The sequence below is a fragment of the Ruminiclostridium hungatei genome (genome assembly GCF_002051585.1).
Classification (GTDB): Bacteria; Bacillota; Clostridia; order Acetivibrionales; family DSM-1351; genus Ruminiclostridium; species Ruminiclostridium hungatei.
This window is the reverse complement of sequence record NZ_MZGX01000015.1, coordinates 57,672-115,342: the sequence shown is the minus strand read 5'-3', so window position 1 is coordinate 115,342 and position 57,671 is coordinate 57,672. Positions and strand designations below refer to the sequence as shown.

General features: G+C 40.9%; 51 protein-coding genes (2 of these 51 cut by a window edge). 7 read left to right on the top strand and 44 right to left on the bottom strand.

Going from position 1 to position 57,671, the window contains the following annotated elements; genetic code table 11:
• From CLHUN_RS12235 to yneA, 17 genes are all read right to left on the bottom strand, one after another.
• A protein-coding gene (locus CLHUN_RS12235; protein WP_080064878.1) for an ABC transporter ATP-binding protein crosses the window boundary here: on the bottom strand, positions 1 to 287 show its 5' portion. It extends 1,480 nt beyond the left edge of the window; the window shows 287 of its 1,767 coding nt (coding positions 1-287); it begins with the start codon at positions 285 to 287; its stop codon lies beyond the left edge, outside the window.
• Positions 288 to 749: 462 nt separating this feature from the next.
• The gene (gene proC, locus CLHUN_RS12230; protein WP_080064877.1) at positions 750 to 1,571 is read right to left on the bottom strand and encodes a pyrroline-5-carboxylate reductase; all 822 of its coding nucleotides are present in this window, start codon (positions 1,569 to 1,571) and stop codon (positions 750 to 752) included.
• Between the two features lie 151 nt (positions 1,572 to 1,722).
• Positions 1,723 to 2,964: a serine hydroxymethyltransferase gene (locus CLHUN_RS12225; RefSeq protein ID WP_080064876.1), complete on the bottom strand. Its 1,242-nt coding sequence runs from the start codon at positions 2,962 to 2,964 to the stop codon at positions 1,723 to 1,725.
• A 227-nt stretch (positions 2,965 to 3,191) separates the two neighbouring features.
• Complete coding sequence (locus CLHUN_RS12220) at positions 3,192 to 4,181, bottom strand: AIR synthase family protein (RefSeq protein WP_080064875.1); 990 nt, start codon at positions 4,179 to 4,181, stop codon at positions 3,192 to 3,194.
• An 18-nt stretch (positions 4,182 to 4,199) separates the two neighbouring features.
• Positions 4,200 to 4,883 carry a DUF2225 domain-containing protein gene (locus tag CLHUN_RS12215; protein WP_080064874.1) on the bottom strand — a complete coding sequence of 228 codons (684 nt, stop codon included), beginning with the start codon at positions 4,881 to 4,883 and terminating at the stop codon, positions 4,200 to 4,202.
• 58 nt (positions 4,884 to 4,941) lie between these two features.
• Positions 4,942 to 6,357, bottom strand: coding sequence for a VanW family protein (locus CLHUN_RS12210; protein ID WP_080064873.1), 1,416 nt, complete (start codon positions 6,355 to 6,357; stop codon positions 4,942 to 4,944).
• Between the two features lie 335 nt (positions 6,358 to 6,692).
• Positions 6,693 to 7,157, bottom strand: a complete 465-nt coding sequence (locus tag CLHUN_RS12205; protein ID WP_080064872.1) for a GreA/GreB family elongation factor — start codon at positions 7,155 to 7,157, stop codon at positions 6,693 to 6,695.
• 67 nt (positions 7,158 to 7,224) lie between these two features.
• Positions 7,225 to 8,400, bottom strand: coding sequence for a tRNA uracil 4-sulfurtransferase ThiI (gene thiI / locus CLHUN_RS12200; RefSeq protein ID WP_080064871.1), 1,176 nt, complete (start codon positions 8,398 to 8,400; stop codon positions 7,225 to 7,227).
• Between the two features lie 39 nt (positions 8,401 to 8,439).
• Positions 8,440 to 9,606: a cysteine desulfurase family protein gene (locus tag CLHUN_RS12195; RefSeq protein ID WP_080064870.1), complete on the bottom strand. Its 1,167-nt coding sequence runs from the start codon at positions 9,604 to 9,606 to the stop codon at positions 8,440 to 8,442.
• A gap of 13 nt (positions 9,607 to 9,619) precedes the next feature.
• Entirely contained in the window at positions 9,620 to 9,877 is a 258-nt protein-coding gene (locus tag CLHUN_RS12190; RefSeq protein ID WP_080064869.1) for a hypothetical protein, read from the bottom strand.
• A gap of 112 nt (positions 9,878 to 9,989) precedes the next feature.
• Positions 9,990 to 10,790 (bottom strand): NADH-quinone oxidoreductase subunit B family protein, encoded by an 801-nt coding sequence (locus CLHUN_RS12185; RefSeq protein WP_080064868.1) that lies wholly within the window; start codon positions 10,788 to 10,790, stop codon positions 9,990 to 9,992.
• 53 nt (positions 10,791 to 10,843) lie between these two features.
• Positions 10,844 to 12,439 (bottom strand): hydrogenase large subunit, encoded by a 1,596-nt coding sequence (locus CLHUN_RS12180; RefSeq protein ID WP_080064867.1) that lies wholly within the window; start codon positions 12,437 to 12,439, stop codon positions 10,844 to 10,846.
• Positions 12,440 to 13,930, bottom strand: a complete 1,491-nt coding sequence (locus CLHUN_RS12175; RefSeq protein ID WP_080064866.1) for a hydrogenase 4 subunit F — start codon at positions 13,928 to 13,930, stop codon at positions 12,440 to 12,442.
• Between the two features lie 21 nt (positions 13,931 to 13,951).
• Positions 13,952 to 14,614 (bottom strand): hydrogenase, encoded by a 663-nt coding sequence (locus tag CLHUN_RS12170; protein WP_080064865.1) that lies wholly within the window; start codon positions 14,612 to 14,614, stop codon positions 13,952 to 13,954.
• A 46-nt stretch (positions 14,615 to 14,660) separates the two neighbouring features.
• Positions 14,661 to 15,599: a respiratory chain complex I subunit 1 family protein gene (locus CLHUN_RS12165; protein WP_080064864.1), complete on the bottom strand. Its 939-nt coding sequence runs from the start codon at positions 15,597 to 15,599 to the stop codon at positions 14,661 to 14,663.
• 84 nt (positions 15,600 to 15,683) lie between these two features.
• Positions 15,684 to 17,750 carry a proton-conducting transporter transmembrane domain-containing protein gene (locus tag CLHUN_RS12160; protein WP_080064863.1) on the bottom strand — a complete coding sequence of 689 codons (2,067 nt, stop codon included), beginning with the start codon at positions 17,748 to 17,750 and terminating at the stop codon, positions 15,684 to 15,686.
• A gap of 123 nt (positions 17,751 to 17,873) precedes the next feature.
• On the bottom strand, positions 17,874 to 18,179 hold the full coding sequence (yneA, locus tag CLHUN_RS12155) for a cell division suppressor protein YneA (protein ID WP_080064862.1): 306 nt from the start codon (positions 18,177 to 18,179) through the stop codon (positions 17,874 to 17,876).
• Positions 18,180 to 18,334: 155 nt separating this feature from the next.
• On the opposite strand from yneA, the gene lexA reads away from it, so the two are divergent.
• Positions 18,335 to 18,988 (top strand): transcriptional repressor LexA, encoded by a 654-nt coding sequence (lexA, locus tag CLHUN_RS12150; protein WP_080064861.1) that lies wholly within the window; start codon positions 18,335 to 18,337, stop codon positions 18,986 to 18,988.
• Between the two features lie 286 nt (positions 18,989 to 19,274).
• Here lexA and hfq read toward each other — a convergent pair whose 3' ends face one another.
• The 7 genes from hfq to CLHUN_RS12115 form a co-directional block, all read right to left on the bottom strand.
• A complete protein-coding gene (gene hfq, locus CLHUN_RS12145) occupies positions 19,275 to 19,517 on the bottom strand; it encodes an RNA chaperone Hfq (RefSeq protein ID WP_080064893.1) in 243 nt (80 codons plus the stop codon).
• A gap of 172 nt (positions 19,518 to 19,689) precedes the next feature.
• A complete protein-coding gene (gene miaA / locus CLHUN_RS12140) occupies positions 19,690 to 20,625 on the bottom strand; it encodes a tRNA (adenosine(37)-N6)-dimethylallyltransferase MiaA (RefSeq protein WP_080064860.1) in 936 nt (311 codons plus the stop codon).
• Positions 20,626 to 20,646: 21 nt separating this feature from the next.
• The gene (gene mutL, locus CLHUN_RS12135; RefSeq protein WP_080064859.1) at positions 20,647 to 22,692 is read right to left on the bottom strand and encodes a DNA mismatch repair endonuclease MutL; all 2,046 of its coding nucleotides are present in this window, start codon (positions 22,690 to 22,692) and stop codon (positions 20,647 to 20,649) included.
• Between the two features lie 35 nt (positions 22,693 to 22,727).
• A complete protein-coding gene (mutS, locus tag CLHUN_RS12130; protein WP_080064858.1) occupies positions 22,728 to 25,343 on the bottom strand; it encodes a DNA mismatch repair protein MutS in 2,616 nt (871 codons plus the stop codon).
• Between the two features lie 40 nt (positions 25,344 to 25,383).
• Positions 25,384 to 25,770 carry a YlbF/YmcA family competence regulator gene (locus CLHUN_RS12125; RefSeq protein WP_080064857.1) on the bottom strand — a complete coding sequence of 129 codons (387 nt, stop codon included), beginning with the start codon at positions 25,768 to 25,770 and terminating at the stop codon, positions 25,384 to 25,386.
• Between the two features lie 75 nt (positions 25,771 to 25,845).
• A complete protein-coding gene (gene miaB / locus CLHUN_RS12120) occupies positions 25,846 to 27,273 on the bottom strand; it encodes a tRNA (N6-isopentenyl adenosine(37)-C2)-methylthiotransferase MiaB (protein ID WP_080064856.1) in 1,428 nt (475 codons plus the stop codon).
• Between the two features lie 145 nt (positions 27,274 to 27,418).
• Positions 27,419 to 27,952 carry a GNAT family N-acetyltransferase gene (locus CLHUN_RS12115; protein WP_080064855.1) on the bottom strand — a complete coding sequence of 178 codons (534 nt, stop codon included), beginning with the start codon at positions 27,950 to 27,952 and terminating at the stop codon, positions 27,419 to 27,421.
• Positions 27,953 to 28,178: 226 nt separating this feature from the next.
• On the opposite strand from CLHUN_RS12115, the gene CLHUN_RS12110 reads away from it, so the two are divergent.
• Positions 28,179 to 28,631 carry a PaaI family thioesterase gene (locus tag CLHUN_RS12110; protein ID WP_242656509.1) on the top strand — a complete coding sequence of 151 codons (453 nt, stop codon included), beginning with the start codon at positions 28,179 to 28,181 and terminating at the stop codon, positions 28,629 to 28,631.
• Positions 28,632 to 28,703: 72 nt separating this feature from the next.
• On the opposite strand, the gene CLHUN_RS12105 is transcribed toward CLHUN_RS12110, so the two are convergent.
• The 7 genes from CLHUN_RS12105 to rpsO all read right to left on the bottom strand — a co-directional run bounded on the left by CLHUN_RS12105 (position 28,704) and on the right by rpsO (position 35,684).
• Positions 28,704 to 28,937, bottom strand: a complete 234-nt coding sequence (locus tag CLHUN_RS12105; RefSeq protein ID WP_080064854.1) for a YlzJ-like family protein — start codon at positions 28,935 to 28,937, stop codon at positions 28,704 to 28,706.
• On the bottom strand, positions 28,934 to 29,692 hold the full coding sequence (locus CLHUN_RS12100; protein ID WP_080064853.1) for a ClpP family protease: 759 nt from the start codon (positions 29,690 to 29,692) through the stop codon (positions 28,934 to 28,936). Before CLHUN_RS12100 ends, CLHUN_RS12105 begins: the two co-directional genes overlap by 4 nt.
• A 237-nt stretch (positions 29,693 to 29,929) precedes the next feature.
• The gene (locus CLHUN_RS12095; protein ID WP_080064852.1) at positions 29,930 to 30,514 is read right to left on the bottom strand and encodes a dipicolinate synthase subunit B; all 585 of its coding nucleotides are present in this window, start codon (positions 30,512 to 30,514) and stop codon (positions 29,930 to 29,932) included.
• A gap of 2 nt (positions 30,515 to 30,516) precedes the next feature.
• On the bottom strand, positions 30,517 to 31,380 hold the full coding sequence (gene dpsA, locus CLHUN_RS12090) for a dipicolinate synthase subunit DpsA (RefSeq protein WP_080064891.1): 864 nt from the start codon (positions 31,378 to 31,380) through the stop codon (positions 30,517 to 30,519).
• A 191-nt stretch (positions 31,381 to 31,571) separates the two neighbouring features.
• Complete coding sequence (locus CLHUN_RS12085; RefSeq protein ID WP_080064851.1) at positions 31,572 to 32,813, bottom strand: M16 family metallopeptidase; 1,242 nt, start codon at positions 32,811 to 32,813, stop codon at positions 31,572 to 31,574.
• Positions 32,814 to 32,963: 150 nt separating this feature from the next.
• Positions 32,964 to 35,078: a polyribonucleotide nucleotidyltransferase gene (locus tag CLHUN_RS12080; RefSeq protein WP_080064850.1), complete on the bottom strand. Its 2,115-nt coding sequence runs from the start codon at positions 35,076 to 35,078 to the stop codon at positions 32,964 to 32,966.
• A gap of 342 nt (positions 35,079 to 35,420) precedes the next feature.
• On the bottom strand, positions 35,421 to 35,684 hold the full coding sequence (rpsO, locus tag CLHUN_RS12075; RefSeq protein ID WP_080064849.1) for a 30S ribosomal protein S15: 264 nt from the start codon (positions 35,682 to 35,684) through the stop codon (positions 35,421 to 35,423).
• A 359-nt stretch (positions 35,685 to 36,043) separates the two neighbouring features.
• On the opposite strand from rpsO, the gene CLHUN_RS12070 reads away from it, so the two are divergent.
• From CLHUN_RS12070 to CLHUN_RS12060, 3 genes are read left to right on the top strand one after another with little or no spacing between them, the layout of a single operon-like run.
• Complete coding sequence (locus tag CLHUN_RS12070) at positions 36,044 to 37,000, top strand: AAA family ATPase (protein ID WP_080064848.1); 957 nt, start codon at positions 36,044 to 36,046, stop codon at positions 36,998 to 37,000.
• Positions 36,987 to 38,183 carry a DUF58 domain-containing protein gene (locus CLHUN_RS12065; protein ID WP_080064847.1) on the top strand — a complete coding sequence of 399 codons (1,197 nt, stop codon included), beginning with the start codon at positions 36,987 to 36,989 and terminating at the stop codon, positions 38,181 to 38,183. Before CLHUN_RS12070 ends, CLHUN_RS12065 begins: the two co-directional genes overlap by 14 nt.
• A 3-nt stretch (positions 38,184 to 38,186) precedes the next feature.
• Positions 38,187 to 40,643, top strand: coding sequence for a transglutaminase-like domain-containing protein (locus tag CLHUN_RS12060; RefSeq protein WP_080064846.1), 2,457 nt, complete (start codon positions 38,187 to 38,189; stop codon positions 40,641 to 40,643).
• Between the two features lie 126 nt (positions 40,644 to 40,769).
• Here CLHUN_RS12060 and CLHUN_RS12055 read toward each other — a convergent pair whose 3' ends face one another.
• From CLHUN_RS12055 to CLHUN_RS12025, 7 genes are all read right to left on the bottom strand, one after another.
• Complete coding sequence (locus CLHUN_RS12055; protein ID WP_080064845.1) at positions 40,770 to 41,639, bottom strand: DMT family transporter; 870 nt, start codon at positions 41,637 to 41,639, stop codon at positions 40,770 to 40,772.
• 158 nt (positions 41,640 to 41,797) lie between these two features.
• A complete protein-coding gene (locus CLHUN_RS12050) occupies positions 41,798 to 43,573 on the bottom strand; it encodes an ABC transporter ATP-binding protein (RefSeq protein ID WP_165755735.1) in 1,776 nt (591 codons plus the stop codon).
• 21 nt (positions 43,574 to 43,594) lie between these two features.
• Positions 43,595 to 45,385, bottom strand: a complete 1,791-nt coding sequence (locus CLHUN_RS12045) for an ABC transporter ATP-binding protein (RefSeq protein WP_080064843.1) — start codon at positions 45,383 to 45,385, stop codon at positions 43,595 to 43,597.
• Between the two features lie 47 nt (positions 45,386 to 45,432).
• A complete protein-coding gene (locus tag CLHUN_RS12040) occupies positions 45,433 to 46,317 on the bottom strand; it encodes a hypothetical protein (protein WP_080064842.1) in 885 nt (294 codons plus the stop codon).
• 7 nt (positions 46,318 to 46,324) lie between these two features.
• A complete protein-coding gene (locus CLHUN_RS12035) occupies positions 46,325 to 46,618 on the bottom strand; it encodes a PqqD family peptide modification chaperone (protein ID WP_080064841.1) in 294 nt (97 codons plus the stop codon).
• Positions 46,619 to 46,639: 21 nt separating this feature from the next.
• Complete coding sequence (locus CLHUN_RS12030; RefSeq protein WP_080064840.1) at positions 46,640 to 47,230, bottom strand: S24/S26 family peptidase; 591 nt, start codon at positions 47,228 to 47,230, stop codon at positions 46,640 to 46,642.
• Positions 47,231 to 47,410: 180 nt separating this feature from the next.
• On the bottom strand, positions 47,411 to 47,860 hold the full coding sequence (locus tag CLHUN_RS12025) for a hypothetical protein (protein ID WP_080064839.1): 450 nt from the start codon (positions 47,858 to 47,860) through the stop codon (positions 47,411 to 47,413).
• Positions 47,861 to 48,174: 314 nt separating this feature from the next.
• Here CLHUN_RS12025 and CLHUN_RS12020 point away from each other — a divergent pair, with 314 nt between their 5' ends.
• Positions 48,175 to 49,572 (top strand): helix-turn-helix domain-containing protein, encoded by a 1,398-nt coding sequence (locus tag CLHUN_RS12020; protein WP_165755734.1) that lies wholly within the window; start codon positions 48,175 to 48,177, stop codon positions 49,570 to 49,572.
• Positions 49,573 to 49,712: 140 nt separating this feature from the next.
• Positions 49,713 to 51,371 (top strand): nucleotidyltransferase family protein, encoded by a 1,659-nt coding sequence (locus tag CLHUN_RS12015; protein WP_080064837.1) that lies wholly within the window; start codon positions 49,713 to 49,715, stop codon positions 51,369 to 51,371.
• A gap of 211 nt (positions 51,372 to 51,582) precedes the next feature.
• Here CLHUN_RS12015 and CLHUN_RS12010 read toward each other — a convergent pair whose 3' ends face one another.
• From CLHUN_RS12010 to CLHUN_RS11985, 6 genes are all read right to left on the bottom strand, one after another.
• A complete protein-coding gene (locus CLHUN_RS12010; protein ID WP_080064836.1) occupies positions 51,583 to 52,062 on the bottom strand; it encodes a DUF6803 family protein in 480 nt (159 codons plus the stop codon).
• 38 nt (positions 52,063 to 52,100) lie between these two features.
• Complete coding sequence (gene vanT / locus CLHUN_RS12005; RefSeq protein WP_080064835.1) at positions 52,101 to 54,416, bottom strand: serine racemase VanT catalytic subunit; 2,316 nt, start codon at positions 54,414 to 54,416, stop codon at positions 52,101 to 52,103.
• A 13-nt stretch (positions 54,417 to 54,429) separates the two neighbouring features.
• A complete protein-coding gene (gene vanG / locus CLHUN_RS12000; protein ID WP_080064834.1) occupies positions 54,430 to 55,482 on the bottom strand; it encodes a D-alanine--D-serine ligase VanG in 1,053 nt (350 codons plus the stop codon).
• Between the two features lie 168 nt (positions 55,483 to 55,650).
• On the bottom strand, positions 55,651 to 56,781 hold the full coding sequence (locus CLHUN_RS11995) for a sensor histidine kinase (RefSeq protein WP_080064833.1): 1,131 nt from the start codon (positions 56,779 to 56,781) through the stop codon (positions 55,651 to 55,653).
• Complete coding sequence (gene vanR / locus CLHUN_RS11990) at positions 56,771 to 57,466, bottom strand: VanR-ABDEGLN family response regulator transcription factor (protein ID WP_080064832.1); 696 nt, start codon at positions 57,464 to 57,466, stop codon at positions 56,771 to 56,773. The genes CLHUN_RS11995 and vanR overlap by 11 nt, the downstream gene beginning before the upstream one ends.
• A gap of 104 nt (positions 57,467 to 57,570) precedes the next feature.
• Positions 57,571 to 57,671: the final stretch of a sensor histidine kinase gene (locus CLHUN_RS11985; protein WP_080064831.1), read on the bottom strand. Its footprint extends 1,300 nt past the window's final position; 101 of the gene's 1,401 nt are visible here — the last part of the coding sequence; the start codon falls outside the window, past its right edge; its stop codon occupies positions 57,571 to 57,573.

Sequence of the window (57,671 nt, the reverse complement as noted above, 5' to 3'; positions counted from 1 at the left end):
AATGGGATAATGGAATTCAGATATATCCGTTTTTTTGTTTCAAGAAAGCCCAGACCCTGATCAATTAAAAGTAATGCCAAAGTTGCAAGGGTAAAAAAAACAAGCAGCTTATAATTGCGGGCCAATAGTCCCTTGTCCATAAGCTGCTGGCTCATTCTGGGAATCATCATGCTTATTCCGGCTGACAAAAGCATACATGCCAAAATGACAACAACTTTTTTGATATGCGGCCTGAATAGATACAAAATTCTCTTTATTATCTTTTTATCCTCACTACTTATTTGCATATTTAGCACCCTGTAAATTTACTTTTATTACCACATTTTATCACTATATATCTAATTTTACAATAAATGACTAATATTTTAAAAATTGGTTTCTACTCCACAGAGTGAACTGAGCGATGGAATCTTTCTTGGGTAACTCAGAATAGAATGGCTGAATGATTATACCTTCCAAGCCAGAGAAGAGCTAAGAAGGCCATATTTAAATAGATTTAAATATTCTATATCTTCAAAACAAATGACATGCCAAGAATATTTATTTATATTGCAAACAAGGTATGAAAGCCAATCTTTCGGCCTCCATACCTCTAATTTTAATATTATAGAAAGCTGTTTACAGAAAAAACTTCATACTCTCAATCTTACCGTAAACCTTTCAAGACAAGTTTATATTGAAGTGTAATACGTTGATGCATTTAATTCTATGTTTTGTAGCTACCGCTTTTTGACTCTATTTCTTGTTTTTTATTTCCTGTTAAAAGCTTCTCCTATCTGTCTGGCTTTTTTTGTACATTGGTCCATTGCCTCCATGACCGCATATCTGAAGGCGTTTTTTTCAAGAGTGCTTACAGCTTCTATGGTAGTTCCTCCCGGAGAGCAAACCTGATCCTTCAGCACTCCAGGGTGCAGGCCTGTTTCCAGCACCATCTTTGCAGAACCCAGTACTGCCTGTGCTGCCAGCCTGTAAGACATGTCCCTCGGTATTCCTGACAGGACGGCTGCATCAGCCATGGCTTCTATGAACATAAATACATATGCCGGGCTGCTGCCGGTGAGCGCAGTTACCTCACTCATAAGCTTTTCAGGCAGAAATTCACATTTGCCTGCACAGTCAAACATCTGCCTTACTATGGCAAATTCCAGCTCGGTCACGTTGCTGTTCTGACATATAAGGGTCATGCCTTCTCCTACCATAGCAGGAGTATTTGGCATGGAGCGCACTATTTTCTTGTCAGTTCCCAGGATGTCCTCATAAAAACTTATAGGAATACCTACTGCAAATGAGACAATGACCTTCTTGTCATCAATTACAGGTTTCACTCCCTCCAGTACGCTTTTCAGAATGTTTGGCTTAACTGCAAGTACGATAATGTCTGCCGCCGCAACCAGTTCTTCAGCCGAAGCCACAGGTACGACACCGGTTTCACTGCTCAATTGTTCCAGTTTCTTTTTATCCACATCAAACATAAAAATCTTTGCCGCAGGCAAAAAATCAGCCTTAACAAGACTTTTAACAAGGGCCGAACCCATATTGCCAGTTCCTATAAATCCTAATTTTATATCCATATTCTATCTCCGTTTCAAAATGAAAATAAATATCTCACCGCTGTTTCTATGCCATACAGGTAAGAAAATCTGTTCCATAATTAAAGAATAACTTAAGAATATCCTTTAAATATCCTTAAGTTATCCGGGTTTGTATTAATTTAAGCTTGAATTATCTGGCATACAACGGGTACTTATCACATAGCACCTGCACCCTTGAGCGAATACTGTCTTGAGAGTTGTCAAAATCAGTAATTGTCATGTGGATAAGCTCTGCAATTTCCTTCATGTCCTCCTCATTCATGCCTCTGGCTGTGACAGCCGGAGTTCCAAGCCTGATACCACTTGTGATGAACGGGCTCTGAGTGTCAAAAGGAATTCCGTTTTTGTTGCAGGTGATACAAACTTCATCCAGCTTATGCTGAGCCTCTTTTCCTGTTATATTCATGTTTGTGAGGTTAACAAGCATCAAGTGATTGTCCGTACCGTCTGAAACAAGCTTGAAACCTTTGCCTATAAGTGCTTCTGATAAAGCCTTGGCATTCTTTACTATATTTTTCTGGTATACTTTGAAATCCTCTGAAAGAACTTCCTTGAAGCTTACGGCCTTTGCAGCTATAACATGCATCAGCGGACCGCCCTGGTTGCCCGGGAATACGGCGCTGTCAATCTTCTTGGCATATTCCTGCCTGCAGAGAATCATACCGCCTCTTGGTCCTCTGAGGGTCTTATGTGTAGTAGTTGTTACTATATCAGCATACGGTACAGGGCTGGGGTGAACACCAGCAGCGACAAGACCGGCTATATGGGCCATGTCTACCATTAACAAGGCTCCAACTTCATCCGCTATCTCTCTGAAGGCCTTAAAATCCAAAATTCTTGGATATGCACTTGCGCCCGCAACAATAATCTTTGGTGTATTGGCTTTGGCAATGCTTCTCAGTTCTTCGTAATCAATATAGCAATTGTCTTCTCTTACGCCGTAGGGTACTACCTTGTAATATTTTCCGGATATATTAACCGGGCTGCCATGGCTTAAATGTCCTCCATGCGCCAGGTTCATTCCCAATATGGTATCTCCCGGATTCAGAAAAGCAAAATACACCGCTGAGTTCGCCTGTGCGCCTGAGTGCGGCTGTACATTGGCATGTTCCGCACCAAAAATTTCCTTGGCTCTGTCTATGGCCAGTTGTTCAATTATGTCAACATGCTCGCAGCCTCCGTAATATCTTTTGCCGGGATAGCCTTCAGCATATTTGTTTGTCAAGGGTGTTCCAAGTGCTTCCATTACCGCATCACTTACAAAGTTTTCAGAGGCTATCAGCTCAATTTTGTTTCTCTGCCTGCCCACTTCCAGCTCTATGGCCTCAGCCACCTGAGGATCAATCTTTTTTACTGTATCAATATTGTACAAAATCTTCCTCCGCTCCTGTCAAATCTATATTGACAAATTAGTTATTTATTCCATAAAGTCTTTGAGGTAAACATATTTGTTTTCCCTGGGAAGACTCCCTAATAAAATTATAATAAAATTCACTGAGGTATGTCAATTGAATATACATTAAATGTGCAAAAGTTTTAAAAAACTACATAAATATGCAAAACAGAATACCCGTTGTTGCCCTGAGTATTCTGTATGACTCAAATCACCCTATATAGTTCGTCCGCACCGGGCGGCAGGATTTCAGCAGCAATACCCCCGGTTTCACTTGCCAGTATTCTTTCTTTTTTGTCCGCTGTTATCAGGCCTATAACCGTTGCCCTGATATTATTCTTTTCCAGCAGGCTGCACAGCTCCTCCCCCTTTTCACAGGTTATCAGCATACAGCCGGAGGATATCAGTTTGAGTGCATCCAGGCCCAGAGCATCACATATTGCTGCAGTTACATCCTCAACGGGAATCTTGTCCTTATTAATCACTATTCCGGTTTCAGAAGCCTCTGCCATCTCCCAGGCCGCTCCCAAAACACCGCCTTCTGTTATGTCATGCATGGCAGAAGCACCAAACTCTCCGGCTATCACACCTTCACGCACAACGCTTATAGAGTTGAGCAAATCTCCCGCTTTTTTCAACTGAGCCTTTGTCAGTTTGCCTGACAGCTTATGCTCAAAATCCCTTGCAATAATGGCCGTTCCTTCAAGTCCCGCGCTCTTGGTCATTATGACACTGTCTCCCGGTCTGGCGCCTCTGGTGGAAATAACCCTGTTCCTGAGAGCCTTGCCGATACAGGTAGTGGAAATGACTATTTTGTTTACCGCCGCTGTTACCTCAGTATGTCCTCCAATAATTTCAACATTTAACTCGGCCGCCGTCACAGACATTTGCTCCATTACCTTGCCCAACTCGTCTTCAGTTGTGCCCACAGGACATAAAACAGTAACCATAAGTCCTAAAGGTTCTACTCCGCAGGATGCAATGTCATTGCAGGAAATATGGACAGCCAGTTGTCCCACATCCTTTGCAGCTCCTGTAATCGGGTCGGTAGAAAGTACACAGGCGTAGCTGTCAAAGTCTATTGCAGCACAATCTTCTCCAATTCCGGGCCTGAGTATAATATCTTTTCTGAATCTATTTATTTTACTAAGAACAATTTTATCTAGAATTTCATTGGGTACTTTGCCAGCCTCCATTATTGAAACATGTCTCCTTTAAGCATTTGCCTCAGCAAGCTGGTCTTTGGCCAACTGGTACTGATCACGTGCCATATCTATTAATTTTGGATTTCTTCTTGCTTCTGCAGACGAAACTATTCTGCTGAACCACTGAATAGCGTCCTCCAGCTTTCCAACCCTTCTGAACAATTCAGCTATTATGTACATACAGGTAAATTCGTCAAGCTTGTCCAAAGGAAATCTTTCCTTCAGGTACGCTTCATTATATGAATTCAGAGCAAAGTTCAGGAATTCCGTCTCCCTTTTTATATCGTTCTTATCTCTGTAAAGCCAGGCAATCCTGAGGCAAACCTTGGCAACCTCGCTGGCTTTGGCATTTCTGACCTTCAGTGTGAGCAGCGCCAGCTTAAAGGCCTCAATGGCCTTATCAACTTCTCTTTCGCCTTTGAAGCTTCTCACTACCCAATTTTGTGAAATATTACTCTTTATTGCTGCAATATCTCTTGTGAAAATTCCCTCGAACTTGTCCTGTAAAGCCGCATACCCACAATTTTCACAGACCCAGACATCATAAAACAGTACGTTCAAATCCTCGTAATGCACGCACATATCCGTATCTCTTGATTTCACCTTGCAGCCTTTTGTTTTTACCTTGGTTACTTCTATTTCTCTGTTGCAGACAGGACACATCACCTTTTTGTTATAAAGTAAATCATTCATGACCCATACCCCTGATAGTTTAGTATATTTATCAATCCTTATCAATATAGTATTAGCATTAGTTACTCCTTAGGGAATCAAATGTTTTTCTATTGACAGCAAGCTGTCCCCGTACAGGCTTATATATATCCTCGCTTATTATTTCGCTGTTTGTCAAGGCACCCTGTACGTTGTAGCTGTCTCTATATAATATAACTTTTAAACCCTTTCTCTCTTTAACTCTTATCCGTACCTGCTGGTCAGCCAGGCTGCTGTCAACAACATATTCCGGTTCCGGAGGAGCATATTCCTCCATGACCACAGGCCTTAATACGGTATTTACGGTTTCGCCGGCTCTTTTTCTGCCGATTATTTTCACCGTAACGGTACCATCTTTCACTTCTGATACGATACAAATAGTATAATCCCTATTGTTCTTGAATTTCAAGTCTATATAACCTTCTGATATCGTAGCATCCTGTCCCGGGGGAACATACCCCAGTGGAATTGAATGATGTACCCTTTTGGTAACCTCCAAACATGACAATAAAACCGCATTATACAAGGTAGTGGCTACCTGGCATACGCCTCCTCCCGTTCCTGCAACAAACTGGCTCCTCATAATTATGGGCGCCTGCATATAGCCGTTGGAAGATGTTCTGGGCCCAAGCGCGCAATCCATGGAAAACTCTTCTCCCGGAAGCAGAAGATAATTGTTGATTCTATTGCCTGCCAGTTCAATGTTATGGGCCCTGCTGTAATTATTTGAGTTGAACCTGGTGGTAAAAACACTCAGGACATCTTTCAACTCCTTTACATCCCCCACCGCAATCATTGGCCTGATTACCTCTACATCCAGGCATATATCACTAAAATCTCTGTTTAGCAGCTTTGCTTCTATAAGCCTTGTGTTTGTTTCAATGTCCATTTTTGTGCCATTTATATCTTTGGTATATACTATTTTACCATAATTATATTCATATGTGGAGTTGGAACCTGAAAAATCAATCTGCTTTTTGATCTTTGACAGGATACTATAAAGCCTGGCCTTATCATACTGAGCGGTCACAACAAAGTTTACGGGTTTTTCGGCCAGACTCCTGATTGTACTGATACGGTGCACCCAGTTGCCGGTTCTCCCCAGCCTGTATGCATTATCTATGGAGCTTTGGAAATCGAATCTGAAATTAATACTGTCCAGGGATAAAGTCCATCTGCTGTTATCAGAAATCAGCTCCACCGAAGATTGCCTGTAATTATTTTTAAAGTCTGCCTCAAGCTTTTCAAAGGCTCCGGCTTTTGTCAGGCCTGCAACATTGACACCATCTATATACACACCTTCATAAAAATATTCATAGGATAGCTTTCTGCATGCGGCTGAATAATATACAATGGCTGACGCCATTGTAATTATCAATATTGCGGAAATAAAGAGTCTTGCTTTCTTCCTGCAATTATTTACGCCGCCAATTATATTTTTTTTGTTTATTCTCATAAATACCAGCTACTTTCCAATATTCAGGCAGATGGAAATAATTATAATTACATCATTATGTAATTATGTCCTTATGTAAAAACCTAAACTGTGGAAACCTTTAAAATAGATGCTTGAAAGCACATATTCGCCTTGAAGACGAAGGTTTCAACCATTATTGACTTTATGAAATAAAGTGATTATAAGTTTATTCCATATCAAGCACGCCTTTACTATAATATTATTTATTTGTCAGGAATATTTCTAATCTTGAAAGTTCAAAATAGAAAGGCCGCAGCAGAAAATACCAATGATTTTCCTGCTGCGGCCTTTAACCCGCTAAGACGTCTATATTTTTATAATATTTCTAATATTTCTACCGAATATCTTCCGCTTATAGCATTTACCTCAACTACAGCTCCCGCTTTTTTACCATTTAGAGCCTTTCCCAAATCAGATTCTATACTTATTCGCATTCGGGCAGGATCACTATCCATGGTAGTCACCAAAGTCAGGACATCCTCGTCTTCGTCCTCAACAAATCTTATTCTGGCCCTGCTGTTAATTCCCAATACAGACTTATCTTCACTGCTGGCATCTACTACCGTAGCGGTAGAAATAATCGTCAACAACTGCTGAATCCGGTTGTCATTTGCAGTGTATCTTTCACATGCCTCCTTGTACTCTGCGTTCTCAGACCTGTCACCATGCTCTGCAGCTATGAGTTTTTCCCGGGCAATTTCCGCTCTTTTTACAGTCATTCTATATTCCAATTCTTCCTGTAATTTTTTTATATTTTCTTCCGTCAGTGTGTGACTCATTTAATACCTCCAAAATATTGTCATTACCGCACTCGAACTTGTCTTTATAAAATTAATGCATCTGCCATTATGGTTTTAAAACAATTACTTCTGTTTCTGCAACCGCCTTTTCAATCAATGGTTCAAAATCAACAGCTTCTTCCGACTGCATTATTTTTTCCAGCTTTGGCTTTGTCTGAGGATGCTTTGCCACAAAAACTGTACAACAATCCTCATAAGGCAATATGGAAGTCTCAAAAGTATCAATTTTTCTTGCCATATCAACAACTTCAACTTTATCCATTCCAATCAGCGGCCGGAATACAGGCATATCAACCGCTGCATCGGTACAATAAAGGCTTTGCATGGTCTGACTTGCAACCTGCCCCATGCTTTCTCCGGTAATCAGTGCCATTGAACCATTTTTGCGTGCAATGATTTCAGCAATTCTCATCATAATACGTCTCATAATTATGGTAAGCTGCTCCTCCGGACAATTATCATTTATGGCAAGCTGTATTTCTGTAAAGGGAACCACATGCAGCCTGAACTTGCCGCAATACTGGGACAGAATTTGAGCAAGGTCCACTACTTTTTGCTTGGCCCTTTCGCTGGTATAAGGATAACTGTAAAAATGAACAGCTTCTATTTCCACTCCGCGTTTTCCCATCATCCAACCTGCCACAGGGCTGTCAATACCTCCGGATAGCAGTAAAAGAGCTTTTCCGTTTGATCCCAGGGGCATTCCTCCATGGGCCTTTATAATTTCAGAATATACATATGAACTTTCCCTTACTTCAAGGTATATTACAAAATCCGGATTTCTGACATCAACAGTCAAGCCCTGTAAATTCTCAAGTATATGTCCTCCAACGTCGGCACTTATCTCAGGTGACTGCATGGGAAATCTTTTATTACCCCTTTTGGTCTCAAGCTTGAAAGTCTTATAACCAAACTGCTCAACCAGTTCGGAAGCCAGCCTTAATGCTGTTGATTTAATCTTGTCATAGTCGGTATCTATTTTCCAGACCGGGCTCACTGAAACAACTCCGAATATTTTAGTGACCTTGTCAATCACATAATCAAAATCATATTCATCGATCTGAGGTTCTATATAGATTCTTCCCTGGGACTTGAAAATCCTCACATCGCCTGATTTTAAAATTGCACTTTTAATATTTCCAATAAGCTTATCTTCAAAAACCGGTCTATTTAAACCCTTAAGTATAATCTCACCATAACGCACCAAAATGATTTTTTTCATTTAAACCTCCATAGCCGACAATGGCATTTTATGTAATATCTACCAGACTTTCCCTCTGCGCTTTATACTAATGACCGGAATAATTTCCTTTAAGGCGCGTATTGTTTCATCTATTTCTTCGTAACTGTTGGACGCCGACAAGCTGAAACGGATTGCACCATCAATAGCCTTCGGTGTCACCCCCATTGCTTTGAGTACATGACTTATGCTGCTTTTATGAGAAGAGCAGGCTGAACCTGTAGAAACAAATATATTCCTTTGTTCCAGATGATGCAGTAATACTTCTGCTTTCAGCTCCGGGAAGGATACATTTATAATGTAAGGCAGGGTTTCATCTGATGAATTTATGGCGGCGGCAGCAATGTTCGCCCTTATGCCGTCAACCAGCCTCTGTCGTAATGCGCTGACCTTCTTATAACTTTCATCCATGTTTTTTGAAGCAATTTCTGCTGCAAGACCGAACCCGCAAATGCCGGGAACATTTTCAGTCCCTGACCTGAGAGCAGTTTCCTGTCCGCCTCCCAGCAAAATTGGCTTGACTCTGACGCCCTTTTTTATATAAAGCGCTCCAATTCCCTTTGGCCCATGTATTTTATGTGAGCTTACCGACATAAGGTCGATATTCATGTAAGAGGGTACAATATCCGTTTTTCCAAAGGCTTGTACTGCATCGATATGAAGTATTCCGGAGGGGCACAACTCTTTTCTGATTTTGGCAATCTCAGTTATCGGCTGATTTGAACCTACTTCATTGTTTGTGTACATGAAGCTGAGCAGGGCAGTTTCCTTATCGGCTGCTTTCCTCAGCATATCAAGCTTTATTATTCCTTTTGAATCAACAGGAATAAAATCTACACGATAGCCTTCCAACGATAGCTGCTTGAATACCTCAAGTACCGACGGGTGCTCTATCTCACTGGTAATTATATGTTTACCGGCTCTGGGATTTGCACGCAAATAGCCCAGAATAGCCATATTATTTGATTCTGTTCCCCCTGACGTAAAGAAAATCTCCTTGGCATCTGCCTTTAAAATACTTGCAATTTGGGTTCTGGCCTTCTTCAAAAGCTTCTCCGCTTCAATACCTTTAGTGTGAAGAGAAGATGGATTTCCGTAAAAATCCCTGTTTACCTCCGCCAAATACTGAACAACTTCATCATAAGGCCTGGTAGTAGCACTGTTGTCCAGATATATCTCATTACTCATTTAAAAAAACCTCTTATTTATCTGATTTATTTTCTTTTTGCTTTAATTCCTGTTCAGCCTGTCTATCTAAAAGCTTCTTTTCCATCTTTTTTAATTGCTTATCGGTTACATGCTGTCTGATAAAATCCTCAACCGTTACACTTCTATATTCTTCAGAATCATCTATGCAGCGTCCGCAGTCATCACAGTGCTTTCCAGGTTCAAGGTCGCACATGTCGCATTCACCGCAGTCAATACACTCTCTTTCGTAAAGTACGCATATTTCAGCCATATTTATCTCCCATCAATCTTTCAAGTAACATTAAACCAAGTTCTGAAATTCCAACCTGCCAATGCACTCCGGCAAATAATCCATTTGCTTATCAGCAAGCTGATTAAAGCCATCAAAGCCTTCCTATTGACTTTAGTATACCATATATTATTGCCTGTGGCCTAGGGGGACAACCAGGTATATAAACATCCACCGGTAAAATACTGTCAATTCCATTCTTACCTGCATAGCTGTCCTTGAAAATACCTCCGCTGCAGGCGCATGCACCAACCGCCACCACCAGCTTTGGTGAAGGCACCGCATTATAGGTTTTTATAAGAGCTTCCTCCATATTTCTGGTAACACACCCTGTAACCAGAAGCATATCCGCATGCCTTGGAGAGGCCACAAAATGAATGCCGAAGCGCTCTATATCGTTATAGGGGCTGCCAAGTGCATTTATTTCATAATCGCAGCCATTGCAGGAGCCTGCATCAACTTCTCTGATGTGAAGGCTTTTGCCAAATGTGGAATAGACCTTTTCCTTAAGCTGTTTGCCAATAAGCTCGTATTCAAGCCCCCCCGCCTCATTGTCCTGAACATATACCGGAGAGGCACGCAGCGCCTCTCTGTTCTTTTGTGCTAACTCAAACCTGCTTGTAAGGGAAACCGCACCTTGGGAACAATTCTCTTCACAAAAGCGGCAAAATATACATTCATCTAAATTTACCGCCGGAGTTTTGGCTTTTTCCGAAGGATTGTCAGCAAATACAATTGCTCCTGTGGGGCAGGTGTTCAAGCACCTCATACATCTCTTGCATTTTTTCAAGTCAAATTCGGGAGCACCTGTAATAAATGAGCTCTTTATAGGTTTCTTGGGGTAATCAACCGTAACGGTACCGTGTTGTAACATTTTTTTTATTATGTTATTCATAAATATCTCCCATCTCAAGCAAAACATATAGGTCATTTAAACAAGGTGTATTTCTATAAATCATTGCCGGCATAAGACAAATTAAAGCTTTTGTTAATTAAAGGAAAATCCGTCAAGGTATTGGATTTTACTGCATGACATAGTGCAGGCCAGTTACAGAAAGAGGGAGTCCGGACCTTGTAGCGTAAAATTGTATTGTTTTCACCAGTCATTACAAAATGAACATTTTCCCCCCTGGGTGACTCAGTCATTCCAAAAGCAAAAGCGTTTGGAATGAGTTCCTCAATCTCAATATGCACAGGTCCTTCGGCAGGCATCTTTTCAAGAGCTTGCCTTATTAAGGATATTGATTCTGATATCTCCTCAACCTTCACATTCATCCTGCAATTGACATCACAGTTGAAATGCTCGGGAATATTGAATTTTAATTTGCCGTATGCGGCGTAAGGGAATTCCTTTCTTACGTCGGTTTTTATCCCGCTGGCTCTGCCTCCGGGACCGACTGCATTCAGGTCGGCAGCAATCTCCCTGCTTAAAATTCCCGTATGTTCCACTCTATCAATAAACATACCATTGTTTTTAATAATATTAACCGAATCCTTAAATTCCTTTTCAAGCTTATCCATACATTCAACGATAATTTTTTCATTGTCACGAATAAAATCACGCCTCAGGCCTCCAGGCTTGTTTGTATTTCTCAAAAATCTGCTTCCGGTCAATTGCTCACACAAAATAAGTATCCAGCGTCGCATCATTGCGAATTGACCCGCAGGGAATACATAGGCAGTGTCCACGCACAAGCCGGAAATATCGCCAAGGTGAGCACATATTCTTTCCAGTTCTGAAAATATAACTCTTGTGTATAATGCTCTTTCCGAAAGATACGTAATACCTCCAAGCTTTTCCACCGCCTGGCAGTATGCCAGAGAGTTGGTGTAGGTCTCATCTCCGGATATGCGCTCGGAAAGCAGCAATACCCTCATAAAGTTTTGGTTTTCGGCAAGCTTTTCCAGTCCTCTGTGAACATAATACAGCTTTGCCTCAAGGTTTATTATAGGCTCACCGGCTACACTGAATCTGAAATGCCCCGGTTCAATAATTCCTGCATGCACAGGCCCAACCGGCACTTCAAATACACCTGTTCCTGAGATGCTCACAAATTCCTGTTCTCTCCTTTCAAAATCAAGTCTGGTATTCACTTTGAAAGCTTTTCTCAACGGATACACCTTCAAAGGGAAATTCCCATGATGGACCAATTCTCTGGAGTCAGGAATATCTAAAAAACTGATACCGTACATATCCTGAACCTCCCTCTCATATAGAGCTGCTGAAGGAATTTCGCCGGAAATTGATTCAAGCTGCAGGATATCATCCTTTGGAACTTGTGTGAACAGAGTAATAAGAGTATTTGATGATCTTACGGAAAATGTGTAATAAATGATTATTTTTTCAGAATGGGATTGAGATAAATCGTTTCCAAATAAATCAATCAGGACACAATCAATATTGCTGTAAATATTCAGACAGGCCGGCTTTATATTCCCGGGCAAAATCTCAGTATATATTTCATTTTCATTCAGCAGCTTGCTATCCAGCAATACATTGGATAAAAGTCTGTTTATAGTTTCAAAAATAGCCTCCGAAACCATTTACTTCCCCCCTATTCCCAAAATAATATTGGTAGCATTATCCATCAGGGCTTTAATTGGTTCCGGAATATATACCCCCAACATAATTGTTATACACAGCAAAATAATAAGTACAAAAGGACCTGTTTTATCCAGTTCCCCCGTCTGAAGCTCAGTCATGTTATTGCTGCCGTAAAACATCTTTCCCATTTGCTTTACAAAACCCCCAAATACAGCAGCCAAAAATATCAGCAGCAGTGCCGCCGTCAAATAATTTCTTGAAAATAAAGCTGCTGCAACAGTATTGAATTCACTCATAAACACCCCGAAAGGAGGCATGCCTGTTATGGCAAAAGACCCAAGCAAAAAAGCAATACCGGTTACAGGCATGGTTTTTACAAGTCCTTTAACTCCGGATATTTTCTTTGTATGATACTTAAGATATACATTTCCTGTAGAAATAAAAAGCATGGATTTTGTCATGGCATGATTAAAAGTATGATAAAGTGCAGCAAAAATACTTACAGGAGTACAAATACCCAAACCAATAGCAATAATTCCCATATGCTCAATACTTGAATATGCCAGTATCCTCTTATAGTCCTGCTGTACAAGTACAAATACAGCCGCCGTACCAATTGACAGCAACCCCAGCAGAAGCAGGAGATTTCCTGTGTACTTGCTGCTGTGCAGGCTTTTATTCACAATTGACATTACCCTTATAATCCCGTACATGGCTGTATTAAGCAATACCCCCGACAGCAGGGAGCTCACGGGAGACGGCGCCTGGCTATGGGCATCCGGCAGCCAGGTATGCATCGGTGAAAATCCCACCTTTGTACCAAAGCCTATCAATATAAATATAAAGGAAATTTTAAGAATGCTGGAATCCAGTGCTGAAGCATTCTCAAGCAGGTAGTTCCAGCTTAACCCAAGCAGCTTGTTGCTGCCAAGCCCAATGGTTGAAGAATAGTAAAGCAAAATAATGCCCAGCAATGCAAATGCAATTCCCACTGAACAGATTATGAGGTATTTCCATGCTGCCTCAATTGAACTCTTGTTGTTGTAGAAACCCACCAGAAAGGCAGAGGCAAGAGTAGTGGCCTCTATTGCGATCCACATGACACCCATATTCTGGGTTGTCAGAGCTAGAACCATTGAAAATACAAACGCATTTGAAAGACTGTAGTACAGCTTAAGCTTGCTGAGAGTAATGACCTTTTTTCTGAGTTCTTCCCCAAAGTAACTGATGGAATACATTGATACCAGAAAAAAAGCCAACGCCGTAATAAACAATATGTAAGCACTCAATGAATCAATATAAAATATGTCTTTAAAAAAACCCCTTGTCACTATGTTCTTTGACCGGCCAACTTCAGCCAGCGCAAGTACGGAAGTTATCAGAAGCGCCGCTGCTCCGGCAAGGTTGGTAAAATGTATAACCGTCTTATTTTTATTTGTCCATACTAAACCGGCTATTATTGCCGGTATAGCCAAGAATGCTGAATTCATTTCATCCTCCTGGATAATTGATTATCCTTTTAAGTTTTTGAGCTTGTTTATATCTATTGATTCAAAAGTACTATTTATTTTGAATACGAATATACCCATAATTATAAAGGCTGTCAGAAGATCGAAGAAAAGTCCAAGTTCAACAATCATGGGCATTCCTTCAGTTGTCAGCATTGCGGCAAGAAACATTCCGTTTTCAATCACCAGAAAGCCTATGATTTGTCCAATAGCCTTTTTTCTGCTTATCATAAAAAACAATCCAAGTAATACTACAGAAAAAGAGTATATCAAATAGTTTTTTGTATCCAGGTCGGTAATTCCGTCTATATTGTAAATAACGTACCAGCTTAAAACCACCAATCCGCAGCAAATAATCATCGACATGGGAATATTTATAAAGAAGTCTTTCTCAACCTTGTATTCCACTCTTTCCGCAGTACTCTTCATATACCTCGGAATAACCACAACCTTAAAAACAACTATGAGCATGAACATTATGAGAACTTCATCAAAGGCTTTTGTCACAATCATAGCCCTCACTGATACCAGCAGTGATATCCCGGCAAGTAAAGCCGACTGAAATCTGAAGGTAGAAATATATGAATTCTGGCGTTTGTTGGCAATGAGTGAAAACGCTGATATTAGCATTAATATGGATAATAGGTTTAACATATTATGATACATAAGAAAACTCCTTATTAATATTTAAATTAATAAAACTATGCAAAAGCTATCTGAGAATAAATCCTGTAAAAAAGCCAAGTATTGATATAACAAGGGCTATAACCGCAAAATTTGGTATGCTGTATAGCCTGAATTTTACCGTGTTCAGTTCTACAAGTCCCACAAGTACTGTAATAACCAGCAGCTTTAAAAGATAGATGCCAAAGCCCAGTATAAAATTTGAATTGTCAAAACCTGCCGGTATAAGTATATTTGCCATTATGGTCATGAAAACCAATTGTTTAATGTAAGTTCCCAACTCAATAAAAGCCAGATGCCTTCCCGAATATTCAAGTATCATTGCCTCATGAACCATGGTCAGCTCAAGATGGGTAGCAGGATCATCCACCGGAATTCTTGAGGTTTCTGCAATCAATATAAGCAGCGTACTGGCAAACAGCAGTATATTCATTGGTGTGAATGCCGTACCGGTATTAACCGCCATATATTTGTAAATATCCGCAATATTTGTTGAAGCTATTTCAGTTCTGGCACTGATGGTTATAATGACTATAAATAAAGCAGGTTCTACAAGAGCTGACACCAGCATTTCCCTGCTGCTTCCCATTCCACCGAAGGTACTTCCCGTGTCAAGAGCAGCCAGCGCCATAAATATGCGCCCTCCAACAAACAGGTATACCACAACCAGCAGATCAGTGTAAAATGAAAACCCTGTAAGCCCGTAAACCACAGGTAGGCAGCACATAGCAGCCAGAGCAGTAATAAAATAAACATACGGGGCCAAATTATAAATCCACGATGCCGTACCTGATACAACCAGATCCTTCTTAAACAGCTTTGTCAAATCAAAATACGGCTGAAATACAGATGCACCAACTCTATGCTGGACCTTGGCCTTCATCTTTCTTATTACCCCTGTAAAAAGCGGTGCAATAAGCAAGGTTATCATTATTTGAATTATAAGTTTCAAAATTGACTCAATCATTTTATATCCCCTGAATTATAATCTGACAAAAAATTATGGTAATGCCGGTAGCCTGGCCAATTTCCATTGCAGTCTGCCGCCCTGTCATGCGGCAAAACTGTAATACAACAGCATCAACACCAGCGCGCAGAAAAAATACATTAAATAAACATGTATACTACCTGTTTGTATCTTATATCTTGTTTTCCTGGAAAAATTCAGAATTGCCAGAATCACAGGCTTATACAAGTATTTTTCTATGACCTTCTCCGTTGAGAGTACATAATTTCCTTTTTTCATAAAATAAGGACCGGAACCTTCTGTTACAACCAAATCACGGTTTGGCTTGAAAAGACCCCTGAAAACTATTCTTACAGACTTTGAAAAACCAATTGCAGAATACTGCATTTTGGGAGTCAACTTTGTAAAGCCGCAATCCCAGGTATTGTATTTCTGAACAGTGGTCCGTTTTCTCAGCATTAATACCACAGCCAGTACTATTAAAGCCAGTACTGCTATCAAACCCGCAATCTGACCTGTTGAAACACTCAGTTCTCCATTTCCCAGAGGGTAGTGCATAAAATCCGATAGTGACCAGTCATAGGCTAGCAGCTTGATATTTATTAATTCTACAGAAACATTGTCAATCAGTTTAATAACAGATTTCAGACAGATACCTGCCACCATGCACAGCAATGCCGAAATTGCCATAGCTGCCAGCATAGGTTTCTCTGGCTCTTTCGCGTTTTCAGCTTCAGGACTTCTGGGCATGCCCAAAAAAGATATTCCAAAAAGTTTTACATAGCTGAAGGCAACAAGTGCACCTGTAATAGCCAGACATGCCGCCACGATAACAAATAGGATTATTATTGGAAACTGTCTGGAAGGAACAAACCAGACTATACTGTTTATAATGGACTGAAAAACTATATACTCACTGGCAAAACCATTAAACGGAGGTACGGCAGCTATGGCCAGACAGCCCACAAAAACAAAAGCGGCTGCATATGGCATCTTTTTAATCAGTCCACCCAGCTTCTCCATATTTCTGGTACCGGTAATGTATTGTATTGCTCCTGCGCCCATAAATAACAAAGACTTGAACAGAGCATGATTTAACGTATGCAGCAAAACTGCCGTCAAAGCAAGGGAAAGCAGAAATGAATTGCCCGAAGCTCTGGCTATAAGCATTACGCCCATACCACAAAAAATTATTCCCATATTTTCTATGCTTGAATAAGAAAGCAACCTTTTGATATTTATGGTTGACGCCACAGAATAAGCAATCCCAAATACTGCAGACACAGTTCCGATAATCAGTGTTAATACTCCCCACCACATAGCATTTTCAGGCAATACGAAATAAATAATCCTGAGCATCCCGTAAATTGACAGCTTTTTCATAACTGCGGACATTATGGCGGCTACATTGCCGGGAGCCTCCGTATAAGCATATGGAAGCCATATATGCATTGGTATGATGCCCGCCTTTGTACCAAAGCCTAACAGCAGAAACACATATATTAAGTCCGCATACCCCTTTGGTATGAGCTCTGACGAAAGTGCAGAAAGTTCAAAGCTTTTTGTGAAATAAGCCATTAGCAGGAATGCAGCCGTTATAAAAGCTGTACCTGTATATGTCATAATAATGTAGGTCCTGCCGGCCTTCTGAACCTCATCCTTTTCATGTTCGTATATTACAAGGAAATATGAAAGCAGCGACATCAATTCCCAGAGTACAAGAAAAAGCAGCATATTATTGCTTGACGCCAGAAGCACCATTGATAAAATAAAAAGATTATATAGAGCACCGAAGATACCTACATTTTTTTTGAAGAAGAAGCGCTTCATATAAGTAAATGAATAAATGGAAACTATTAAAGAAACAACTCCGGTTATCAGAAGAAAGAAAGCGGAAAGATTATCAATTTTAAAATTAAAATTCAGAAAAGGAATATTGTTTTGGAAATCAAATGTTATATTATAACTCTTCAGAAAAAGCAGCTTAATAATTACAGATATACCAAGTAAACTTCCTGCCAGGAATGAAAATATGTTTGATAAAAAATTAGAGACCTTTGGTTTTGAATATGTAGCCAGCGCTGAAATTGCTCCTGTCAAATATAAAATAATACACACTATAAAGCTTATAGTCAAATAATCTGCCGACATAAACCAAATACCTCCAGGAAAATCAAGTGAAGCTTGATAAATACAGCATCTATGATACTACCGCAATATGCAATTGTCAAATAAAAGGGTCGAATAAAATAATATTGTCAAAAATTACAGGCTTCACTCTTCCACAGGTATCAATAAAGTGGTATCTGCCATAAGCAAAGATGAATCCATATTATTTATCTTCCTTACATTATAGATATATTCCCTGATATCATGGCGATCATCACAATACTCCCGGGCAATGGACCACAAGGAATCGCCGGAACGAACTGTCACTTTCTGATAGCTGGGCTCGGCATACCCTGAAACACTGGCCGTATAAACAATAATAAATGCTATCAGAGATACAGAAAATAAAAAAGTGAAAAATCTTGCTCTATTTTTCAGTGCATATTTTTTCTTTTTGGTAAATATGTTCATAATATACCTCCCGAACATTTGTTCTCTACATATATAATACCGAACAGATGTTCCCATTGTCAATATGGTTTTAAAATATTTTCGAACATTAGTTTGATTTTTGTAATCGTGTATGCTATACTTACGTTGAAAACTACATAAATCAGGAGGTTTTTATGGCTAAAAAGAACTCTACAAAGCAGCAGGAAATTCTTGACTATGTCAATAAGTGTGTCAACGAAAACGGTTATCCCCCTTCAGTCAGAGAGATTTGTGCTGCGGTTGGTTTTAAGTCTACCTCTACCGTACACGCCTATCTTCAAAAATTGAATGAAAACGGCATACTCCAGAAGGACCCTACCAAGCCGAGAGCAATAAAAATTCTAGATAGATCAGATAAAAATAAAAAGCCTGCAGGCACCAATCAAAGCGAAGGTTATTTTACCTCACGTGAAATGGTTGAGGTACCTGTGGTTGGTAAGGTTGCCGCCGGTCAGCCTATTCTTGCGGTGGAAAATATAACCGATACCTTCCCTCTGCCGGTAGACTTTGTTCAGAACAGCAGTGCCTTTATGCTCAGAGTTCAAGGTGACAGTATGATAGAAGCCGGAATACTGGATAAGGATTTTGTTCTGGTAAGACAGCAGCAGACGGCAAACAACGGTGATATAGTTGTGGCTTTGCTTGGAGATGAGGCCACATGCAAGACCTTTTTCAAGGAAAAGGATCACATCAGGCTTCAGCCTGAAAACAGCAGGCTTGACCCTATTATAGTCAAGGACAATGTTTCTATCCTGGGAAAAGTCATAGGTGTTTTCAGAAAAATGTAAGGACCTGAGTCTTATGAAACCGCCCAGTGTTGATATTGGCGGAGCTTCCGGGCCATCCTTGCTAAGGGTGAATCCTGCATAAAGCAGGATTTTGCCTGAAATGTTACAAAGTTAAAATATGAGCAGCAAGCGCCAACCATATGGTCAAGTAGCTGCTGCTTGTAATTGTGGTATGTTTCTCTAAATAAAAAACTTCCAATACTAATAACATAGTATGGAAGTCTTCTGAATTTCTTACTTTGCCTTTTCCACTTCAAATAATAGTTATAAACTATGTAGAACTGGATTATTCCTTCACCTGCTCATTAAATATCAGGTTTACCACTTTCATTGGGCTGATTGTAGAAATTGCATGTTTATATACAAGCTGCTGCTTTCCGTCGCTGTCAAGTACAACTGTAAAATTGTCAAACCCTTTAACCATTCCCTTTAACTGAAATCCATTTGTCAGGTAGATAGTAACTGCAATGTGTTCTTTTCTCACCTGATTTAAAAAAATGTCCTGCAAATTGATAGTATTCTTTACCAAAGTAATCCTCTCCTTTGTTTTATATATAATTCTCCGGCTGATCCATATGAGAATCAACTCTCTATCTGTCCCCACAGTCAAAAAGCATTAACCCTGAAGACACAAATACAGTTTTATTTTACTAGATTATACCAGTACATGCAATAAGAATATAGTACTAAAAACCCGAAAGTTACGCGCCATGGCTTCTTATATAGGCTACAACCTCATCAATGATAGTATTAGTATTTCCAGAATTATCTATACTAAACCATTTTATTTCATTGATTCTTTTAAACCAGGTCAACTGACGTTTTGCATACCTTCTGGTTTCCCTCCTGATTAATTCCGTTGCTTCCTCAAGTGTAATTTCATTTCTCAGATAATATAATATTTCTTTATAGCCTATTCCCTGCATGGATGTTATTGAATCGGAATAACCAAGGTCAATCAGCCTTCTGACTTCATTAACAAGCCCGTTCTCCAGCATCATATCCACTCTTTTATTTATTCTGTCATAAAGCTTGTCCCGCTCCATAGCAAGCCCTAACATAACATACTTATATTTAGGAGGAATTTCCCGGGATTTTTCATTGTGATAGCTTATGGGCTTCTGAGTCTGAATATATACTTCCAGTGCCCTTACAACCCGCTTTACGTTATTTGGATGAATACCTGCGGCAGCTACCGGGTCCACCTGCTTCAGTTTTTCATGTATATAACCCGGTCCATTTTCTTCCGCTTCCCTGCTCAGTTGTTTTCTCAGTTCCCAATCGCACTCTGTCTCACTAAAATTGATATTATTGACCAGTGAACTGATATAAAGCCCTGTTCCTCCGGCAATAATGGGCTGCTTACCCTTCTCAAAAATTTCTTCAATATATTTCTCTGCCAATTCCTTAAACCTTACAACATTGAATTCCTCATTGGGAAAAAGTTCATCAATCAGATAGTGTTTAATTCCCTGCATTTCATCCAAAGCAGGCTTTGCAGTGCCTATGTCCATGTATTTATAAATCTGCATGGAGTCGGCAGATATTATTTCTCCATTCAGACGTTTTGCCAGTTCAATTGATAGTTTTGTTTTCCCGGAAGCAGTAGGGCCTGCTATTACTATGACTTCTTTCATTATTTATCCTGATTCCTCCTGTCAGACTATCCTTTTAAACATCTTTTCTATTTCATATTTGGTAAGCCTTATAACAGTCGGTCTTCCATGGGGGCAGGTATATCTGCTGCCTGCAGCGGACAGCTCAGCAAGCAGATTAGTCACCTCACTGCCGTCCAACCTCTTGTTTGCCTTCACAGCAGCCTTGCAGGCAATAGTGTGAATAATCTCGTCCGCAAGGGGAGTAGAGACTGGCTTGAGTGAAGTCAGCATCTTATCTGTCAACTCAAGAAACACGTCTTTGGGAGAATAGCCCTCCAGAAGAGTTGGAATTCCTCTTATTATAATTGAATTATTTCCAAAATCCTCAAAGATAAATCCGAGTTTTATCAGCATATCCTGCCTTACTTTTACTTCATTGAGTTCAACGGCTTGAAGTTGAATAACAACGGGCTCCAGCAGCAATTGGGTGCTATTTTCCTGCACCTCATATTTGATTTTGAGTTTTTCATAAATTATGCGCTCATGGGCTGCATGCTGATCCACAAGTACCAATTCCTCGCCGTTCTGAAGTATAATATATGTTGAAAAAGCCTGTCCTATATATTTCATGGACTGCAAATCAAAACCTGCTTTTTCCCGCTCCGGATATTTCTCATCAGCTTCACTGTTGTTATCTGATTTCCCTTGTTCTGAACTTTGTATATCCTTAACCAGCAATTCCTCACTGACTTTTGCCATGTAATTGCCTTTTGGTTCAAACACTCCCAAATCCGTTCTCGCAAGTGGCTTCAAAGCCTCTGTAAAGCTTCTTATCTCCTGCTCCGTGTTGCTTCTAGGGCTGATGCCGATCCCTTTTTCTCTCTCCGGAAGCTCCGGCTTTGATAACTGCACAGGCCCGGAGCCCAATGCTGTTTTTGAACTGCCGCCATCCTCCAAAAGAACACTTTTCTCAGCAGCAGTACTTGCCGGCTGAGCAGGTAAATTGCTGTACTGCCTGTATTCAAGCTGTTCCTGGACATACTGCTCATTGGAATCTGCATTTTTAAATTTGAAAAGCTCTCTGTCCTTATTTGAAACTGTAACAGGATTAAACAGGGTATCCGAACTTAAAGCCTTGGATATAGCCATGTATATAGCTCTGGACAGGAGTCCTTCCTCGGCAAACCGGACTTCCGTCTTGGCAGGCGATACATTGGCATCAACCAGCAGGGGGTTGAGCTCAATGTTCAGCACGAAAAATGGAAACCTGTTTTTCATAAGTATGCTGTTGTAGGCCTGTTCAACGGCATAGGATACAAGCTTGCTTTTTACATATCTTTTATTTATGTACAATGACTGATAGTTTCTGTTTGCCCTTGCAGCCTCAGGTTTGCCGATATAGCCGGAAATATTGTATTTATCATCCTGATAGCCAACCGGTATAAGCTCCTTGATGATTTCTTTACCGTATATGCTGTAAATTGTGCTTTTTATATCATTATTTCCCGGAGTATGCAAAAGCAGCGTTTTTCCGCTGGTCAGCCTGAAGGAAATCTCCGGATTTCCCAGAGCAATCCTTGAAATTGCATCTGAAATATAGCCGGCTTCTGTGGAATCTTTTTTGAGAAATTTATAGCGGGCAGGAGTGTTGAAGAATAAATCCCGTATGACAAAGGTTGTCCCGACAGGACATCCTGTCTGCCTTACCTCTTTGAAGGTCCCCCCGCTTATATGGACGTACATGCCGTAAGTTCTGCCCGCGGCTCTGGTTTGAAGCTCTACGGAGGAAACGGCAGCTATACTGGCCAGGGCCTCTCCTCTGAAGCCCATGGTCACAACAGAATCCAAATCTTCCGCTCGCTTGATTTTACTGGTAGCATGCCGCTCAAAGGCAATTTCAACATCATCCTCATCCATACCGCTGCCGTTGTCGGTTACCTTAATGTATGAGATGCCCCCGTTCCTTATATCCACCGAGATACTTGTTGCACCGGCATCTATGGAGTTCTCCACGAGCTCTTTGACCACCGAAGCAGGCTTTTCAACCACTTCTCCCGCTGCTATTTTATTTGAAGTATTCTCATCCAGTACAATAATCCGTCCCATATAACCCTCCGTCACATTTCTGCCTGCAGGTATAATCAGCTATTCATCTTCCTCTGAAGCTCATAGAGGAAATTCATTGCATCTATTGGTGTAAGCCTTGAAATATCAAGCTTCTTGACTTGTTCAAGTATCTCGTTGTGGGCTGATGCCTTTGCTGCGGCTTCAAACAGATCCAACTGTCCCTCCACCTGCTTCTTTATCCTGCGTGCCTTCCCGTTCTTGCTTATGTCGGCTGCATCCAGCTCCTGAAGGATTTCCTTGGCCCTGTCGATTACAGGAAGCGGTACTCCCGCAAGCCTTGCAACCTGTATGCCATAGCTGCCGTCGGCTCCGCCTCTGATTATCTTTCTCAGGAATATAACGTCTTCACCCTTTTCCTTCACCGTAATGCAATAATTCTTTATTCCTGTAAGCTTTCCTTCAAGCTCGGTAAGCTCATGGTAATGAGTTGCAAAAAGCGTCCTGCACCCCAGCTTTTCCCTGCTTACTATGTATTCTATAACAGCCCATGCAATGCTGAGCCCGTCAAAAGTACTTGTACCGCGGCCTATTTCATCCAATATCAACAGACTTCTTTGAGTGGCATTAATCAGTATATTCGCCACTTCCGACATTTCAACCATAAAGGTACTCTGACCAGAGGCCAGGTCATCCGATGCTCCCACCCTTGTAAATATTCTGTCAACAAGCCCTATCCTGGCAGAAGTCGCAGGTACGAAGCTGCCTATCTGAGCCATAAGAACTATAAGAGCCGTCTGTCTCATATAAGTGGATTTTCCGGCCATGTTGGGGCCAGTTATTACAGCAAGCCTGTCTTCACCCAAATCCAGTACTGTGTCGTTGGGGACGAAGCTGCTCTTGTCCGTCATTTTCTCAACCACGGGATGCCTGCCGTCAATAATATGTATCTCGTCGGTAGCTGCCACCTCAGGCATACAATAGCCTTCCCTGTCTGCAACCTCTGCCAGGGAAGCAAGCGAGTCCAACTCCGCCAGAGCCTTTGAAGTACTTTTGATCCTGGTGAGCTGGGAAGCAATTATCTCCTTTATCTGGACGAATAAAGAGTACTCGAGCTGTACTATTTTTTCCTCCGCTCCCAGTATGTTGTCTTCTATTTCCTTAAGCTCGGGAGTTATGTACCGCTCACAGTTGGCAAGTGTCTGCTTCCTTATATAGTCCTCCGGAGCAGAGGCTAAATTGGATTTTGTTATTTCTATGTAATATCCGAATACCCTGTTGAAGCCTACCTTGAGATTTTTTATACCTGTTTTTTCCCTTTCGGCAGCTTCCAAAGCTGCTATCCAATCCTTTCCGCGGGTGGATGCCTCCCTGAGCTTGTCCACCTCGGGGTTAAACCCGTTTTTTATTATACCGCCCTCTTTTATGGTTATGGGAGGTTCCTCCATAATGGAGGTTTCTATGAGCTGCTGTACATCTTCCAGGTTGTCCAACTGCTGATAACAGGTCATATTGTATTCTGATTGGAAGTCTGCCAGAATATTTTTCACATAGGGTACCTGGCTTACTGAGTTTTTCAGGGCAATGAGATCCCGGCAGTTTACACTTCCAAGCACCACCTTGCCCATAAGCCTCTCCATATCATATACCCTGCGCAGCATTTCGCGTATTTCCATGCGGGCCATAAATTTATTCTTGAATTCGCTGACAGCGTCCAGTCTCAGCCTTATATCCCCTAAATTGACCAGAGGCTGCTCTATCCATTTTCTCAGCAGCCTTCCTCCCATGGAAGTCATAGTTTTGTCCAAAACCCATAAGAGGGAGCCCCGCTTGGACTTTTCCCTCATGGTTTCTGTCAGCTCCAGGTTCCTTCTGGTGGCGGCATCAAGAATCATAAATTCATCAATATTGTATGAATTGAAATTCTGGATATGGCTCAAGCTTACCTTCTGTGTCATATCCAGATATTTTAAAAGAGCTCCTGAAGCATTTATTGAAATATCATATTCCGACAGTTCGAAGGTTATATTTTTAAAATGTTCCCTCAGCGTTTCTTTGGCATTTCCATATTCAAAGCTGCAATTATCATAAACAGATATGTATATGTTGAAACGCAGGTTCAACTGTGACAGCAATTCCTTATCCTCGTTGAATTCACTGTTTACAACCAGCTCGGAGGGCATAAACTTTGCAATTTCATCCAGCAGCTTCCCCCTGGTATTTCCCCAGGTTATCCTGGTGGCATAAAAGTCTCCGGTAGTTATATCTACTGCTGCAAGCCCGTAAAAGTTGCCGTTTCTGCATACGGACATAAGATAATTGTTTTTCCTGTCATCCAGCATTGCAATATCCGTAACGGTGCCAGGGGTTACAACCTTTACTACATCCCTTTTTACAATCCCCTTGGCCAGGGCAGGGTCTTCCACCTGTTCACAAATCGCTACCTTGTAGCCCTTTGAGACAAGCCGGGCAATATATCCGTCCGCAGCATGAAAAGGGACGCCGCACATGGGCGCACGTTCCTCCAAACCGCAGTCCTTTCCGGTCAAAGTTATTTCAAGCTCTTTTGAAGCTACTTCCGCATCCCGGAAAAACATTTCATAGAAGTCGCCCAGTCTGAAAAACAATATGCAGTCTTTATATTGGTCTTTAATATTTAAATATTGCTGCATCATCGGAGTAACTGTTCCCATACCAAACCTCCATAATTTGCCTTAAAAATCTGCTTCGGGCTTAGCCCTTGCAGCCGCCGCCACAGGTTTTGCACTTGTCATCGGTGCAGGTTGGCTCTCCTGTAATTGAAAAAACAATTATATCATTAACTTTTTTCATCAGCGCCTCCAGGTCGGACTTGGCTGTGAGAAATTCCAGGGTAGTGGGATATTCGTTTATTTCCTTTTGCTTTGCAAGAAGCTTCTGTTTTGTTTCTTCAATAACCTCTGCTGCAGCGCTTTCTTTTGTTCTCTTTACCATCTCTACCTGAAGCTGCCTGTATTCATTCATAAGGGTCGTAGATTTTGAATCGCTCTGCATTGCGGCCTCGGTATTTCTATATATTTCCATTTCCTTTGAATTTGCCAGCATCAAACCAAGTTCTCTTGCTTTTTCTGTAATATCCATATTAATCTCCATTCTGCTGAAATACAGCTACATATTATGTTGATTTCCGAATAATGAAATATTTTTTAAAACTGCTTATACCAGCTTTCCCAGCAGCGACCAGGTCTGAACCGTGTCTATTTTCACCCTGACCAGACTGCCCACCAATTGGGGACTTCCTTTGAAATTTACTATTTTGTTTTCTCTGGTTCTTCCTGTATATGTGGTTTTACTGCTTTTGCTGAGGCCTTCCACCAGAACCTCCACTTCTTTTCCAAGCAGCCGGTCATTGATATCACGGCTTACATGGTTCTGAAGTGCAAGCAATCTGTCAAACCGTTCCTTTTTGACCTCTTCCGGTATCTGGTCAGGAGCTTTTGCAGCAGGCGTTCCCGTTCTTTTTGAATACAGGAAGGTATACGCCATGTCAAATCTTGCCTTTGCCACCACATCAAGAGTTTCCGCAAAGTCCTCCTCCGTTTCACCCGGAAAACCCACAATTATATCTGTAGATAAGGAAATATCCGGAATATGTTTCCTGACCTTTTCAACCAGATCAAGATACTGCTCCTTGGAATATTTTCTGTTCATCTTTTCAAGAATTTTTGAGCTTCCGGCCTGAACGGGCAAATGCAAATGGCCGCAGACCTTTTTGCAGTCTCTCACGGCATATATAAGTTCCTCCGACAAATCCTTCGGATGTGAAGTCATGAAACGTATGCGCTCAATACCGTCAAGCCTGTCAAGCTCTCTGAGCAGGCCGGCAAAGGAATATTCCCCTTCGAGGTCCTTACCGTAGGAGTTCACATTCTGACCCAGAAGAGTTATCTCTCTGCAGCCCTCCTGCGCAAGCTTGACCACTTCATTACGTATTTCTTCAATATCCCTGCTCCTCTCTCTTCCCCTCACATAGGGTACTATACAGTAGGAACAAAAATTATTGCAGCCATACATAACCGTAACCCAGGCTTTAAGGCTTTCCTTACGGGTAATGGGCATATTTTCGGCAATTGATCCGGTTGAATCCCATACGTCAATTACAGTGCCCTTATTCTCCACTGCCGTATTCAACAATTCCGGAAACTTGTATAGATTATGGGTTCCGAATACAATATCAACGTGTTTGTAAACCTTACGGATATGCTCAACAACCTCCGGCTGCTGCATCATGCAGCCACATATGGCAATTACCAGCTCGTGATTGTTTTCCTTCAGCTTTTTTAAGGCTCCCAGATGCCCGTATACCTTTTGCTCGGCGTTTTCTCTGACGCAGCAGGTGTTGAAAATAATAAGATCGCTGTCCGTTCGTTTTGCGCTTTCCGAATAGCCCATTTCTGAAAGCATGCCGGAAAGCCTTTCGGAGTCATTTTCATTCATCTGACAGCCAAAGGTTTCAATATTATATTTAACCGGCCTTCCAAGTCTGGAAATCCTGGCTTGATTATAGTCCCTGAGTATTTCAATATATTTATACTGCTGAGCGATTTCCTCGGCAGATACCTGCGTAGTCACCCTTTTGCCCAATACGATCCTCCAATTTCACAGTCAGACACATTCGTATTATGCTGACTGCGGATTTAATAGTTTGTTTTTAAATACAGTGAATATTATAACATAAAAACACTTTTTATAAAGAAAAATAACATAACGCATACAAAAAGCTGTAGCCCTATCCAAAAGTCAGAACGTACTTTTCTTCAATCACAGGCCGCCCTGCAAATCTGACGGTAATAAGCTCTCCCGTACTTTTGAAGCCAAAGCGCCTGTAAAAACGCACAGCTCTTTCATTTTTTTGTATCACCCACAGGAAGCAGCTTGTATACCCTTGCTGTTTAAGCCTTTCCACGGCGAATTTCATTAGTTCATAGCCCTGTTTGCCCGACCAGTATTCAGGAAGGACATACAGAGATATTATCTCCCCAGCATTTGCCGTGGTGCCTGGAGCTGTTTCCGCCGTCACAGAATTTATGGCTGCTGTCTGTCCGAAAGTAATAGTGCCGGTAATCCTGCCCTCAAGTTCAAAGACTGCCGCTTCATGTATATTTTCCTTCAAGGCTCTTGCAAATAAAGGTATCCAGCCATCCTCGGACATGTTTTCCAGATATTCCGCAGAAATAAAATCCGTATAAGCCTTCTTCCAGGCTCTGGAATGAACACGGCTCATGGCTCCCACATCTTCAATATTTGCAGTCCGAACACCCATATGTAATCCTCCGGGATATTTATCGTAAAAATGATATCAAATAAATAAAGATTAATAAAGTATAAGAATTCAATTATTTTAAATAAACGCAAAAGCCATTTTGAATTAACCCTTGAACCTCCTCAATATTAAGTATATTATTTACAAATAGAGTAAGTGCTGCAAATAATGCACTTTAACATAAAATGCAACTGCATGAAATTAATTTATACCAAAGGAGACAAGCATGGATAGGAATCTGGAAAAAGCAATTATACGTTTCTTTGAAAGAGACAGGTTTGCTCAATTTGTGGGTATAGAACTGATCAGGGTGGAGCCGGGCTTTGCCGCAGCCCGCATGGAAATAACCGAGAAGCATTTGAACGGCTTGAATATTGTGCAAGGAGGAGCAATATATACTCTTGCCGATTTCGCCTTTGCAGCGGCAACAAATTCCAACGGCCTTGCAACCGTTGGTATAAACACAAGTATTACATATCTTAAGGCTCCTTCAGGCAAATTTATTACTGCAGAAGCACGGGAAATCTCCTCAGGCAAAAAAATATGCGGCTGCGATGTAAATGTAACCGATGAGGACGGCTCTATTATTGCAAAATTCATCGGTACAGGCTATAGAAAAAATCTTGCCATTGACTTTATCGAAGGCAAAGTTTTACCATCAGCTACCAAACCTGTCTAGGCCGTAAGAATGAGTTTTGGCTCATGGCTGTATTTTATGTCCCATGAGCCATTGCTCTGCAAAATGCTCCGTTCACCCCGGTGTTTTCCTTATTACCGCACCCGGCTGTAGTCTGGGGTTCAGGAAATGCAAAGGATTTGTACTCAGTATCCTTTCAATCTTTATTTCATCGTCAGAGGTTTTCATAACCAGAAGCCTTACGCCGTCAACTTCCAGCTCAGTAAAACCCGTATTGATTTTCTCAGGGTTATAATAGTCCATATTGCTGAAAATCAGTGAAGTATCATATATAGTATGCAAAATCATTGAAGCATGCCTTCTTTCGTTGAATCATTTGTTTTATTCACGTTCAGTTCTATCATTTCCTTCAATTTTTTAATAGCATCCGACAAACCGCCAACCTGGTCTATCAAGCCTATTCTGGCCGCTTCCTCCCCAAAGAGCACAGTGCCCACATCATTGGCCAGTTCTCCGGTCTTGAGCATCAATTCTCTGAATTTATCCTTGCTTATTTTAGAATGTCCGGAGACAAAGTTCACAACCCTCTCCTGCATCTTATCAAAATATTCATAAGTTTGAGGAACTCCAATGACCATTCCGTTAAGCCTTATGGGATGTATGGTCATAGTTGCCGAGCTTGCAATAAATGAATAATCCGCAGAAACAGCCATTGGGACTCCAATGCTGTGTCCGCCTCCCAGCACTAATGAAACCGTAGGCTTGGACAAGCTTGACACCATTTCCGAAATAGCAAGTCCGGCTTCAACATCCCCACCCACAGTGTTCAGTATCAGAAGCAGCCCCTCAATCTGCCTGCTCTCCTCTATGGCGACCAACTGGGGAATAACATGCTCGTACTTGGTAGTTTTATTATGAGGAGGCAAAAGTATATGTCCCTCTATCTGCCCTATGATCGACATACAGTGAATATTGCTGTCTTCCTTGGGAAGACTTGTGGTACCAAGTTCCTTTATTTCCTGAATATTGGTGTCCTGCTCCTGCGGTTGTTCCGCAGGTTGGTTTTCGGATGTGTCGTTTTTATCTCTGTATTGTTTATTCACTCTAGCCTCCGTATACTGTTTCACAGCGACATATTATTCTAAGAAGCCGCCTGCTGTTTTTTATTTTTATCTCCTATTATTATTAAGATAATTTATAAAAAAATACATAAAATGATTATAGTGCGGCGTATTCCGCACAAGGCTCAATCCGGGACGGACATAAATAAGAGAGCATCGCTTCCTACTTAAAAGTAGTCTGGTGATACTCCCATTTATAGGCTTTAACCCAGGCCGACACTATTTGCATACAAGTATGGGTTGAATCTGGCAATTCTGCTGGGCATTTATTATTGTGGGCAGAATTTGGTCAAAATCTGCAACCAGCGATGTACACTTTTTAATTGGATCATCCTGACCAAAAGGAACCATATATATGTTTTTCATGTTTAGCAGAACACCTATGTTTTTAGCATTTGCACCAAGTCCGTCGTTTGTGGAAACCGCAACCACCACAGGTCTCATGTTTCTCAAATGTGCCTTGCAGGCCATGGATACCGAACTATCAGTTATTGCATTGGCAATTTTTGATATGGTATTTCCTGTGCAGGGTGCTATGACCAATATATCCAGAAGGGCTTTCGGACCAATTGGTTCAGCTTCCACAATTGAGCTTATAGGCGGCTTGCCGGTAATGGCAGTCAATGTATTTTTCAATTCCTCGGCTTTGCCAAACCGTGTATCATACTTGTCAACGCTCTCAGATATTATCGGTATAACGTCTGCACCTTCATTAACCAATTTTTCTATCTGAGGAATTGTCTTAGCAAAGGTGCAAAATGAGCCTGTGATTGCATACCCGATTCTTACTCCTTTCAACAGCATTGTTATACCCCCAACTCTTCAATAATATTAAATACTGTGTCCTTTATGAATTCTGCAGCTGTAACAGGGGCAACTTTTCCAGGGAGCGACAGCGCCCAGATAGCTTTCAGTCCGATTTCCTTCGCTTTTTCAAAATCAACACCACCCGGTTTTGAAGCAAGGTCAATTATCAAGCATTCAGGATTTAACATTTTCAGAATGTCATTATCCAAAACAACAAAAGGAATAGTATTGAATATGACATTCATATCTTTTACAGTCTGCGTCAGTTCAGACAAACTTACCGCTTTATACCCATAACTTTTAATCCATGCAACATCTGCATATTTGCGTGCTTCAACAAAAACATTTGCGCCAATACCCTGAAGCATTTTGGCAAGTGTTTTTCCGATTCTTCCGTATCCAAGCACCAAAGCATTGCTGTTATGTAGGGTTGTGGGCATTTCCTCCATAGCAATCTGTATTGCGCCTTCCGCCGTAGGTATGGCGTTCAGTACAGCCATTTCCTCCCGCTCCAGCATATCAACGTTGTATACGTTGCATACCTGTGCCAGGTGCACTATTTTGTCACTTATTCTTCCGGCGATAAACAACTGATTTTTATTCATGAATTTAAACACATCATGTATCAAAATCTTTTCGCTGTGAAAGGGTGCATTAATATATTCATTATCGTTTGAGCAGGGTATGGGACCTATTACGACATCAGAGCCGTCAACGGCCTCTTCTATGGTGTTGCTCTGCCTGATTTTCACATCAAAGCTGGCTTTGTCAAACCCATATATATTAACCGAATTACCCTCTGCAGCAATTAATTCGGCCAACTTTACATTCCTTAAATCTCCTCCGATAATTGTAAATTTCATCTTCTCCACACTAGACCCTCCCGTTCCTCGGACTGGATATCAACTATTTATGACGACTAATATATTTTATGAAATGGACAACTGCCTAGTGCCTGTACCCAAATCCATTATTTTGGCATAAATAAACCGGCGGGCTGAAAAACACCCACCGGTTTATTTATGCTGAAATTATCTTTAATATTCTGTTGAAATCAAAGTATTATCTCTTTTTTAAGATTTCCCACTGCCGACATGCTCAGGTTTTCATATTTAAAAACCATGTCAATGACCTCACGGATATTGTCCATAGTAATCCTGTCCATTTTTCCCAGCACCTCTTCGGGAGTATTTATACGCCCGAGCATCAGTTCGGCTTTTCCTATACTGTTCATACGGCTGTTGGTGCTCTCAAGTCCGAGAATAAAGTTACCCTTTAGCTGTTCTTTGGACTTGTCCAGTTCATCCCTGGAAATGCCCTTTTTTATCAGCAGATCCATTTCCTTTTTAGTGAGATCAATTACAGTTTGGAGACATTCAGGATTCATGCCTGCATAAATCATAAATAATCCCGCTGTCTTATAGGTGGAGGGATAGGAGTAAATGGAGTATACAAGGCCCTTTTCCTCCCTGATTTTTTGAAAGAGCCTGGAACTCATTCCTCCTCCAAAAATATTGTTTAAGGCCAGCAGGGAGTAAATCCTGTCATCACCATGCTCAATCCCCGGAAAACCCATACAGAGATGTGCCTGTTCGGTGTCCTTTTCCCTGACGGTTCTGTCAGTGCGGTATTGTGCCGTCACAAATTTATCCCTGTATTCTTTTTTACACTGCCAGGCACCAAAGTATTTGTTTACACTTTGGATAAGCTGTTCCTCGTCAAAGTTACCGGCAACTGATATAACCGTATTATAAGGTGTGTAATTTTCTTCCATATACTGGTTAATCATTTTTTTGTTAAACCCGCTAATGCATTCCTGTGTCCCGAGAATCGGATAACCCAGAGAGTTTCCACTCCACACCATTTCCGAAAAAATATCATGAACCAGTTCTTCGGGAGTATCCTCATACATTCCGATTTCCTCAACAACAACCTTTTTCTCGACTTTTATATCATTGCCGGCAAAGTTGGAATTAAACAGCATATCTGACAACACTTCAAGAGAAACATTTAAATGTGTATCCAGGGTCTTTGTATAATAGCAGGTACACTCTTTCCCTGTAAAAGCATTTATCTGCCCGCCTATGGCATCAATGCATTGCGCAATTTCTTTTGCGGTACGGTTTGCTGTGCCTTTAAAAAGCATATGCTCGATAAAGTGGGATATACCGTTATTCTTAGTATTCTCATTCCTTGAACCTGTTCCTACCCAGACACCCACAGAAACCGATCTGACATAGGAAATTCGTTCATATACCAACCTCAAGCCATTATCCAATAATATTTTTTTAAACATCAAGTCCTCCAATGTTGTTTTTAAAGTCCATATGATCAAATACAAGTTGCCCTATAAATCAAAAATAGTAAACTGGGCGTAAACAACAAATGTCTACGCCCTGATACCATACAAAATATTATATACTGTCCACAATGCCCGGCAAGTATATTATTTCGCTTCTCCCGAAGTATTTTCTTCATTCATTGCATCTTTTCTTGAAAGGTTTATTCTTCCCTGCTTGTCAATTTCAGTAACCTTAACAAGAATTTCGTCTCCTATGCTGACAACATCCTCAACCTTTTCAACTCTCTTCTTGTCAAGCTTGGAAATGTGAACAAGACCTTCCTTTCCAGGTAAAATTTCTACAAAAGCTCCAAATGTGGTTATTCTAGCCACCTTACCCATGAAGATTTCACCTGGTTCTATTTCCTTGGCAATACCATGTATTATCTTAAGCGCTTTTTGAGCAGCCTCTGCATCCGGAGTCAGTATATACACTCTGCCATCCTCTTCAATATCTATCTTTACACCGGTTTCAGCTATTATCTTGTTGATCATCTTTCCGCCGGGTCCAATAACATCGCGTATCTTATCAGGATCAATATTTGTAGTTATTATCTTTGGAGCATAATACGAAAGCTCTTTTCTGGGAGCTGGAATCGCCTTAAGCATAACATCATTGATTATCTGAATACGTCCCTTTTTTGTAAGTTCAAAGGCCTGTCGGATAATCTCGTAGGTCAAACCGTCCACCTTTATATCCATCTGGATTGCCGTAATACCCTCAGTGGTACCTGCCACCTTGAAGTCCATATCACCGAAGAAATCTTCGATACCCTGAATATCCATAAAGGTAATAAAGCTGTCGGGATTTTCTTCATCAATAACCAGACCTGCGGATATCCCTGCAACAGGTGCTTTTATGGGAACGCCGGCATCCATCAAGGCCAGTGTGCTTCCGCAAACGCTTCCCTGTGAAGTGGAACCGTTTGACATCAGCACTTCAGATACAAGTCTGAAGGCATAAGGAAATTCATTTTCAGAGGGAATAACCGGTACAAGTGATCTTTCTGCAAGGGCTCCATGTCCTATTTCTCTTCTTCCGGGGCCTCTTGAGGTCTTGGCTTCACCAACACTGTAGCCTGGGAAATTGTAGTGATGCATATATCTTTTTGTCTCTTCGGTATCAATTCCGTCCAGCATTTGAACATCGCCCATTGCACCAAGAGTAACCGTTGTAAGTACCTGTGTCTGTCCTCTCTGGAAAAGTCCCGAGCCGTGAGTCCTTGGCAGAATTCCCACCTCAGCCGAAAGCGGCCTGATTTCATCAAGACGTCTTCCGTCTACACGCTTGCCCTCTTTAAGGATATATTCACGAACTACTTTCTTTTCAAGCTTATAAATGGCCTCATTGATTTTAGCCTGCATATCGGGGAACTGTTCTGCAAGAGCAGCCTGAGTCTCCTCGGTCAGCTTGCTTACCTTTTCATCCCTGTCCTGCTTGTCGGTTGCAAGCACAGCCTGTCTCATGGTCTCATAGCCAAAGGCCTTTACGGCTGCAAACAGTTCCTGCGGAACCTCTGCGGATTCATAAGAGAATTTGGGTTTGCCAATTTCCGTGACAATGCTGTTTATGAAATCACATATCTTCTTAATCTCTTCGTGTCCCTTTTTAATGGCATCAAACATCACCTCGTCAGAAACAATATCTGCCCCCGCTTCAATCATGGTGATCTTTTCCTTTGTTCCGGCAAGGGTAACATACATACTGCTCTTCGCCCTCTGTTCCTCGGTAGGATTTATTATAACATCGTTGTCAATCAACCCCAGAATCACACCGCCGATAGGGCCGTTAAAAGGTATGTCTGAAATGCTGATTGCCACAGATGCACCTATCATGGCAGCTATTTCAGGTGAATTATCCTGTTCCACCGACATTACGGTGTTAACTACAGCCACATCATTTCTGAGATCCTTTGGAAACAGAGGTCTTATTGGCCTGTCTATTACTCTTGAAGTCAATACTGCTTTTTCGGAAGGCTTTCCTTCTCTTTTTATAAAGCCGCCGGGAATTTTTCCCACAGCATACAGACGCTCTTCATAATCAACACTGAGAGGGAAAAAATCAATCCCGTCTCTGGGTGAAGATGATGCAGTCGCCGAAGACATGATTACGGTGTCTCCATATCTTACCAATGCCGAACCGTTTGCCAGTTGAGCAAGTTTGCCGGTTTCAATGGTAAGTGTTCTTCCTGCCAGTTCCATACTGAATGTTTTTGACATGTTAGTCCTCCTAAGTTTTTAATAGTTTTCATATGCTATTTAAAACTACAGACTGTAGCATGTAGATTCTGCGCCAAAGTGCGGGTACTTCCCGTTACTTTTACCGTAACTCTTCCGAAGCCGGCTTTTTGGCGTACAATCTACCTTCTACCGTCCATAGCCATATGCAGGTGTCAAGGTATGGTCAAATTATTTAATCATACCTGATATTATTTCTACTTTTTTTGCTTCTTATTTAAATAAAGGCTATTTAATTTTTTCCACAAAATATGTAATAAGCCTCCGCACTGCAGTGCTTAAACTAGAAACAGGCAGGCTTTCGCCTGCCTGTACTATAAAAAATTACTTTCTCAGACCAAGTTTCTCAATAATAGCACGATATCTTTCAATATCATTCTTTTGAAGATAGTTTAACAAACCTCTTCTGGCACCTACCATTTTAAAAAGACCTCTTCTTGAGTGATGATCCTTTTTGTGAGTTCTGAAATGCTCATTGAGGTGGTTGATTCTTTCGGTAAGAATAGCTACCTGAACCTCAGGTGAACCAGTATCGCCTTCGTGAAGCTGATACTTTGTGATAATGTCCTGCTTTGTTTCTTTCATCATGGTTTTGTAACCTCCAAATAATAAAATAATTTAAACGCCATAAACCAGGTAATTGGACGGAGAACCCAAAAACGTAGTTAATGGTTGAAAATTTGTACCTTGGTATTCTAGCATATTTCATAATTATTTACAATATTAATTTTATCATTCATAGTAACAGTTATCTATAACATTATCAATAAATTCTTTATTATTTTGACCATTATTTCACCATTATATATACAGATAAATAAAAACCGCTTATTTTATCATTATTTAATAATTTTTCCTGTAATTATATGGACAGAAATTATATGGAATATGCGGGGTCATAATTATATAATTAGATTATTACTTGTATTAACGAAGGAGATGATGCAATGAATAAAAACTCTGCTGTTTTAAAAAATATTGCTGACAATGTGGAAAAAGTAATTGTTGGTAAGAGGAATGCAATAGAACTGACTCTGGTTGCCCTGGTATGCAACGGCCACGTACTTCTGGAAGATGTCCCCGGTGTTGGAAAGACCAGTTTGGTCTCTGCCCTGGCAAAGTCAATTTCAGCGTCCTTCAGAAGAGTTCAGTTTACTCCGGACGTACTCCCCTCCGATATCACAGGCTTTTCCATATACAACCAAAAAACCTGCGAATTTGAATTCAGGCCCGGTAGTGCAATGTGCCAAATTTTACTTGCCGATGAAATAAACCGAACCTCCCCCAAGACACAATCCAGTCTTCTTGAAATAATGGAAGAAAATCAGGTTACAGTGGACGGTACCACTTACAAGCTTCCAAAACCATTTATGGTACTTGCCACTCAGAATCCCATCGAATATATCGGAACATATCCTCTGCCCGAAGCGCAAATGGACAGATTTTTCTTAAAAATTTCCCTGGGATATCCCCAAGCCGGCGAGGAAGTTTACATAATTTCACGTTTCCTTCAGGACAACCCTCTGGAAATGCTGCAGCCGGTGGCAGAAAGCTCTGATATCATAAACATTCAGAACGAGGTAAAACAGGTTTATATTGATAAGACCTTGAAAAATTACGTAGTGGATATTGTGAATATGACAAGAAAACATGAATATATAGCTCTGGGTTCAAGCCCTCGTGGTTCTCTGGCAGTCTGCCGCGCAGCTCAGGCCTGGGCCTATTACAACGGAAGAGACTACGTGCTGCCCGAAGATATTAAAAAAATGCTGCTGCCCACACTTTCACACCGAATTATTCTCAAGCAGGAGGCGAAGCTCAAAAAGATGTCGGCGCTGGATATTTTAACAAACATAATTGACAAGGTATATATACCTTTGGTAGACAACTATGAAAAAAAATAGGATAACATTTATATTTCTGCTGGTACTTGCATTTATCTTTAAATATAATTTTGGCGGGTTCATTCCCTCCTTTTTACTGAATACCCTGTTGTCGCTGCTTATCTTTTCAATAGGCTATACTATTTATGTTTACATCCGGTTCAAGTTTGTTCAGGATATTGACAAGAGAGTAATTACAAAGGGTGAGTCGGTCAAACTTGTAATCAAACTCAGTAATGAAGACTTTATGATTTATCCCTATGTCTATGTATCCTTTTTTGGATCACATATGCTTTTTAATTCTGAAAGCTATTCACAAAGCCTTTCCATTACTCCCTTTTCCAAAAAGGAATTTGTTTTTGACATGCAGTGCAAATACCGCGGCGAATACGAGGTAGGAATAAGCCATATACATATTGAGGATTTCCTGGGACTCATAAGATTAAACTATAAGATACCTGAAACAAAAAAAATAATTGTCCACCCTAAAATTGAGCATCTTGCGAAATTTGATGTATTTACAACAAACAGCTATGAGTCACAAAGCACATCCCAGGGTACGGTTGAGGATGTGAACAATATTATGGATATGAGAAATTATCAGTATGGGGACAGCTTCAGGAAAATCCACTGGAAATTGTCCGCCAGAAGCAATACCTGGATGATAAAGAATTACCAGTGTACTTCCGATGCAAATGTCAATTTGTTTGTGGACCTGAGACATACCTATTCAAATGAAAGCTCCATAGTTCTGGAAGACAAGATTGTTGAAACCGCAGTTGCAGTTCTCAATTACTACCTCCACAGGGGCATATCGGTAAACTACATGTTTTTTGACCATAAGCTGGAGATTTTAAAGGTCTCGAACCGGCATGAATTTGAAAACATATACAAAATACTGTCTGCGGTGGTTTTCAGACAAAAGGTTCCGCTGGCTGATATTGTGTCTCTTCACTATGAAAGCAGTAGTAATTCAAATGACATGATAATTCTCACAAGTATCCTGGATGTGGATTTATATAATGTCATATATAAGGCTCAGATGACAAACCATTCCATCTGTCTGATATATGTTTCTCCGAAAACTCTTATAAAAGACAGCCTGGAGGTTGTAGACGACATTCTTGATATTTTACCGGAAATTGGGGTCAGGGCATATACCATCAATCCTGACGACGACATTAAATTGGTTCTGGGGGTGTAACTAATGACACGCGAAAACAAATTTGCTATACTTGCCAACTTGTTACTTGTAATGCTTATGTCGGCAAGTATCAGCCAGACTCTGTACACTTCTCTGTTTATGACTCATACCTTCAGCCTGACCATATTCCTTGCGGTGATACCTTTCACACTTCTGTTTTTTGCCATGTTCAGGAACAGGCTGTCTTCAATAATTTCCCTGATTGTGACAGTTGCCCTGCTGATAGCCGGTGCATCAACGATTATTTTTAAAACAGGCCTGGAAAACATTATATTCTGGTGTAACAGGTATTCCATCTGGTTTGTGGATCTGACCAACGGGTTTAAGGATATTTCCGTCCCATTATTTTTTAATGCCACTATAATTTCAATAGCTTTCCTCATAACCCTGTTCGTTTTTATTTTTACAATCAAGATTTATAATTTCTATGTTACAACAATACTGTTCTTCAGCATATTTTTCATGCAATTGCAGTTAAAGGTGGAAGGCAGTAAATATTCCTTTGTCCTGTTCATTTTTTCTTTTATGCTCTATTATTTCTTCCTGATTCTTCAGAGAAGAAGCAGGGAAAAAACCTATGATGCTGGCAACAGGCTCAAATACCTTGTATATCTGCTTCCTGTATGCATGATTGTAATGGTTCTGACCATTTCACTGTTTCCACTTAATCAGGCACGTATATCTCTTCCCTGGCTTGATACCAAAATAAACAAGACCTTTGACAGAATCATTGATAAATTTTCAGGAATGGATGTTTCTTCTTTTGACTATTTTTCCTTTGGCGTAACAGGCTTCGGAAAGACAGACAGACTGGGGGGCAACCTGAAACTCAACAATACCCGTGTTTTGGATGTCAGGACTTCACATCCCAACCTGTACCTGAGAGCAACCTCCAAGGTGAATTACGACGGTCACCGCTGGTATGATGACGATGTAAGCTTCACCTCTCTTGGAGCATCAAAGGAATTCAATGATAAGTTAAATTCTGATGCAGAGTTGTTTTATAGGGGACTTATCACATCAAATGACGTTTCCGGGCCTATAGACTTGGAAAAAAATGATTATTTTGAAAACTCAACCGCAGAGGTAAAGCTGGTAAATATGGAAACCAAGTCCCTGTTCCTGCCCTCAAAAACTTACCGTCTGAAGTTTCCAGCCACCCAGCAGGTATCCAGTGATACCCAGCAGATGCTCTCTACCAAGGTACTGCAGAACAAAGGTTTTTCCTATTCCATTGAATATATAAGTCCTAATCTTGGAAATAAAAAGTTAATTGACATGTTGCGGAAAAGTCATAATGGTTCTGAAACCGGCATGACCGGCAACATGGAAACCGGGCGGGTCCACCTGAGCACTGCGGAAAGGGTTAAGAGCCTGGACAGCATTGAGGCAAGAGAAATCCCTGCTTCAGCGGTTCCTGCCCAGGCTGCCTCAATATATACAAAATATACCCAGCTCCCCGATACAATTACTCCAAGAGTCAGAAACCTGGCAGAGGATTTGACAAAGGACCTGGACAACAACTATGACAAGGCCAAGGCAATAGAAACCTACCTTTCCAGAAATTATCCCTATACCCTTGTTCCCGGCAACCCTCCAAGAAGCAAGGATTTTGTGGATTATTTCCTGTTTGAAGGCAAAAAGGGCTACTGTACCTACTATGCTTCAGCCATGACGGTACTGCTCAGATGCATTGACATCCCTGCCAGATATGTGGAGGGCTATATACTGCCTCCTGATACCAAAGAAGGTGTTTATCAGGTCACAAATCAACAGGCTCACTCCTGGGTGGAAGTTTACTTCAACGATTACGGCTGGATTCCTTTTGAACCCACTTCCCCCTTCGTTGCAAATCTTTATGCGGACAGAACCATCTCAGCAACAGTAAGCAGTGAAATGCTGGATACCAGCTACGAAGAATATATGGAAATGATGAACAGGTACAGAAATCAGAGCGCAAGCATCGGCTTTGATACGGACTACTCGGTTCCCGAGGAAGAGGGCATTGATAAGCCCTTGCTGATTCTGATAATTTCAGCTTCATTTATGGGAGTTATAATTCTCGTATTGCTTGTGCTTATAGCTCTGAATTATTTCAGATTTTATAAACTGCAAAGAAAAATCAAGAAATCCGACCCCACGACAGCCATGCTATTTGCATACAGCTATATATTAAAGGCATTAAAGCATCTGGGTGTGAATATAATCCCCGGTGAGACACCGTCACAGTTCGGCGACAGGGTAGAAAAACATTTTGACATTAAAGGCTTCTCTTTTAACAAGACAAGCTTTACCGTAATTTCAGGCTATTACGTAAAAGCCAGGTACAGCCGTAATTCCATAACAGTCCAGGAGATAGAAGAAACTCTGAAATTTATTGACATTCTGCTGGAATTGATACAGGAAAAATCCGGAAGGTTCAAGCTTGGATTCTCAAGATATATTCTGGGAAGATTTTAAGGCTGTCATATGGGCCTTTTGGCATAGTCGGTATTTTCAAGTACAGACCCACGGTAAAACCTGCCGTACACAGGTTTTACCGTGGGTCTGTATATAGATGCGGATTTCCGGCACCCGAAAAACAAATTATTCGTTGGCGGCTTTTTCATGGTCCTTTTTTACAATAAGCCTATCCTTTATAAAGGATAACTTGGTTTCAGATACCACAACAGCAATAAATATCATTAAAAAGCCAATTGTCAACCTGCCTGTAAGCTGCTCGCCATAAAATACAATTGAAAAAAGCACGCCAAAAACCGACTCAAGGCTAAGTATTATAGCGGCTGCCGAGGGGTGAGTCCATTTCTGTCCCATATTCTGGAACAGCAGCGCCGCCGCAGTGGCAAATACAGCCAGATAAAGCAGCCCTATCAAATTATCCGTTCCCCAACTGCCGGGAAATTTCTCAAAGGCCAAACCTATACACCAAGAAAACAAAGCTGCAAAAGCAAACTGCAATATGGTCAATATTATGGGGTCCTTTTCCTTCCCCAGCTTTGCAACCGACACCATATGTCCTGCAAAAAGAAAACCGCCCAGCAGGGTAAAAGCGTCACCATACCCGATGGAAAAATCGCCTTTCAGTGCTACCAGTCCTATGCCCGAAATGCAAATGAAAGCTGCAAAAAAGTTGTAACGGTCAGGTTTTGACCGGTCAACCAGCCAGAACAAAAAGGGTACAATTACGCAATAAACAGCCGTTAAAAAGGCATTTTTCCCGGGTGTAGTTTCTGTAATTCCAATTGTCTGGGTACTGTAGGCCAGAAAAAGCAACAGCCCTATTACCGCCCCTTTCCATACATAATCAAAATTTATCTGCTTTAACCTCTTAAAAAAAATTATTCCCAAAAGGATACTGGCAATCGTAAACCGTATACTCAACAGTATATATGGCGGGAACACATCAACAGTATCTTTCATAATAAAAAAGGAGCTTCCCCATATAAAGGCTGCCATAAATAATGCCAGTTTGGGAAGCACTTTCCGTGAGTATATTTCTTTGATTTTGAATCAATCCCTTCGATTAATATGTAGTATAAAAGCTCTTGCTTGAATATTTAATACAATTGATAATTTTATCATGAAAATCCGGAATTGAAAACTATTTAAAGTGGTTATGAAAATGTATAGTAAACCAGCCTTGCATAAAGGCCATTTTTTTTCAATAATTCTTCATGTGTCCCTTCTTCCGCAATTTCACCTTTGTCTATAACAACTATCCTGTCAAAGTCTTTGACAGTACTCAGCTTATGTACTGCCGCAATTACTGTTTTGTCTTTATGCTTCATGTAAATGGAATTATAAAAAACGTCCTCGGCCTCCTTATCGAGGAAGGAAGTAGGCTCATCTGCTGCAAGAATAGGAGCATTTTTGCAAAACGCTCTCGCTATGGTAATTCTCTGCTTCTGCCCCACAGAAATATTTGCGGCTGACTCCTTCAGCCGGGTTTCATACCCCTTTTCCATTTTAATAATAAAATCATGTGCAAATGCCTCCACCGCCGAACGGTAGATTTCCCTTTCGTCTATTTCATCATTTCCCGCTCTTATATTCATGCTTACAGTTCCGGGGAAAACATAAGGAGTTTGAGGAATATAGGAAACAAAAGCTCTTGCGGCTTCAATATCAGCTTTGACTGAATGTCCGAAAAGTCTTATATCACCGCTGTCAGGCAGATATAATCCGCAGCACAGCTTTAGCAGCGAGGTCTTTCCTCCACCGCTCGGTCCTACAAGGGCAACCTTTTCACCCTCCCTGATTTTCAGGCTGATCCCTTTGAATATCTGTTCCCTGCCGCTTTCAAGCCCCAGGTACACGTTATCAATATCTATTGCAAATTCACTTTCTTTCATGGCTTTATTTCCAGGCCCTGCTTCAATTTCAGCTTCAGAATCCCTCTCGTCTTCAGTATCATTAAAATCAAAAACCATTTCCGAATGAAAAATACCCTGACGTACAGAAACAATTGTATTGGCGATGTTTACCACAGGGCCATGCATAATTCCAAAAATATAATTAAAGGCAACTACCTCTCCTATGCTTATTTTATCCTGAATAGCCATACTGCATATAAAATACAGTATGACAACACTAAAACCGTTCTTTATTATGTTTGAAAGCTGGTTTTGTATGTTTTGCAGCATTTGAAGCCTTAAAGTGAATTGTTTATGTTCATTTATTTGCTGTAGGTACAGTCCTATAAATGGTTTTCCTATATTAAAAATCCTTATTTCCTTCATCCCTGAAATTATCTGGTGTGACAACGTCCTGATATTACTTACAGTCTGTGTCTGGCCGCTGATGATCGTGTCCTGCCTTTTCTTGGATATATTGCTTATAAGCAGCATGACAGGTCCTGTAGAAGCGGCAAGCAAAGCAAGATATACGCTTGAGCGTGCCAGATAGAAAAAGGCAACCAGGTATATCAAAGAGTTATACAAAACATTGTAAAAATCCTTCGTGATGATCCTGATAATAGCTTCCGAATAGCAGGTTATCCTCAAGAAAACATCCGATGAGCTGAGTTGGTTAAGCTTGTTCAGCATAAGACTATTCAGCTTTTCAAACATGGACTTCTTCAAATCTCCAACTATCAGATTCTGTATATGGCTTTTCAGAAATTCTCCGGCTATGAGAAAGGCAATTATGCCTATGGAAGCTGTAAGAACTATTTTTAAGAGTTGTTCCAGGCTTTCCTGATCCTTTGTCTCCGTGAGATTGATTATTATTTGCTGAAACAGCGCAAAGGAAAAATTGTACGCCGTATATATCCATATGGGCATAAATGCCAGGAATATCAGGAAGAAATATGGCCGGCCCAGTGCCATTATTCTTTTCAGTATAGCTCTGCTTTTTGCAGATATTATTTTAAACTGCGTTATATCAGTCATTCCAGCCTCCATTATATGGAATTATCCTGCAGGGCTGTCTTCACTCTCAGAAATTATCCATTTATAATACCTTCCTCTTGCAGCCATCAATTCCTGAGGACTCCCTATTTCAGCAATTTTGCCTCCGTCAATGAAAAGTATTACATCCGCACCGGCTATTGTTGACATGCGATGGGACACAACAAACACAACACCAGCTTTTTTAGCACTGCAAATAACCTCATTGACAAGTGTTTCGTTATAGCTGTCCAGTGAAGAAGTAGGTTCATCTAAAATAAGTATTTTGGGGTTGCGCAAAATTGCCCTTGCTATGGAAAGTCTTTGCCTCTCTCCTCCCGAAATATTGACAGCCCTTTCACTTACCACAGAATAATAGCCGTCCTTACAGTTCATGATAAAGTCATGTATACCGGCTATTTTTGCAGAATTGACTATCTCCCCCGGGCCGGCTTTCAAATTTCCATATGAAATATTATTGTAAAAGCTTGTGCTGAAGACAACAGGTTCCTGAGGAACCACCGCTGTAAGGCTTCTATAATAATCCAGATCGTATTCATTAATATCTATATTGTTTAGTGTTATGCTGCCGCTGCACGGACGTACAAATCTCACCAGAAGATTGAGCAGCGTTGTTTTTCCCGCTCCGCTGGGTCCGACAATTGCCACAGCCGTATTCTCTCTTACTTCAAAGGATATCCCCTTCAAAACCTGATTATTTCCATAGCTGAAGCATACATCTTTAAAGGTGATACGGAACTCCTCCTTATGAGCCTCCATATGAGCCTTAATATTTGTCTGACTATTGCCTGCATAAGAAATTGCAACCGCTTCCTGCTCAAAATCAATAAGTTTAAAAAATCTTTGGGCATGAAGCCTTGCTTCCAAAAAATCAGACCAGAGCACAGAAAGTCTGGAAATTGGTTCCATTGTAATCCAGAAACCCAAAAAGAAAGCCATCAGCGTTCCGGCATCCATTTTTCCGTTTACCGTCAAAAACCATCCATATGTGAATATGAACAATGCTCCTGCCAGCCCGATTATAAATTTCACATTAATTATTGAGGAATTAATAATACTTGAAATTTTTGATTTATCAAGAAACTTTCTGTACTTTTCACTGAAAATCCTTGCGAAATTTTCTTTCATGGAATATGTCCTGATGACCTCAGCTCCGAGAACAGCATCCTGCACAAATGCTTCCATCTCATGCTTCGCAGCTTCCTCCCGGGAATAGGCCTTTTTAAATTTTGAAAAAAGAGGTATCAGCAGCAGTGATAATCCTGCCGTAATAAGCGCTATCCCAAGAAACATGCTGGAGCCCTTTAAAAACAGATAAAAAATAACAACTGCTGCAGAGCACACCGCCGACAGAATTCCCTTTGTTATCTTTACTACTCCGTCAACCGCTCTTGCTATTGAAGTCAGAATGGTATGCAGCAGCTCAGAACTATGCTGGCCTGTCAGATATTCAATGCGGCATTTTATAATGCTCTCCATTGCAATTTCCTGCAAATTCTGGTTTGCATCTGCTGTGAGCCTTTGGGACATATATTCTTCAAAAAAGCCAAGTACGGGTGCAAAAAGTATATTAAAGCAAAAAAGCAACAATAATCCGCTGTATGCCATTTCAATATCCTTTTCCACAGTACCGTTAATCAATATCCTCATTCCATGTATTCTGACAACGGCCAGTGACGCCGATATTATGGCTGCAGCATATACTAAAAGCAGCTTCCAAAGGCTACTTTTATCCTTGTTTACCATAATTTTAAGCAGTTTAAGGGCAGACGCTGAATTTTTTTCTTTAATCATTATTTGTATCCCCACAAAATAAGCTCCTGCTAATCCGGTGCCAATGCTTAATTACTTAACAGCTCCAAAAGATAGGGGGCCGCCTCTGAGCTTTCAGCATATTCAATTTCATAAACCGGGCATTTTTTTAAAATTCCGGCAGCAGTACTCCTGTTTTTCTCCATACATTCCGGATTTCTTGAATTTAAAAGCAAACTGATAAAGGCTTCCATGGAATCCAGCCTTTTCATGCCTACCCCGGTAAAACCCCCTGTTTTTCTTTTAAGAATGACTATGGCTGCCATTGGGATTTCTTCACCTGTATCTACATAGCTTTTAGGATTCATGATGAATTTCTCATCTCCATTTGGAGCGAGCTTGTTTTTTCCAAGCATTTTCAGTCTTGATATATCAAAATACGCCCTCAGAGTTTCAGCATCCATATTGTAAATATTTCTTGAGGTAATGGGATGGGGAAAGGAGGTCACATAATAATTGTCCACACTCACCGGAACAATGTCATCTGAAAGATATAAGCAGCCTTTTGAACACATGGTAGATATCATGGTGGTTTTTCCCGCATGGGTGGTTCCGGTCATAATTACCGCTTTTCTGTTCAGGCTTACCGCCCCTCCATGCATATACCACCATTGGGGTTTTTCCAAAAATACAGGCAGGAAAGCCGCCTCATACAATGCTCCAAGAATTATGCCAGGATTACAGGAGTACGCTATTTTATTATCTTCAAAGCTCAATCGGATTCCTTTTTCATCTTCGTATTGCAGATAGAAGCTGCCCCTGAAGCCGGTAATGCCTCCATTAATTTCTTTCTCCTCAAACATTTTAAACATAAAAGCAATTGTAGTATCAAGCTCTTCCACATAATTTTTAATACAAATAAACCAGCCGATACTTTTATGTGACAAATACCTTTCAGTATAGAATTGCTTCATTTTTACCTCACTGTTCACCAAGAGTAATCAAGCCCTTGTTCAGCATATCTTCAAAAAGCTCTTCACAATCGGAAACAAGCTCGTCCATGCCTATTTCCAGTTCCATCAGCGCAGCAGCAAGCGCTGCAACTGTTTCATCAAAGCTTTTCATATGGCATTCGTTCCATATGAAAGCAGCAGTTTCATTTAAAACATGGGTATATTCCGGATTTCTTTTAAACAGCACAAGATTTCCGTCCTCAAGTGTATACTCCTCTACATCGGTGCATTTCAATATTTTTGCAGCTTTACTGAAGCTCATATTAACCTCCACGTTAAAATCTCACACTCCTTTTTTACTTTTTAACCCGCCCATTTCAGGTGTCAGCCGGTTAAAACCCATCAATAATGCCAGTTCAATATATGAAAGAAGCCATATGACCATTTTAAAAAAGTATTTTAATGCATCAATAAAATATTTTTTATATTTGGTGCAGTCATATGTTAACACATGTATCTTATGTTCTCTGTAGGATATTATGGAAATCAGCCTGGAAAGCACAGTATTCTGTCTAAGGAGAATTTCCCGTTTGCTTTCCTTTCTTTTTATTCTCTTTACAATCCCCAGAATATTTACAGCGTCGATCATTATATCACGGTAAAACACGTTATCGCCCTTAGTCTGGTACAGTACCTTTCCATCTTTTCTTATAATTTTTACAAGCCTATGTATCAATAAATTGCCTTCAACCTCAAAAACCAGCACAGTTCCGGGCCTGACCTCCTTTGCCGGAGGAGTAATCCATACCTTGCTACCATTAAAAATCAGCGGAAGCATGCTATAGCCCCAGGAGGTTATCCATGTGGGAATATTCAGCTTTTTTCTCATTTTCAGCAGGTCTATCATGGTTTGTTTGTTTTCGTATTCCAGCATTTACTAATCCTGCTCCTTTTACTGTAAGTCAATTGCTGCCGGCTCACAGCCGGCAGCAATTGACTTTATTCACAGCATGCCTTATACATTCTGTTTCGGACTTAAATATTGCAATTTTTACTAGATATGCAAGCATGCAAACCAAAGCTTAAATAAAGTCATTTTTTTAATCAAACAGTTCTAGAATTTAATACTGACTCCTGCATTGACCGATTGATTTCCCGAATTGTAATTAATATTAATGGATGTATTTTCGTTAATATTATATTGTGCGCCTACAGTAGCTGATTGATTTGTTAAATTGTACTGAGCGTTAAAAGACAGGCTGTCATTATAATTATATTGCCCGCCCAGATTATATGATTGGTTTGATAAGCTGAGATCATTGCCAACAGTTGCACCATAGTTGAAATTAAGATTTCCGCTGTCACTGAAATTATATTGTGCCTGACCGCTGAAACTAAGGCTGCCTGTGTTGGATGCACTTCCGCTGCCGCTTATCTGAAAACTTCCGAAATCATATGAGCCGCTGAAGCTGCTGCCTCCTCCTCCCCAGGATGCGGAAGCAATTATGGAGTTCTGAAGTTCATTTTCTGAAAAGCTTTTTATCAAAGGTTTTAAATAAGTCATCGTACATACTCCTTTCAATTTTCAAATTGGTAATTAGGACGCTGGTTCAGCTTAAAATCCTGAAAACTTTTTGACTGATGGCCTTGAATAAATTGCCAGGTCATCGGCCATGACTAAAAAATGACATTAAAACTTTAATTTGCATGCTTATTGGCATATTACTGCTGCTCCTGAAAAATATATGTATTCCTGGAATTATTATACTTTTTGTATATTGTTTTTGTATATAATCACAAATAAGTATTTTTATTGATTGAATGTAATACTTTTTTTAATTATAATAAAATTAACATTTTTGTATTATGGTGGTATATATGCATAACTATACACGTGAAAATTTGATAGACTCTCAATCTGGGGATATAAGCCTTTTCAAAGGGGTTGCCGGAAGAAGGCAGGCATTTAAAATGTTTCTTGATGAAATATCACAAGCTTCCGGGCAGGAGGATATCTTGATTACAAGCAGCTCTGATTTATTGTGGCTAAGTCAGGATAATGCTTTTCTTGAAGCCTCAAGAGATTATTTTATTAAATCCCTTGAAAAGGTGAGAAAGGCAACTGTGCTGCACAGCTTTGACCGCAGCGTTTCAAATTTGGTGTACATAATAAATTACTGGGTTCCTATATATTTGTCAGGAAAAGTTGAGGGCCACGTTTTAAATAATTATAAGCCGAATCAGCCCAAAATAACCCTGTTTCTGATTGAAAACAGGGTATGTGTATTTTCCATTGAATCAGGCAGTATGGAGGATTCCGTAACCTTTTTCTTCAGACGAAAGGAAATTGTCTGCTCCTATCAGAAGGTTTTTTATCTTATGAAACAAAACAGTATACCAATAAATGCTCTGTCCGACTTTTGCAATTTTGACTATTTTTTGGAGCTTTCAAACCTCAAAAAGCTTCCTGGCAGCTACTTTGCATGCTTTAATACTTTGACAGCTCTCATGATGCCTCCCTCCGTTTATGAAAAAGTACTGGAAAGCCTGAATTTGACCAGGGCTGTTCAAAAAGAGAGGTTATCTGCCTATACCGCCGGTTTTAAGCAACTTACAAAAAATATTGCAAAATTCAGGCACAATGTAGTTATATTTACAGATCTTATGAATTCCTTGTCCTGTGATGAAAAAATAAAATATTGTGGGATTGAGTTTTTTGAGGATAGACATGTTTTTGTAGATAAAAAGCTCTGTTTAGAGCATTTGCAATTTCTTTACAGTACTATAAAAAGCAGCAGGCTTGAAGTTATATTCATTAAAACCCAGGAATATGTGAAATTATCTGATTTCAATTTTGTTCTGAAGGAAAACGGCAATTCCATTACATACAGGTACAATCCGGCCAGGCAGTGCTATGACTTTTTCTTATCCGGCAGTCAGTTGATTACTGATACCTACACTATGCTTCATAAAAATATTATGGACTCTGTCCCATCAGAAATGAGAAGCTGCGAAGAGCTGTTTTCCCAAATACACCAGGATGAGTTCAAGCACACAAAGGAACTCCGGGAACCTCATGTTTTTTCAGTTCTTACAAAAAAAGAAAAGTCTATAGTAAAAATGCTGTTGGATGGAATGTCCGTACGCAGTATTTCTTATAACGAGAAAATCAGTGAAAATACAGTTAAAACTCATATAAGAAATATTTATCACAAGCTTGAAATTAATTCAAAATATGAGTTGATTAAGCTTGCTTCCGATTCCATTATTGTATAATATTTAATTAAATGTTAATATATTTCCATATTGGCAATATACGTATTCCTGCATGCTTACCTGAAAAATGTCTGTTAAAAATGCCTTATACATTCAGATCTCTTAAATAATACTGTTGTTTCTTACAGAAGGGAGACTCTATGAATTCTGCAATACAGGAACTTGAAAATTTTCTCATAAGTAATGCAAGTGATAATATCCGGTTGCTTACGGATATAGGCAAATTTGAATTGGGAACAATCCTTTCCGATACCGTTAAAAAGCTTGACCAAACCGAATATTTGAGGTCATGTGCAAGGATGGCCTTACAGAAGGCAAAAAATAAGGTTTTTGAGGAAGAGCTTTTTAATATCTGGGATGCCGCAGAACAGGCAGGCATAAAGGTAATTGTCCTCAAAGGTCTTTTTCTGGGCCGGGATATATACGATAAAATAGAAACGAGACAATCCGCAGATATTGATATTCTGATTGATGGCAACAGCCTCCTTCCCACGCTGGATATCTTGCGCAAAATGGGGTACCAGCCCTTTTCCAAAGACTATGGCTTCCAGCCCTGGAACTCTGTTGAGAAAAATATAGACGGATTAAAAATCATGAAACATGAGGAATTTGCCAAACCGGCAATCATAGGCGGCAAGAAAGCCCTGGTTTTTCTGGAATTGCATTTGAATATGACCCAGGCCGCCGTAGCCAAAGTTGATACCTCCGGACTTATTGCAAGAGCTGTTGCAAGGCTTGAAGGCGGACATACCATTCATTTATTGGAGCTTAACGATAACCTGATGTTTCTGCTGCTTCATTTCTATGAGCACTTTGTTGTTGCATTTAACTGCTATTGTATCGGCAAGTCATGTGAAGCCTTCAATCTCCAAAACCTTCATGATATGGCACTGCTGCTTGACAAATACGGCCCTTGCATATCCTGGAACAGTATACTGGAGCGGGCGGACAAATCACATATTTGCATTTACCTGGCATTTTCCGTTTATCTTTTTGACAGTATTTATCCTCATAGAATTCCAGGGGATTTCCTAAGTGAATTGATTTTAAAAGGAACCGATATGTCTCACTCGGCTAAAAAGCTATGCTCCAAACTTATACATCAGTTAACCGCTAAAGATATCCTGTACAATGATTTTGAACATATCATGGAAAAGATGACTCCCTCAGAGGGCATAGAAAAGCAGCCTTTTTACTGCCCGCATATTACAGATATTGAAGCTTCCGACCAAAATGGCCTGTTCGTAATAGATGAGTTTTCTGAAAAAACCGATAATATATACGGAACCTATGTTTCATGCGGGGATAAGCCCCGGTCGAGTTCTGAGGGCAGTGCAAAAGGCGGACTGTTCTGGGATGAGGAATCCTTGCATTTTCACATCAGAGTGTATAAAAGCAATAATGTTTTTAAAGGCAGTGTTTCAGCTTTCAGTGACCAGGACGGAGTTGAGCTTTTAATAACCAACGGTTCAAGCATTTCCTACCGTCAAATGATTTTTGCTCCGGTAGTTACAGAAAATGCAAGTGTATCCATAATCAACGGAAAAACCGTTGCTTTGATACCCCCGGATATTATCAAGTACAATATTTCCATACATAGTGACGGTTATGAACTGTCTGCAGCTATTCCCTGGGGCTATCTTGACATTTCCCCCGCCAAGGGGAAAAAACTCAGATTCAATATCGCCGTTAATCTCTGCGATGCCCTTACTGAGAAAAGAAAAACACGTTTGACCTGGGCCGGTAAGGATGACAATTGGTGGGATGTTGACTGGTACGGAGAGCTGACCTTGCAGTAAGCACTATAAGGACTCTGTAAAAAATTTCCATCACCCTGGTATATGAACCGGATGGTGTGCAGCACAGCACAAAAAAAGCGGTCTAACTCCTGTTGGTACTGTCGCTCCAGGAGTCAGACCGCTTTTTTTCATAGTCTCACAAAAGACCATAATGCCTGCCTAAGTTAATATATCAATTATTGCTGTAAAGAAGGTTTTTATATAATTCAGCTTACATTTCCATTATGAACAGGGATGGGTCAATCATTCCAAAAATCATGGCAATATGAGCAACTACCAGAAATATACCCACAAAGGTTGCGTGAAGCTTCAGTTTTGCCAGCTCATTTCTTTTTCTGCAGATTATACCCATGTCCAATAAGGCCATTCCCAGCAGCGGAATTATTCCCGAAAGGTAGAAACCCACGGCAACAACATCTGCAAAACCTCTCCACTCTCCATTCATGGTCAAGGGTATAACGGCATTAATAAACAGATAAACAAATACTCCTGTAAAATACAGTCCCACAATAATACTGGCAGCCTTATTAAGCTTTCTCAAACCTCCAGTAAGATTTCTCGTAAATAGTATTGCAAGCTCTGATACTGCTATTGTTTCCGCCAATATAACCGGAATGGCCATAAACAAAATCAGATTCCAGGGCTGATTTGAAGCTAAAAGCTCCATGTAATGAGTCATCATGTTTTGCATACGTTTCTCCTCATCTCTGAATTCAAAATTTTTTTAATTTACTTATGAAGCATACTAAAAAAATGTGGAGATTTTATGGAGAACCTGGCAGTTTCATAAAATTTTTTCAATTCAGGGGTAAAGACTCTATTCTCTTTGAATATGGGATCTCCGGTTACCATCCTCACTATCCTCTGACCCAGCCTGGACAATAATTCATTGGTAAGTGTTCCAGAACAGGCAGCAACACTCTCGGCACTTATGCTCTCTCTGCCGTCTCCTCCGATTACAGTGGCAATATCCCCCTGCACAACCCGGGGTATATTGCTGACATCCACCATCATTTGATCCATACATATCCTGCCAATAATCCGTGCCTTCTCACCCCTTATAAGCACATGCCCTTTTCCGGCGGACAGATTGCGGGGTATGCCGTCACCGTAGCCTATTGCTACAACCGCTATTGTCATTTTCCCGCCTGCGGTGTACTCCCGGCCATAGCCTACCTTATCACCTTCTTCAATTTTCTTTGTCAATACCACCCTGGCTTTAATGGAAAGCACAGGAGACAGACAGGGCGAAACCCTGGTAACATGGTTTTTATCGCTCAATACACCGTAAAGTGCTATTCCGACCCTGGCATAATCGCATTTCAGATACGGGTAATTCAAAACTCCATAGCTGCTTTGCAGGTGCACCCTTCCCGGATTGATACCAACCTGCTTCAGCTTGTACAAGGTTTTATAAAACTGCTCTATCTGCCTTAAGGTAAAGTCCACATCTTCCTGCAAGAGGCTGTCACAGGAGCTCAGGTGGGTAAAGGTGCCATTGATGGCGAGATTTTTGCAGTTGTATATGCTCAACAAGCCGTCAATATCCTTTGAATTGACTCCCAGCCTGTGCATTCCGGTATCAATCTTAACATGCACTCTTATTTTTCCCCCATAGGAGTTCAGCATTGCAGCGTAGTCCGAATCAATCACCGTCTGTGTAAGGCTATAGCTTTTAAGGAGTGAAAACTCTTCCGGAAAGGTATAGCCCAAAATAAGAATTTCTCCGGTAATGCCTTTCCTTCTTAATCTTGCGCCTTCCTCCACTGTAGCAACCGCAAAGGCATTTACGTCCAGCTTGTTTAAACCCGCAGCCATTTCCACATCTCCATGTCCATAAGCATTTGCCTTAACCACGGCCATTATTCTGCAGCCTTGCGGCAATATGCTTCTGAACTGCTCTACATTATTCCGAAGGTTTTCCATTCTGATTTCTGCCCATGCCCTGCCCTTTCCGGCATTTTTATCATCCTTCCTGCCATTTATAAATGGCAGCAGGCTTAACGCACACAGTACGGAGGTCACAACAACCGCAGCATAATGAATCATACTGTTGTCAACAAGTAATGATGTCAAGTCCAATACCTTTCCAAGCCCTCTCACCAGCACTATGCACAGGGGGTGTACAAGGTAAATAATTAGAGCTGTGTTTCTTAAAGCCTTTGAGGCCTTTCCCCCAATATTCAGCAGCAGGCGGAAAAGGAAAAACAGGCAGGGCAGCAGCATAATATACATACTGTCATGTCTCTGCCATCCAAGTTGCTTTAAAAACAGCCCCTCTGTCAGCAATAGAGTTGCCGAAACAGATAGACCTGCGGCATATGCTGTAACCGGGTACTTTCTCCCTGATAAGGCCGCTCCTCCCCCCAGGGCAATAAACACAGGCGCCATAAGCAGTCCGTTTCTGGTATAGTCAAAACAAATAAAAAGTAAATCATAAAAATTCTTCAAGCCATCAAATTTCAACGTCAGGCCATAATAGCTGTCGCCCAGCAGGGCTGCGGCATATAACAGCCCGGTTATAAAAAACACGCCCTTCCAATTGAAGCGGCTCAGGAGAATGCACACTGTCAGCACCCCCAGCATACCTGCAGGAAGATACCACAAATGATAGAAAGTCCCCCCGAAAGCAAGTTCCCTTATGAGGCTTGAGGGCTTAAGCATTTCAGCCAGCCGTCCTGTATAGATATTCAAAGGCAGATACATAAGTACAGCCAGAAGGTAAATGGAGGCTGTCTTTTTAAAATATGTTTTAAGAGCCTTATAATCCACCCTTTTGCCCTCACAAAAGATTTTATGACCCTTTATTGAATTTGTTCCTGTGCCGGCATTATTCTTGTGATTCAAGGCAGGAAGCATGTCTGGCAGCAGGAAGAATCCGGTGGCCATAAAAAAGAACGGAACTGCAACCCTGGCTAAAACATGTGTAAGAATAAAGTCTGCCAGAGGGCTGAGGGATACCAGCGGAAGGGTATGGACAGCAACAACCAGCAGAGCGGCAATCAATCTGAAACGGTCAATCCCGCCATATCCATTTCTGTTCATATGCACCTCTCTTTTATCCGTGTATGGCCAGACTGATTAACCTGTCCAGTACCTCCCCAAAGTTAATGCCTGCGGCTTCCAGCATCCTGGGATATCTGCTTTGTGCTGTAAAGCCCGGTATGGTATTTATTTCGTTAAAGACAATATTTCCTGCGGGAGTCAAAAACATGTCAACCCTTGCAAAGCCCTTGCAGCCCAATGCCCTGTATAGCCTCAAGGCTGTTTCCCTGATTCTTTCTGCGGTTTGGCTGTCAATTCTCGCGGGCAGATGTATTTTGGAGGATGTCAGAGTATACTTTTCACGATAATCAAAGAAGCCCTGCTGCAGCTCTATTTCATCCACAGCTCCCACCATCAGCTCGTTGTTATTTCCCAGTACTGCACAGCCCACCTCGAACCCCTCCACTGCTTCTTCAATCACTATCTTTGAATCATGCCGGAAGGCTTCAGTTATTGCAGCATACAATTCTTCCGAATAACTGACCTTTGTTATTCCAAAGGAGGAGCCTGCTCTCGCAGGCTTAACGAACATCGGATATCTCAGGGTTTCGGTCTTTTTGATAATATCCCGTATGTCCGTATAATCTTCGGCGGTTATGGAAGGCGGCACTCTGACACCTGAGATTTGAGCAAGCTTGTGTGCCGTATCCTTATCCATGCAAAGTGCGGAGCTCAAAGTCCCGCACCCCACGAAGGGAATTCCTGCAAGCTCAAGAAGCCCTTGCAGTGTTCCATCCTCACCATTCTTCCCATGCATTACCGGAAAGGCAACATCAATCTGTGTTGTTATAAATCCGCTGCCGCAAAACTCAAGGAGTGCAGTACGGCCCCTGTCAGGAGAAAAAGCGGCCGGTCTGCAGTTCTTGTCCAGATGCCAGGTATCCTTTATAATTTCTTCAACACCGCCAAAATACCTCAACCAGTTTCCTTCTTTGGTGATACCAACTAAAACAATGTCATATAAAGCTTTATTAAGGTTTTCAATTACAGCAGCTCCCGATTTTAAAGAAACCTCATATTCTGTTGAACAACCCCCGAATATAACTGCAACTCTTGTCTTATTCATGTCTATCTCCCCGTAATTAACAATTTCATATTATTAATGCGCTTTGGCAAAAAAACAACCTGTCTGACGACAACATTATTGTAGTCAATTTTAACAGGTTGTTTTTTAAATTCACCTTATCAAAAACTTAAGAATTTATTACGATATTCTTTAAACTTTTAAAAGCCTTCATATTTTGTTTATGGGGATTCTCACAGTAAACTGGGTGAACGCTTCATTGCTCTCTGCCGAGATATCTCCTCCATGCAGTACGACTATTTCTTTTGCTATTGCAAGGCCCAGCCCGGCACCGCCGGTATTGCTGGATCGTGAGGAGTCAAGCCGGTAAAATTTTTCAAAGATGCTTTCAAGCTTGTCCGGAGGTATCATCTTCCCTCTGTTTCTAAACCTGACGATGACATTTTCCCCTCTTGCCGCAGCAGTTATATTTATTGTGCTGTTTTCGCAACTGTAGGCTGCTGCGTTCTTGAGAATATTGTTGAATACCCTTCCAAGCTTATCTGAATCGGCAAAAATCATTATATTTCCATCTGTCTCCACCACCGCCTCCTTATTTTGAGGAGAAAGGGCGGGGTAAAATTCATCTGCCATTTGCTCAAGCATCAAGGTAAGGTTTACATCTTCTTTTACCAGCGTTATGGTCTGAAGATTAAACCTTGTAATTTCAAAAAATTCGTTAATAAGCTGTTCCAGCCTGTATGCCTTTTCAAGCGTAATGCCGGTATACCTTATCCGCTGCTCCACCGGCATGTCAGGAGCTTCATGCAAAAGGCTCAGATATCCGATAACCGAAGTCAGAGGGGTTTTGATATCGTGAGCCAGATATACTACAAGATCATTTTTTCTTCTTTCACTTTCAAGTGCTGCAACCCTTCTTTTTTCAAGTGTGCTTTTGACTGTATTAAGCTTTGTTTCCATAAACTCCAATTCCCGGGGGAACGCCACCGGCTCTTCTGTTTCATTCAGAAGCTGGTCTATACCGTCACTGATCTTTTTAAAATACCGGGTATACCTTGACATAGCCACATAGATAAATATCAGCAGAAGAAATACAAAGCCGATACCCAGAAGGAGTCCCTTGTTATTTCTGAATATCATTGCATAAATATCCGCCGCACTCCAGTAGCCTATGTGGAACACCCTTTGAAGCAGCGCAACAAAGCCTTCTGCAAAGGGCTCCTGCAAGGCATCGTCAATCAGAAAATGCAGAATAAACAGTCCTACCACCACTGTAATCAGACCCGTCAGCAATATTTGCAGCAGTATTTTGGTCTTGACCCGCCTGAAATCATTTTTCAATCTTATATCCAACTCCCCATACGGTTTTTATAAACTTTGGATTATTTGCAGGTTCTTTCATTTTTTCACGCAGATGTCTGATATGTACCATTACGGTATTATTGCTGCCGGTAAAATATTTCTCTCCCCATACTTCCTGAAACAGCCTTTCAGAGCTGATAACCTGTCCCCTGTTCTCACACAGCAGCCAGAGAATGGAAAACTCAATGGGCGTAAGCAGCAATGGGGTTTCATTCAATGTACACTGATGGGTGGACCTGTTCATTACCAGACCTGAAACTTCAATTATATCATTATTTTGCTGGATACCTTCATTATACCTGGTAAATCTCCTGAGCTGGGCCTTGACACGAGCGACCATTTCCAGGGGGCTGAACGGCTTTGTGATGTAATCGTCAGCGCCCAGTGTCAAACCATTTATTTTATCCAGCTCTTCTATCTTTGCAGTCAGCATGATTACAGGGAAATTGTACTTTTCCCTTATTTTCTTGCATAGGGTAAAGCCGTCCAGTTCAGGCATCATAACGTCCAATACCGCCAGGTCATATTTTATGCTTTCAATGCTGTGCAAGGCTTCCAAGGGATTATAGAATTTATTCACGCAGTAGTTTTCATTGGTCAGATACAGTTCCACCAGGTCGGCAATTTCCTTCTCATCATCAACCACAAGTATATTAACGGACATAACGGTTTACCACCTTAAAATAACATTTATACAGCACGTATACTGAAAATTATAGCATATTATTTCCCAAACTTATGCAGAGCATTTATTAAGATTTTCTTAATTTAACCCTGGGTGAAACTTTCCGGCAGGATTACCGTAAATTTCGTCCCCCTGTCCGGTATGCTTTCAACGTCTATAGAGCCCTCATGGGCATTTATAATGG

Bases quoted from the DNA above. Each gene is read 5' to 3' on its own strand.
- dpsA (WP_080064891.1), bottom strand. From the start codon at position 31,380: ATGAAATTTACAATTATCGGAGGAGATTTAAGGAATGTAAAGTTGGCC.
- CLHUN_RS12050 (WP_165755735.1), bottom strand. From the start codon at position 43,573: ATGACTGATATAACGCAGTTTAAAATAATATCTGCAAAAAGCAGAGCT.
- CLHUN_RS12095 (WP_080064852.1), bottom strand. From the start codon at position 30,514: ATGCTGTTGAAAGGAGTAAGAATCGGGTATGCAATCACAGGCTCATTT.
- CLHUN_RS12060 (WP_080064846.1), top strand. From the start codon at position 38,187: ATGACACGCGAAAACAAATTTGCTATACTTGCCAACTTGTTACTTGTA.
- CLHUN_RS12015 (WP_080064837.1), top strand. From the start codon at position 49,713: ATGAATTCTGCAATACAGGAACTTGAAAATTTTCTCATAAGTAATGCA.
- CLHUN_RS12105 (WP_080064854.1), bottom strand. From the start codon at position 28,937: ATGATTTTGCATACTATATATGATACTTCACTGATTTTCAGCAATATG.
- miaA (WP_080064860.1), bottom strand. From the start codon at position 20,625: ATGAAAGAAGTCATAGTAATAGCAGGCCCTACTGCTTCCGGGAAAACA.
- lexA (WP_080064861.1), top strand. From the start codon at position 18,335: ATGGCTAAAAAGAACTCTACAAAGCAGCAGGAAATTCTTGACTATGTC.
- CLHUN_RS12045 (WP_080064843.1), bottom strand. From the start codon at position 45,385: ATGATTAAAGAAAAAAATTCAGCGTCTGCCCTTAAACTGCTTAAAATT.
- CLHUN_RS12165 (WP_080064864.1), bottom strand. From the start codon at position 15,599: ATGATTGAGTCAATTTTGAAACTTATAATTCAAATAATGATAACCTTG.
- CLHUN_RS12125 (WP_080064857.1), bottom strand. From the start codon at position 25,770: ATGGATATTACAGAAAAAGCAAGAGAACTTGGTTTGATGCTGGCAAAT.
- CLHUN_RS12170 (WP_080064865.1), bottom strand. From the start codon at position 14,614: ATGTATCATAATATGTTAAACCTATTATCCATATTAATGCTAATATCA.
- CLHUN_RS12180 (WP_080064867.1), bottom strand. From the start codon at position 12,439: ATGGTTTCGGAGGCTATTTTTGAAACTATAAACAGACTTTTATCCAAT.
- vanG (WP_080064834.1), bottom strand. From the start codon at position 55,482: ATGAATAAGACAAGAGTTGCAGTTATATTCGGGGGTTGTTCAACAGAA.
- CLHUN_RS12070 (WP_080064848.1), top strand. From the start codon at position 36,044: ATGAATAAAAACTCTGCTGTTTTAAAAAATATTGCTGACAATGTGGAA.
- rpsO (WP_080064849.1), bottom strand. From the start codon at position 35,684: ATGATGAAAGAAACAAAGCAGGACATTATCACAAAGTATCAGCTTCAC.
- vanT (WP_080064835.1), bottom strand. From the start codon at position 54,416: ATGAACAGAAATGGATATGGCGGGATTGACCGTTTCAGATTGATTGCC.
- CLHUN_RS12160 (WP_080064863.1), bottom strand. From the start codon at position 17,750: ATGTCGGCAGATTATTTGACTATAAGCTTTATAGTGTGTATTATTTTA.
- CLHUN_RS12040 (WP_080064842.1), bottom strand. From the start codon at position 46,317: ATGAAGCAATTCTATACTGAAAGGTATTTGTCACATAAAAGTATCGGC.
- CLHUN_RS12195 (WP_080064870.1), bottom strand. From the start codon at position 9,606: ATGAGTAATGAGATATATCTGGACAACAGTGCTACTACCAGGCCTTAT.
- CLHUN_RS12190 (WP_080064869.1), bottom strand. From the start codon at position 9,877: ATGGCTGAAATATGCGTACTTTACGAAAGAGAGTGTATTGACTGCGGT.
- CLHUN_RS12205 (WP_080064872.1), bottom strand. From the start codon at position 7,157: ATGAGTCACACACTGACGGAAGAAAATATAAAAAAATTACAGGAAGAA.
- CLHUN_RS12110 (WP_242656509.1), top strand. From the start codon at position 28,179: ATGGATAGGAATCTGGAAAAAGCAATTATACGTTTCTTTGAAAGAGAC.
- mutL (WP_080064859.1), bottom strand. From the start codon at position 22,692: ATGGGACGGATTATTGTACTGGATGAGAATACTTCAAATAAAATAGCA.
- yneA (WP_080064862.1), bottom strand. From the start codon at position 18,179: ATGAACATATTTACCAAAAAGAAAAAATATGCACTGAAAAATAGAGCA.
- CLHUN_RS12080 (WP_080064850.1), bottom strand. From the start codon at position 35,078: ATGTCAAAAACATTCAGTATGGAACTGGCAGGAAGAACACTTACCATT.
- CLHUN_RS12115 (WP_080064855.1), bottom strand. From the start codon at position 27,952: ATGGGTGTTCGGACTGCAAATATTGAAGATGTGGGAGCCATGAGCCGT.
- CLHUN_RS12085 (WP_080064851.1), bottom strand. From the start codon at position 32,813: ATGTTTAAAAAAATATTATTGGATAATGGCTTGAGGTTGGTATATGAA.
- CLHUN_RS12025 (WP_080064839.1), bottom strand. From the start codon at position 47,860: ATGACTTATTTAAAACCTTTGATAAAAAGCTTTTCAGAAAATGAACTT.
- thiI (WP_080064871.1), bottom strand. From the start codon at position 8,400: ATGAAAAAAATCATTTTGGTGCGTTATGGTGAGATTATACTTAAGGGT.
- CLHUN_RS12035 (WP_080064841.1), bottom strand. From the start codon at position 46,618: ATGAGCTTCAGTAAAGCTGCAAAAATATTGAAATGCACCGATGTAGAG.
- mutS (WP_080064858.1), bottom strand. From the start codon at position 25,343: ATGGGAACAGTTACTCCGATGATGCAGCAATATTTAAATATTAAAGAC.
- CLHUN_RS12175 (WP_080064866.1), bottom strand. From the start codon at position 13,930: ATGAATTCAGCATTCTTGGCTATACCGGCAATAATAGCCGGTTTAGTA.
- CLHUN_RS12220 (WP_080064875.1), bottom strand. From the start codon at position 4,181: ATGGAGGCTGGCAAAGTACCCAATGAAATTCTAGATAAAATTGTTCTT.
- vanR (WP_080064832.1), bottom strand. From the start codon at position 57,466: ATGTCCGTTAATATACTTGTGGTTGATGATGAGAAGGAAATTGCCGAC.
- CLHUN_RS12020 (WP_165755734.1), top strand. From the start codon at position 48,175: ATGCATAACTATACACGTGAAAATTTGATAGACTCTCAATCTGGGGAT.
- CLHUN_RS12210 (WP_080064873.1), bottom strand. From the start codon at position 6,357: ATGAGAATAAACAAAAAAAATATAATTGGCGGCGTAAATAATTGCAGG.
- proC (WP_080064877.1), bottom strand. From the start codon at position 1,571: ATGGATATAAAATTAGGATTTATAGGAACTGGCAATATGGGTTCGGCC.
- CLHUN_RS12065 (WP_080064847.1), top strand. From the start codon at position 36,987: ATGAAAAAAAATAGGATAACATTTATATTTCTGCTGGTACTTGCATTT.
- CLHUN_RS12185 (WP_080064868.1), bottom strand. From the start codon at position 10,790: ATGAATAACATAATAAAAAAAATGTTACAACACGGTACCGTTACGGTT.
- CLHUN_RS12010 (WP_080064836.1), bottom strand. From the start codon at position 52,062: ATGCAAAACATGATGACTCATTACATGGAGCTTTTAGCTTCAAATCAG.
- CLHUN_RS12030 (WP_080064840.1), bottom strand. From the start codon at position 47,230: ATGCTGGAATACGAAAACAAACAAACCATGATAGACCTGCTGAAAATG.
- CLHUN_RS12215 (WP_080064874.1), bottom strand. From the start codon at position 4,883: ATGAATGATTTACTTTATAACAAAAAGGTGATGTGTCCTGTCTGCAAC.
- CLHUN_RS12055 (WP_080064845.1), bottom strand. From the start codon at position 41,639: ATGGCAGCCTTTATATGGGGAAGCTCCTTTTTTATTATGAAAGATACT.